Annotated in this window: 56 protein-coding genes, 1 tRNA gene and 1 pseudogene (1 of these 58 running past the window's edge); 38 read left to right on the forward strand and 20 right to left on the reverse strand. The window is 71.1% G+C overall.

Annotated features, from left to right (window positions below; genetic code table 11):
• The coding region (locus QCN29_RS19095) for an Hsp70 family protein (RefSeq protein WP_279929517.1) at positions 1-1,069 on the reverse strand (1,069 nt) is incomplete at its 3' end.
• Positions 1,070-1,342: 273 nt separating this feature from the next.
• Here QCN29_RS19095 and QCN29_RS19100 point away from each other — a divergent pair.
• The 3 genes from QCN29_RS19100 (at position 1,343) to QCN29_RS19110 (ending at position 5,557) form a co-directional block, all read left to right on the forward strand.
• Positions 1,343-2,122 (forward strand): sugar transferase, encoded by a 780-nt coding sequence (locus QCN29_RS19100; RefSeq protein ID WP_318036720.1) that lies wholly within the window; start codon positions 1,343-1,345, stop codon positions 2,120-2,122.
• 86 nt (positions 2,123-2,208) lie between these two features.
• Positions 2,209-4,470, forward strand: coding sequence for a (Fe-S)-binding protein (locus QCN29_RS19105; protein ID WP_279929518.1), 2,262 nt, complete (start codon positions 2,209-2,211; stop codon positions 4,468-4,470).
• 196 nt (positions 4,471-4,666) lie between these two features.
• A complete protein-coding gene (locus tag QCN29_RS19110; protein ID WP_279929519.1) occupies positions 4,667-5,557 on the forward strand; it encodes a Yip1 family protein in 891 nt (296 codons plus the stop codon).
• Positions 5,558-5,635: 78 nt separating this feature from the next.
• On the opposite strand, the gene QCN29_RS19115 is transcribed toward QCN29_RS19110, so the two are convergent.
• Both QCN29_RS19115 and dcd read right to left on the reverse strand, forming a co-directional pair.
• Positions 5,636-6,133, reverse strand: a complete 498-nt coding sequence (locus QCN29_RS19115; RefSeq protein ID WP_240134448.1) for a phosphoribosyltransferase — start codon at positions 6,131-6,133, stop codon at positions 5,636-5,638.
• Positions 6,134-6,137: 4 nt separating this feature from the next.
• Positions 6,138-6,713: a dCTP deaminase gene (dcd, locus tag QCN29_RS19120; RefSeq protein ID WP_240134449.1), complete on the reverse strand. Its 576-nt coding sequence runs from the start codon at positions 6,711-6,713 to the stop codon at positions 6,138-6,140.
• A gap of 506 nt (positions 6,714-7,219) precedes the next feature.
• Here dcd and QCN29_RS19125 point away from each other — a divergent pair.
• Positions 7,220-7,293 (forward strand) — tRNA-Gly (locus QCN29_RS19125).
• A 747-nt stretch (positions 7,294-8,040) separates the two neighbouring features.
• Here QCN29_RS19125 and QCN29_RS19130 read toward each other — a convergent pair.
• The 5 genes and pseudogenes from QCN29_RS19130 to QCN29_RS19150 all read right to left on the reverse strand — a co-directional run.
• Positions 8,041-8,184: pseudogene (locus QCN29_RS19130) on the reverse strand (excisionase); the annotation flags it as partial.
• A complete protein-coding gene (locus QCN29_RS37135; protein ID WP_398859471.1) occupies positions 8,185-8,484 on the reverse strand; it encodes a helix-turn-helix domain-containing protein in 300 nt (99 codons plus the stop codon). It abuts the pseudogene before it with no gap.
• A gap of 389 nt (positions 8,485-8,873) precedes the next feature.
• Positions 8,874-9,818 carry an FAD-dependent oxidoreductase gene (locus tag QCN29_RS19140; protein ID WP_240134450.1) on the reverse strand — a complete coding sequence of 315 codons (945 nt, stop codon included), beginning with the start codon at positions 9,816-9,818 and terminating at the stop codon, positions 8,874-8,876.
• Between the two features lie 4 nt (positions 9,819-9,822).
• Positions 9,823-10,392 carry an isochorismatase family cysteine hydrolase gene (locus QCN29_RS19145; protein WP_279929522.1) on the reverse strand — a complete coding sequence of 190 codons (570 nt, stop codon included), beginning with the start codon at positions 10,390-10,392 and terminating at the stop codon, positions 9,823-9,825.
• Positions 10,393-10,416: 24 nt separating this feature from the next.
• Positions 10,417-11,508 carry a helix-turn-helix domain-containing protein gene (locus QCN29_RS19150; protein WP_450169686.1) on the reverse strand — a complete coding sequence of 364 codons (1,092 nt, stop codon included), beginning with the start codon at positions 11,506-11,508 and terminating at the stop codon, positions 10,417-10,419.
• 281 nt (positions 11,509-11,789) lie between these two features.
• Here QCN29_RS19150 and QCN29_RS19155 point away from each other — a divergent pair, with 281 nt between their 5' ends.
• The 12 genes from QCN29_RS19155 (at position 11,790) to QCN29_RS19210 (ending at position 24,117) form a co-directional block, all read left to right on the forward strand.
• The gene (locus QCN29_RS19155) at positions 11,790-12,257 is read left to right on the forward strand and encodes an NUDIX hydrolase (RefSeq protein ID WP_279929524.1); all 468 of its coding nucleotides are present in this window, start codon (positions 11,790-11,792) and stop codon (positions 12,255-12,257) included.
• Positions 12,258-12,263: 6 nt separating this feature from the next.
• Positions 12,264-12,917, forward strand: coding sequence for a hypothetical protein (locus QCN29_RS19160; RefSeq protein ID WP_240134454.1), 654 nt, complete (start codon positions 12,264-12,266; stop codon positions 12,915-12,917).
• Complete coding sequence (locus QCN29_RS19165; protein WP_279929525.1) at positions 12,914-14,713, forward strand: DUF4254 domain-containing protein; 1,800 nt, start codon at positions 12,914-12,916, stop codon at positions 14,711-14,713. Before QCN29_RS19160 ends, QCN29_RS19165 begins: the two co-directional genes overlap by 4 nt.
• 59 nt (positions 14,714-14,772) lie before the next feature.
• Positions 14,773-15,348 (forward strand): phosphoribosyltransferase, encoded by a 576-nt coding sequence (locus QCN29_RS19170; protein ID WP_279929526.1) that lies wholly within the window; start codon positions 14,773-14,775, stop codon positions 15,346-15,348.
• Positions 15,345-16,502 carry a glycosyltransferase family 9 protein gene (locus QCN29_RS19175; RefSeq protein WP_279929527.1) on the forward strand — a complete coding sequence of 386 codons (1,158 nt, stop codon included), beginning with the start codon at positions 15,345-15,347 and terminating at the stop codon, positions 16,500-16,502. Before QCN29_RS19170 ends, QCN29_RS19175 begins: the two co-directional genes overlap by 4 nt.
• Complete coding sequence (locus tag QCN29_RS19180; protein WP_279929529.1) at positions 16,499-17,635, forward strand: hypothetical protein; 1,137 nt, start codon at positions 16,499-16,501, stop codon at positions 17,633-17,635. The genes QCN29_RS19175 and QCN29_RS19180 overlap by 4 nt, the downstream gene beginning before the upstream one ends.
• The gene (locus QCN29_RS19185) at positions 17,620-18,381 is read left to right on the forward strand and encodes an SDR family NAD(P)-dependent oxidoreductase (RefSeq protein ID WP_279929531.1); all 762 of its coding nucleotides are present in this window, start codon (positions 17,620-17,622) and stop codon (positions 18,379-18,381) included. The genes QCN29_RS19180 and QCN29_RS19185 overlap by 16 nt, the downstream gene beginning before the upstream one ends.
• Positions 18,374-18,970, forward strand: coding sequence for a histidine phosphatase family protein (locus QCN29_RS19190; protein WP_279929534.1), 597 nt, complete (start codon positions 18,374-18,376; stop codon positions 18,968-18,970). Before QCN29_RS19185 ends, QCN29_RS19190 begins: the two co-directional genes overlap by 8 nt.
• A 453-nt stretch (positions 18,971-19,423) precedes the next feature.
• Positions 19,424-19,687: an SHOCT domain-containing protein gene (locus QCN29_RS19195; protein WP_279929535.1), complete on the forward strand. Its 264-nt coding sequence runs from the start codon at positions 19,424-19,426 to the stop codon at positions 19,685-19,687.
• A 69-nt stretch (positions 19,688-19,756) separates the two neighbouring features.
• Positions 19,757-22,309, forward strand: coding sequence for a heavy metal translocating P-type ATPase (locus QCN29_RS19200; RefSeq protein ID WP_279929536.1), 2,553 nt, complete (start codon positions 19,757-19,759; stop codon positions 22,307-22,309).
• Positions 22,310-22,384: 75 nt separating this feature from the next.
• Positions 22,385-22,834, forward strand: a complete 450-nt coding sequence (locus QCN29_RS19205) for a hypothetical protein (RefSeq protein WP_279929537.1) — start codon at positions 22,385-22,387, stop codon at positions 22,832-22,834.
• 380 nt (positions 22,835-23,214) lie between these two features.
• Positions 23,215-24,117, forward strand: a complete 903-nt coding sequence (locus QCN29_RS19210) for a F510_1955 family glycosylhydrolase (RefSeq protein WP_279929539.1) — start codon at positions 23,215-23,217, stop codon at positions 24,115-24,117.
• Between the two features lie 93 nt (positions 24,118-24,210).
• On the opposite strand, the gene QCN29_RS19215 is transcribed toward QCN29_RS19210, so the two are convergent.
• Positions 24,211-24,837 (reverse strand): TetR/AcrR family transcriptional regulator, encoded by a 627-nt coding sequence (locus tag QCN29_RS19215; protein WP_279929541.1) that lies wholly within the window; start codon positions 24,835-24,837, stop codon positions 24,211-24,213.
• A 61-nt stretch (positions 24,838-24,898) separates the two neighbouring features.
• Between QCN29_RS19215 and QCN29_RS19220 the strand changes: the two genes are divergently transcribed.
• Entirely contained in the window at positions 24,899-25,939 is a 1,041-nt protein-coding gene (locus QCN29_RS19220; RefSeq protein ID WP_279929542.1) for a saccharopine dehydrogenase family protein, read from the forward strand.
• A gap of 328 nt (positions 25,940-26,267) precedes the next feature.
• Here QCN29_RS19220 and QCN29_RS19225 read toward each other — a convergent pair whose 3' ends face one another.
• Together QCN29_RS19225 and QCN29_RS19230 are read right to left on the reverse strand one after the other, a co-directional pair.
• The gene (locus QCN29_RS19225) at positions 26,268-27,044 is read right to left on the reverse strand and encodes an ICP22 family protein (RefSeq protein WP_279929544.1); all 777 of its coding nucleotides are present in this window, start codon (positions 27,042-27,044) and stop codon (positions 26,268-26,270) included.
• A gap of 86 nt (positions 27,045-27,130) precedes the next feature.
• Positions 27,131-27,493, reverse strand: a complete 363-nt coding sequence (locus QCN29_RS19230) for a hypothetical protein (RefSeq protein WP_279929546.1) — start codon at positions 27,491-27,493, stop codon at positions 27,131-27,133.
• A 518-nt stretch (positions 27,494-28,011) separates the two neighbouring features.
• Here QCN29_RS19230 and QCN29_RS19235 point away from each other — a divergent pair.
• Positions 28,012-28,452, forward strand: coding sequence for a helix-turn-helix domain-containing protein (locus QCN29_RS19235; protein WP_279929547.1), 441 nt, complete (start codon positions 28,012-28,014; stop codon positions 28,450-28,452).
• A 17-nt stretch (positions 28,453-28,469) separates the two neighbouring features.
• On the opposite strand, the gene QCN29_RS19240 is transcribed toward QCN29_RS19235, so the two are convergent.
• On the reverse strand, positions 28,470-29,408 hold the full coding sequence (locus tag QCN29_RS19240; RefSeq protein ID WP_279929548.1) for an NAD-dependent epimerase/dehydratase family protein: 939 nt from the start codon (positions 29,406-29,408) through the stop codon (positions 28,470-28,472).
• Between the two features lie 132 nt (positions 29,409-29,540).
• Between QCN29_RS19240 and QCN29_RS19245 the strand changes: the two genes are divergently transcribed.
• The 14 genes from QCN29_RS19245 to QCN29_RS19310 all read left to right on the forward strand — a co-directional run bounded on the left by QCN29_RS19245 (position 29,541) and on the right by QCN29_RS19310 (position 44,629).
• Positions 29,541-30,620, forward strand: coding sequence for a lytic transglycosylase domain-containing protein (locus QCN29_RS19245; protein WP_279929549.1), 1,080 nt, complete (start codon positions 29,541-29,543; stop codon positions 30,618-30,620).
• Between the two features lie 344 nt (positions 30,621-30,964).
• The gene (locus QCN29_RS19250; protein WP_279929551.1) at positions 30,965-32,023 is read left to right on the forward strand and encodes an RNA polymerase sigma factor; all 1,059 of its coding nucleotides are present in this window, start codon (positions 30,965-30,967) and stop codon (positions 32,021-32,023) included.
• 113 nt (positions 32,024-32,136) lie between these two features.
• Positions 32,137-33,159 carry an ABC transporter ATP-binding protein gene (locus QCN29_RS19255; RefSeq protein ID WP_279929552.1) on the forward strand — a complete coding sequence of 341 codons (1,023 nt, stop codon included), beginning with the start codon at positions 32,137-32,139 and terminating at the stop codon, positions 33,157-33,159.
• The gene (locus QCN29_RS19260; protein ID WP_279929553.1) at positions 33,156-33,926 is read left to right on the forward strand and encodes an MlaE family ABC transporter permease; all 771 of its coding nucleotides are present in this window, start codon (positions 33,156-33,158) and stop codon (positions 33,924-33,926) included. Before QCN29_RS19255 ends, QCN29_RS19260 begins: the two co-directional genes overlap by 4 nt.
• A gap of 24 nt (positions 33,927-33,950) precedes the next feature.
• Positions 33,951-34,781 (forward strand): MlaE family ABC transporter permease, encoded by an 831-nt coding sequence (locus tag QCN29_RS19265; RefSeq protein WP_279929554.1) that lies wholly within the window; start codon positions 33,951-33,953, stop codon positions 34,779-34,781.
• A 6-nt stretch (positions 34,782-34,787) separates the two neighbouring features.
• On the forward strand, positions 34,788-36,173 hold the full coding sequence (locus QCN29_RS19270; RefSeq protein WP_279929556.1) for an MCE family protein: 1,386 nt from the start codon (positions 34,788-34,790) through the stop codon (positions 36,171-36,173).
• Positions 36,170-37,222, forward strand: coding sequence for an MCE family protein (locus tag QCN29_RS19275; RefSeq protein ID WP_279929558.1), 1,053 nt, complete (start codon positions 36,170-36,172; stop codon positions 37,220-37,222). Before QCN29_RS19270 ends, QCN29_RS19275 begins: the two co-directional genes overlap by 4 nt.
• Positions 37,219-38,205 carry an MCE family protein gene (locus QCN29_RS19280; RefSeq protein ID WP_279929559.1) on the forward strand — a complete coding sequence of 329 codons (987 nt, stop codon included), beginning with the start codon at positions 37,219-37,221 and terminating at the stop codon, positions 38,203-38,205. The genes QCN29_RS19275 and QCN29_RS19280 overlap by 4 nt, the downstream gene beginning before the upstream one ends.
• Entirely contained in the window at positions 38,202-39,368 is a 1,167-nt protein-coding gene (locus tag QCN29_RS19285; protein WP_279929560.1) for an MCE family protein, read from the forward strand. Before QCN29_RS19280 ends, QCN29_RS19285 begins: the two co-directional genes overlap by 4 nt.
• Positions 39,365-40,738, forward strand: coding sequence for an MCE family protein (locus QCN29_RS19290; protein ID WP_279929561.1), 1,374 nt, complete (start codon positions 39,365-39,367; stop codon positions 40,736-40,738). Before QCN29_RS19285 ends, QCN29_RS19290 begins: the two co-directional genes overlap by 4 nt.
• Positions 40,735-41,979, forward strand: coding sequence for an MlaD family protein (locus QCN29_RS19295; RefSeq protein WP_279929562.1), 1,245 nt, complete (start codon positions 40,735-40,737; stop codon positions 41,977-41,979). Before QCN29_RS19290 ends, QCN29_RS19295 begins: the two co-directional genes overlap by 4 nt.
• Positions 41,952-42,476 (forward strand): hypothetical protein, encoded by a 525-nt coding sequence (locus QCN29_RS19300; protein ID WP_279929564.1) that lies wholly within the window; start codon positions 41,952-41,954, stop codon positions 42,474-42,476. Before QCN29_RS19295 ends, QCN29_RS19300 begins: the two co-directional genes overlap by 28 nt.
• 38 nt (positions 42,477-42,514) lie before the next feature.
• Positions 42,515-43,252 (forward strand): hypothetical protein, encoded by a 738-nt coding sequence (locus tag QCN29_RS19305; RefSeq protein WP_279929565.1) that lies wholly within the window; start codon positions 42,515-42,517, stop codon positions 43,250-43,252.
• 147 nt (positions 43,253-43,399) lie between these two features.
• Positions 43,400-44,629, forward strand: coding sequence for a cytochrome P450 family protein (locus tag QCN29_RS19310; protein WP_279929567.1), 1,230 nt, complete (start codon positions 43,400-43,402; stop codon positions 44,627-44,629).
• Positions 44,630-44,635: 6 nt separating this feature from the next.
• Here QCN29_RS19310 and QCN29_RS19315 read toward each other — a convergent pair whose 3' ends face one another.
• From QCN29_RS19315 to QCN29_RS19335, 5 genes are read right to left on the reverse strand one after another with little or no spacing between them, the layout of a single operon-like run.
• Positions 44,636-46,045: a cytochrome P450 gene (locus QCN29_RS19315; protein ID WP_398859484.1), complete on the reverse strand. Its 1,410-nt coding sequence runs from the start codon at positions 46,043-46,045 to the stop codon at positions 44,636-44,638.
• Positions 46,042-46,692 carry a GTP-binding protein gene (locus QCN29_RS19320; protein WP_279929569.1) on the reverse strand — a complete coding sequence of 217 codons (651 nt, stop codon included), beginning with the start codon at positions 46,690-46,692 and terminating at the stop codon, positions 46,042-46,044. Before QCN29_RS19320 ends, QCN29_RS19315 begins: the two co-directional genes overlap by 4 nt.
• Entirely contained in the window at positions 46,670-47,038 is a 369-nt protein-coding gene (locus QCN29_RS19325) for a DUF742 domain-containing protein (RefSeq protein WP_240134477.1), read from the reverse strand. Before QCN29_RS19325 ends, QCN29_RS19320 begins: the two co-directional genes overlap by 23 nt.
• A complete protein-coding gene (locus QCN29_RS19330) occupies positions 47,035-47,463 on the reverse strand; it encodes a roadblock/LC7 domain-containing protein (protein WP_240134478.1) in 429 nt (142 codons plus the stop codon). Before QCN29_RS19330 ends, QCN29_RS19325 begins: the two co-directional genes overlap by 4 nt.
• Positions 47,460-48,872, reverse strand: coding sequence for a sensor histidine kinase (locus QCN29_RS19335; protein WP_279929573.1), 1,413 nt, complete (start codon positions 48,870-48,872; stop codon positions 47,460-47,462). Before QCN29_RS19335 ends, QCN29_RS19330 begins: the two co-directional genes overlap by 4 nt.
• A 342-nt stretch (positions 48,873-49,214) precedes the next feature.
• On the opposite strand from QCN29_RS19335, the gene QCN29_RS19340 reads away from it, so the two are divergent.
• The 5 genes from QCN29_RS19340 (at position 49,215) to QCN29_RS19360 (ending at position 54,214) form a co-directional block, all read left to right on the forward strand.
• Positions 49,215-50,174 (forward strand): AraC-like ligand-binding domain-containing protein, encoded by a 960-nt coding sequence (locus QCN29_RS19340; RefSeq protein ID WP_279929575.1) that lies wholly within the window; start codon positions 49,215-49,217, stop codon positions 50,172-50,174.
• Between the two features lie 334 nt (positions 50,175-50,508).
• Positions 50,509-51,096: an SRPBCC family protein gene (locus QCN29_RS19345; RefSeq protein WP_279929577.1), complete on the forward strand. Its 588-nt coding sequence runs from the start codon at positions 50,509-50,511 to the stop codon at positions 51,094-51,096.
• Between the two features lie 48 nt (positions 51,097-51,144).
• Positions 51,145-52,749: a radical SAM protein gene (locus QCN29_RS19350; protein ID WP_279929579.1), complete on the forward strand. Its 1,605-nt coding sequence runs from the start codon at positions 51,145-51,147 to the stop codon at positions 52,747-52,749.
• Positions 52,746-53,552 (forward strand): class I SAM-dependent methyltransferase, encoded by an 807-nt coding sequence (locus QCN29_RS19355; RefSeq protein WP_279929580.1) that lies wholly within the window; start codon positions 52,746-52,748, stop codon positions 53,550-53,552. The genes QCN29_RS19350 and QCN29_RS19355 overlap by 4 nt, the downstream gene beginning before the upstream one ends.
• Before the next feature lie 296 nt (positions 53,553-53,848).
• Positions 53,849-54,214 carry a PH domain-containing protein gene (locus QCN29_RS19360; RefSeq protein ID WP_240134532.1) on the forward strand — a complete coding sequence of 122 codons (366 nt, stop codon included), beginning with the start codon at positions 53,849-53,851 and terminating at the stop codon, positions 54,212-54,214.
• Between the two features lie 88 nt (positions 54,215-54,302).
• Here the strand turns inward: QCN29_RS19360 and QCN29_RS19365 are convergent, their stop codons facing one another.
• From QCN29_RS19365 to QCN29_RS19375, 3 genes are read right to left on the reverse strand one after another with little or no spacing between them, the layout of a single operon-like run.
• Positions 54,303-54,701, reverse strand: a complete 399-nt coding sequence (locus tag QCN29_RS19365) for a VOC family protein (RefSeq protein WP_279929581.1) — start codon at positions 54,699-54,701, stop codon at positions 54,303-54,305.
• Positions 54,692-54,973: a PNPOx family protein gene (locus QCN29_RS19370; protein WP_279929582.1), complete on the reverse strand. Its 282-nt coding sequence runs from the start codon at positions 54,971-54,973 to the stop codon at positions 54,692-54,694. The genes QCN29_RS19365 and QCN29_RS19370 overlap by 10 nt, the downstream gene beginning before the upstream one ends.
• A 22-nt stretch (positions 54,974-54,995) precedes the next feature.
• Positions 54,996-55,403, reverse strand: a complete 408-nt coding sequence (locus tag QCN29_RS19375) for a hypothetical protein (RefSeq protein ID WP_279929583.1) — start codon at positions 55,401-55,403, stop codon at positions 54,996-54,998.
• 291 nt (positions 55,404-55,694) lie between these two features.
• On the opposite strand from QCN29_RS19375, the gene QCN29_RS19380 reads away from it, so the two are divergent.
• Positions 55,695-55,733 carry the 5' end (the start) of a glutaminase gene (locus QCN29_RS19380; RefSeq protein ID WP_398859532.1) on the forward strand. The gene runs 849 nt beyond the window's last position, so the window shows 39 of its 888 coding nt (coding positions 1-39); its start codon is at positions 55,695-55,697; its stop codon lies beyond the right edge, outside the window.

Genomic DNA, 55,733 nt, shown 5'->3' on the forward strand with positions numbered 1-55,733 from the left:
CCTCGCCCTTCAGCACACCGGCCTGGAGCGAGGCGCCGATCGCGACGACCTCGTCCGGGTTCACACCCTTGTTGGCCTCCTTGCCGCCGGTCAGCTCCTTCACCAGCTCCGCCACCGCCGGCATACGCGTCGAACCGCCGACGAGGACGACGTGGTCGATCTCGCTCAGCGCGATGCCCGCGTCCTTGATGACGTTGTGGAACGGCACCTTGCAGCGCTCGAGCAGGTCGGAGGTGAGCTGCTGGAACTGGGCGCGGGTGAGCTTCTCGTCCAGGTGCAGCGGGCCCTCGGCGGACGCCGTGATGTAGGGCAGGTTGATCGAGGTCTCGGTGGACGAGGACAGCTCGATCTTGGCCTTCTCCGCGGCCTCACGGAGGCGCTGGAGGGCCATCTTGTCCTTGGACAGGTCCACGCCGTGGCCGGAGTGGAACTGCTTGACCAGGTAGTCGACGACGCGCTGGTCCCAGTCGTCGCCGCCGAGGTGGTTGTCGCCGTTGGTGGCCTTGACCTCCACGACGCCGTCGCCGATCTCCAGCAGCGAGACGTCGAAGGTGCCGCCGCCGAGGTCGAAGACCAGAATCGTCTGGTCGTCCTTCTCCAGCCCGTAGGCGAGCGCGGCCGCGGTCGGCTCGTTGACGATGCGCAGGACGTTCAGGCCCGCGATCTCGCCGGCCTCCTTGGTGGCCTGACGCTCGGCGTCGTTGAAGTACGCCGGGACGGTGATGACCGCGTCCGTGACCTTCTCGCCCAGGTAGGACTCGGCGTCCCGCTTGAGCTTCTGCAGGATGAAGGCGCTCATCTGCTGCGGGTTGAAGTTCTTGCCGTCGAGCTCGATCTTCCAGTCGGTGCCCATATGGCGCTTGACCGACCGGATGGTCCTGTCGACGTTGGTGACCGCCTGGCGCTTGGCGACCTCGCCTACCAGCACCTCGCCGTTCTTGGCGAAGGCGACGACGGACGGCGTGGTCCTGGCACCCTCGGCGTTGGTGATGACGGTGGGCTCGCCGCCCTCCAGAACGCTGACGACGGAGTTCGTCGTGCCCAGGTCGATGCCGACCGCACGTGCCATTTTCGTTTCCTCCAGCTGCTTCCTTGAGTGGAACTGGCTCAAGGATGCCCGACGGGCTGAACCACGTCAACAGAGCTGAGCCTGCTCGACTCAACTTTTATCCAGCCCTTAAGTGCAGCCCTGGAGGTCGAGGGCGTGGCGTGCCGCCGCTGCGGACGCCATTCATGCCAGAGTCATGCCTGAAAACCAACTAAACCCGACAAATGGGATCAGAACCAGGGGGTGGGCGTCAGACGGCCCGGACCGAGCAGCCCGGAGCGAGGAGCGCACACCATGCGAGGAAGGCAAGCGAGACAGACGAGGCGGCGGAGCCGGCAGAGCCGGCGGGGCCCGGAGGGCCTGGGACGACAGAGGCTGGGACCCGGTGCCGAGAGGACACTGCAGGCCGCCCGCACCGCCGAAGCCGCCACCCGGGCCGTCGAGGCGAAACGGGTCGTCGATCTGACCGGCGCACTGCTGCTGCTCCTGCTCCTCTCCCCCGTCCTGCTGGCCGCCGCTGCGGCGGTCGCGCTCACCTCCCCCGGCCCGGTCCTCGTACGGCGGCAGCGGGCGGGGCTGCGGGGCCGCCCCTTCACGATGCTCGGCTTCCGCACGGCGCGGACGGAACCACCCGGCCCGCTCGGCCGCCCCACTCCCGCCGGCCGACTGCTGCGGCGCCACTGCCTCGACACCCTCCCCCGGCTGGTCAACGTGGTGCGCGGGGAGATGTCCCTGGTCGGCCCGGCGCCGCTGCCGCCCGCCCGGCCGGCCCATCCGGCGCGCCTGTGGGTGCGCCCGGGAATGACGGGCCCCTGGCAGATCAGCGGGCGCTCGGAGCTGCCGTGGGAGGAGATGTCCGTACTCGACCTCCACTACGCCGAGCAGCACTGGCTGGGCATGGACCTGGCCATCCTGGCCCGCACGGCCCGGGTCGCGGCTGCCGGCCGGCCCGAGGCCCGGACCGGTGCGCGACCCCGGTCGCGAGCTGCGGCGCACACTGCGGCCGAGGAGTCCGGGAAGGGTTGCCTGAGCGACGCAGATCACCGACTGCGCGACTACAGTGCGACTGCATAAGTGGGTACTCTCGGCACGGACTGAATAAGTTACCGCTTAGTAGTGCTGGATCGATCCCCACCCTCGCAGGCCCGAGGAGCCCCCAAATGCAACTCGCCGCGATCATTGTGTCGCTGGTCCTGACCGTGGTCGGCGTTGCGCTCATCGCCCGAGCCGTCGCGCAGATCTACCGCTTCGTCAGGCTCGGCCAGGCCGTGCCGGCGGGCAGCCGCACCGACGCCCCCAAGGCGCGCACGATCACCCTGGTCAAGGAGTTCCTCGGCCACACCCGGATGAACCGGTGGGGGATCGTGGGCTTCGCCCACTGGTTCGTCGCGATCGGCTTCCTCACCCTGCCGCCGACGCTGGCGCAGGCGTACGGCCAGCTCTTCCAGGCCGACTGGACTCTGCCGGTGCTCGGCGGATTCCTGCCGTTCGAGATGTACATCGAGTTCATCGGTCTGATGACGGTCGTGGGCATCGCCGTGCTGATGGCCATCCGGCTGCTGAATCTGCCCTCCCGGGCCGGCCGCAAGTCGCGCTTCGCGGGCTCCAAGGCCTGGCAGGCGTACTTCGTCGAGTACGTCATCCTCACCATCGGCCTGGCGATCCTCACGCTGCGCGGCCTCGAGGGCGCGATCCACCACGTCGAGGGCTACGAGGCCGCGTACTTCGTCTCGTACCCCCTGGTCCTCGCCTTCGACGGGCTCAGCGTGCCCGCCCTCCAGACGCTGATCTACTTCACAGCGATGATCAAGATCGGCGTCTCGCTGATCTGGATGATCACGGTCTCGCTCAACACCAACATGGGCGTGGCCTGGCACCGCTTCCTCGCCTTCCCCAACATCTGGTTCAAGCGCAACGCGACCGGTGGGAGCGCGCTGGGCGCCCTGCAGCCGATGACCTCCGGCGGCAAGGAGATCGACTTCGAGGACCCGGGCGAGGACGACGTCTTCGGCGTCAGCCAGGTCGAGCAGTTCTCCTGGAAGGGCATCCTCGACTTCGCCACCTGCACCGAGTGCGGACGCTGCCAGTCGCAGTGCCCCGCCTGGAACACCGGCAAGCCGCTCTCCCCGAAGCTGCTGATCATGTCGCTGCGCGACCATGCGCACGCCAAGGCCCCTTATCTGCTGGCCGGCGGCGGCAAGACGATGGAGGGCGAGGAGAAGGCCTCCGAAGAGCAGCTCGCGGACGTCCCCGCCGCCGCGCTGGCGGAGGCCGAGCGCCCGCTGATCGGCACGGTCGAGGAGAACGGCGTCATCGACCCGGATGTGCTGTGGTCCTGCACCACCTGCGGCGCCTGCGTGGAGCAGTGCCCGGTCGACATCGAGCACATCGACCACATCGTCGACATGCGCCGCTACCAGGTGATGATCGAGTCCGCCTTCCCGAGCGAGGCGGGCACGATGCTCAAGAACCTGGAGAAGAAGGGCAACCCCTGGGGCCTGGCCAAGAAGCAGCGCGTCGAGTGGACCAAGGAGGTCGACTTCGAGGTCCCGATCGTCGGCAAGGACGTCGAGGACCTCACCGAGGTCGACTACCTGTACTGGGTCGGCTGCGCCGGCGCCCTGGAGGACCGGGCCAAGAAGACCACCAAGGCCTTCGCCGAGCTGCTGCACATCGCGGGCGTCAAGTTCGCGATCATGGGCGGGGATGAGAAGTGCACCGGCGACTCGCCGCGCCGCCTGGGCAACGAGCCGCTGTTCCAGCAGCTCGGCCAGGAGAACGTCGCCATGCTGAACATGGCATTCGGTGAGGACGAGGACGACGAATCCACTCGTAAGCCCAAGGCGTCGAAGAAGATCGTCGCCACCTGCCCGCACTGCTTCAACACGATCGCGAACGAGTACCCGCAGCTGGGCGGCGAGTTCGAGGTCATCCACCACACGCAGCTGCTCCAGCATCTGATCGACGAGGGCAAGCTGATCCCGGTGACCCCGGTCGAGGGCCTGATCACCTATCACGACCCCTGCTACCTGGGCCGCCACAACAAGGTCTACACGCCGCCGCGCGAGATCATGGACAAGGTGCCCGGCCTGCGCCAGCAGGAGATGCACCGCCACAAGGAGCGCGGCTTCTGCTGTGGCGCCGGCGGCGCGCGGATGTGGATGGAGGAGCGGATCGGCAAGCGCATCAACACCGAGCGGGTGGACGAGGCGCTGTCGCTGAACCCGGACATCGTCTCCACGGCCTGCCCGTTCTGTCTGGTGATGCTCACGGACTCCGTGAACGGCAAGAAGAACGAGGGCCAGGCGAAGGAGTCCCTCCAGGTCGTGGATGTCGCGCAGCTGCTGCTCGACTCGGTGCAGACGCCGGTCCCGCCGGAGGCGGAGACGCCGAACTCCCAGGAGCCGGAGCCGGTGAAGTAGGACCGTCGCACAGAGCCGGAGAGGGGCTGGACGCCCGCGGGCGTCCAGCCCCTCTCCGTACCCGGACGCCCGCCCGCCCCACCCCCATCTCCACCCCGATTCCCGCCCCTTAGGGGATGTCACAGGTCCGCAGCAAAGGCTGCGGGAGGCACTCCCCGCGACTGCGGGGCGAGCGGGACCGGGTACGTTCGAAGGCGTGGCAGGATTCAGGATCGGACGCGGCCGGGACAACCGCACCCCGCAACGACAACCGCAGCAGGCGCCGCAGACGCCGTACGGAGGCGCCCCGGCGGCGCCCCCGTATGCGCAGCAGCAGGCCCCGCAGTGGCCCCAGACGGGCGGCAGCGGCCCGTACGGCGAACCCGAGTACTTCGGGGACGGCGGCGATCCGCACCAGCAGCCGTATCCGCCCCAGGGCCCACAGCCCCCGCGGGGCTCGGACCAGTACGCCAACACCCCGGGCCACACCCAGATGTTCGCCGTCGGCGAGGCCCCCTACGGCGACGGCGCGGCCTACCGCGCGGGGGACGCCCCCCAGCCCGCCGGCCCGCGGCTGCACTGGAAGCAGCTGCTGAGCGGCATCGTGCTGCGCCCCGGCCCGACGTTCTGGCAGATGCGGGACTACGCGGTGTGGGGCCCGGCGCTGATCGTCACCTTCCTGTACGGGCTGCTGGCCCTCTTCGGCTTTGACCAGGCCCGCGACGAGGCGATCAACGCCACGATCTCCACCGCGATCCCGTATGTGCTGAGCACGGCGGTGGCGTTCGTCATCGGCGGCCTGATCCTCGGCGCGGTGACGCACACCCTGGCGCGCCAGCTCGGCGGCGACGGCGCCTGGCAGCCGACGGTCGGCCTCTCCATGCTGATCATGTCCATCACGGACGCCCCGCGGCTGCTCTTCGCGCTCTTCCTCGGCGGTGAGAACTCCCTGGTCCAGGTGGTCGGCTGGGTGACCTGGCTGGCGGCGGGGGCGCTGTTCACCTCGATGGTGAGCAAGTCGCACGACCTGCCGTGGCCGAAGGCGCTGGGAGCGTCGGCGATCCAGCTGATCGGCATTCTGTCGATCATCAAGCTGGGCACCATCTGACACGAGGAGAGCAAGAGAAAGGGGGCGCTCGCCGGACCGATCACCGGCGAACGCTCCCTTCTGCCGTGCTTCCTCGGCTCAGGCGTCGAGGACCTGCCCCTCGCGGCGGATGACGGGCGGTTCCACGGACCAGGGGAAGTTGATCCACTCATCGGTTCGCTTCCAGACGTACTCGCAGTCCACGAGGGAGTGCGACTTCTGGTAGACCACGGCGCTGCGGACCTCGGCGACGGTGCCGAGGCAGAAGTCGTGGACCAGCTTGAGGGTCTTCCCGGTGTCCGCGACGTCGTCGGCGATCAGCACCTTCTTGTCGGAGAAGTCGATCGCGTTGGGCATCGGCGCGAGCATGACCGGCATTTCAAGGGTCGTGCCCACGCCGGTGTAGAACTCCACATTGACGAGGTGGATGTTCTTGCAGTCCAGCGCGTAGGCGAGCCCGCCCGCGACGAAGACTCCACCGCGCGCGATCGACAGCACGATGTCGGGCTCGTATCCGTCGTCGGCGATGGTCTGCGCAAGCTCGCGGATCGCGCGCCCGAACCCCTCGTACGTCAGGTTCTCCCGTACCTCAGCCATGTGCTCACACCTGCGTTCGATGGAAATTCTGGAAGGAGCGCGAGGCGGTCGGCCCCCGCTGCCCCTGATAACGCGATCCGTACCGTTCGCTGCCGTACGGCGCCTCTGCCGGAGAGCTGAGCCGGAACATGCACAGCTGCCCGATCTTCATGCCCGGCCACAGCTTGATGGGCAGGGTGGCGAGATTGGAGAGCTCGAGGGTGACGTGCCCCGAGAAGCCGGGGTCGATGAAGCCGGCGGTCGAATGGGTCACCAGCCCCAGCCGACCGAGGGAGCTCTTTCCCTCCAGCCGGCTGGCGATGTCCTCCGGCAGTGAGATGACCTCATAGGTCGAGGCGAGCACGAACTCGCCGGGATGCAGGATGAACGCCTCGTCGCCGTCCGGCTCGACCAGCCGCGTCAGATCCGCCTGCTCGACCGCGGGGTCGATATGCGGGTAGCGGTGGTTCTCGAACACCCGGAAATAGCGGTCCAGCCGCACATCGATGCTCGAGGGCTGCACCATGGATTCGTCGTACGGATCGATGCGCACCCGCCCGGCGTCGATCTCGGCCCGGATGTCCTTGTCTGAGAGAAGCACCCCCCGAGGATACGCAGTGCGCGCGGACCCGCCGCAATCAGACTCCGCGCCGCCCCCGCACGCACCGCCCTCGGCTTCTCCTCCCGGCCTGTGCTTCCTCGGGCCTACCGCTTCACCGACTCCACGGGCACGGCATGCCGCAGCCGTGCACAACGCGGACACCGGATGAGCCGCCCGGGCCCGATCCTCCCGGCGCCGAGCTGCTGCATCGGGAACGAAGCGGTAGCGAAGACATGCCCCTCGGCACAGCGGACGACGGTGCGCTCCATCAAGTCCATCGAGTCCCTTCCCCAGCCAATGCGGACGAAAGCCACATTAGGGGATGAGTGAGACGCCGCTCCACGCGGCACTCCGCACGCCAACGCTACGCCCCAACTCCCGCCGCCTGCACCCGCATCCACCCCCTCACCGCCCGCACACAACGCAAAGACCCCGCGGCGTATAACACCGGGGGCCAGGGATGAGGTACAGTGAGCGACGATGCGGATCGATGATCGGTTCGCCACGCGGGTGTAGTTTAATGGTAGAACATGAGCTTCCCAAGCTCAGAGCGCGAGTTCGATTCTCGTCACCCGCTCCACGCAGCAGGCCCTGGTCGACGACCAGGGCCTTGTTTCTTGTCTAGACCTGCCGTGGGCCTTCGTGCCCTCCGCGCGCCCTATCTGGCGCGCCGCGTCCACCTCGTCCGGGCCGCCGACGGCTCGCGGCGCGGGACCGCGAGCATCCACGACGCTCTCCGTGCGGAAGTGCTGCATCGCGAATCACAGCGATCGGCCAAAGTTGGCGATGGGGCCCTGGGAACCTGGTTACCGGAATGACCATCTGACCGATCCCGCCAGAGCTACGGAGGAGCACGCATGGCCGAGCGCACCATCCGGCTCGACCCTGACCCACGGGACCCTACCGTCCGGAAGATCCACGTCCGGGCCCATCGTTGGTACGGCACAGTCGAACTCGACCGTGATCGATATGTCGATGCCGCGTTGTCGCGAGGACACGACCGCGCATCTGGGTCAGCTGATCCGGCAACAGGCTTCCACACCGCCAGCCAGGGGGCACCAGTTCTCAGCGAGGCCCTCCGCGCCCCTGCCTCCTCGGAGACGGCCGCGCCTTGGCGGCATCCGACTTCACCGTCGACAAGAGGAAGCATCGGGAGGGGCGGGTAGCGGTCGGACACCGGTAGCCGCCCCTCTCGTCAAGCTTCTCGGGCCAGTCGCTGCTGAGCGGAAGCTGCCTTGTGGCGCCCAGTACCGGGCCTGCCACCGTCCGGAGGGAAGCTGACGTACGGTGCCGAACTCGCGCCGCCGCTGGTGCTTGCGTCCTGCCATCAGGCGGCGCTCCCGTAACGGGCGGCCTTGGCCTCGCGGAGCGTCGGTACGGTGCGCTCCTCTATGTACGCGTCGAGGACGCTCGCTGCGATGCGGACATGCTTGCCGAGCTTCACGTACCGAATGCGGCGCTCAGCGATGACTCAGCGGCGCCGCATACGCGAAGGAAGGGGCTTGAGCGACGCGAGTGGATGAGTACTGGCAGAAGCTACTGGTGGGCGAGTTGCCGGAGCAGGTGGCTGATGATGAAACATGGCATCGATCGCGTCGAGATCTTCTTCCGAGAACGTGACGCTGCGCCCCTTCTTCGAATGGGGCAGCCGCTTGATGTTGTTCTGGAGCCAGCGCTGCTTGACACGGAGGATCGCAGCAGCCTCCGGGTAGGTGTACCGATGCGCTGGTTGCCTGCTTACGGGCTCGTCAGCTTTAGCGGGCGGTTCCATCTGCCAGCCTCCTGATGCGTCGGGCCTGCGCGGACAGCAGTGCGAGCTTCGCGAAGTGCGCCTTCCGCAGGGAGGCAGCCACGGCTTCGATCTGGCTCTCGGTCGCACCAGGGTGAAGCTCTCGTGCCTGGACCAGAAATCGAGATTCGCGGGCTGCTCGGGCCGGCGCCGTCCGAGCAGATCGATCGACAGTATTTGCCCAGCTCACATGGGCAGCGACACGGCTCCGGAGCGTCCGTTCGGTAGGGTCCACCACAGCCTCCCAGGGCAGACAGCAACATCGCTCCGCATACCACCACCCATTCACCTTCACGTGCCTGGAAAGCCAGGCAATCCCCTCATCCGAGTGAATAGAAGATGGTCGGCGTGCCCGGCCTCAAACAGGAAATTCAGCCCTCCTGTCTCTCCGGTGTGTGGAGATCCCGTGCGGCGTAGTAGGCGTGGAGGGCGGCTTCGCTGCCGGAGCCGAGGGCGGTCATGACGCGCTGGTAGCGGGCGGAACGCAGGTCGCCGGCGATGACGACGCGGGGGTGCTGGGCGGCGGGTGGGCAGTAGCCGGTCGTGTCGCGGGCGAGGTCGCCGGGCGGGGTGGTGGGGGCGTTGCCGATGCTGAGGAAGGCGGCGTCCGCCATGACACTGTGCCGTTCGCCGCTTCTGTCGACGGCTTCTGCCATCGTCGTCGGCCCTTGCGGCGGGTGCAGGGTCACGTGCTCGACCGCGAGGAGCGTGACGCGTGGGTCCTCTCGGATCTCGTCGATCTTGTAGTCGTCGCCCGGTGGGTACGCCACGAGCAGGCCGGTCTCCGTCGTCGGGTGGGCACGCAGGAACGTGCCGATGGGCCGGTCACCGCCCAGCACGAGGAGGGTGCGGCCTTCGGCGTCGGCCGCTTCGGCCTTCCACAGCGGCGGCAAGGTGAGGTCGGGCGGGGCGGTGATCCAGGGGACGTCGCGGGGCTGGAGCGGACCGACGCCGGTGGCGACGATCGCGTACGGCGCGGACAGGCGGGTGCCAGTGTCCAGGGTGACCGTGACCTGGTCGTGCTCGGCGCGGAGGGCCGTGGCGCTGCGGCCCAGTTCCAGGCGGCACAGGTCCGTGGCCTTCAGCTCTGCGGTGATGGCGTCGGCCAGTTCCGGGCCGCTGGTGTAGCCGCCCAGCACGTTGTTCAGCGCCGGGATCCGGTAGAGGTTGCGGCACAGCGCGTCCGGCTCGACCAGGACCGAGCGCATGCCCACGCTCGCCGCCATCCGCGCCGCGGCGCAGCCGGCCGGGCCTCCGCCGATGACGATCAGGTCGGTGTCGTACGCGCCGGACGATCCCGTGGATGTGGAGGCCATGGGGCTATTCCAGCACCGTCATCCCGTCGCGCGCCGAGAGTTCCTGGATCACATGCCCCATCGTCACGAGCTGCCCTTCACCAATCAGGCGGCGGGCGACGACCAAACCGGCGTCATGAACGTCCGGCCCGGCGTCGCTCGCACACGCGTCGGTGACGATCCAGGGCGCGAATCCCTGCTCGAAGGCATCGGCAGCGGACTTCAGCACGCAGCTCTCGGTCGCCACGCCGCAGAACACCAAGTCCGTCCAACCAGCTTCACGGGCCAGCGCGTTCGCCTGCGTGGTGAGGAAGGTGTACCCGGTCTTGTCGATGACCGCGCGGGCGCGAGAAACGGCGTCGGCGAGCTCCGGGACGATCTCCGTCTCGGGAGGCTCCTGGAGGCGGCGCCAGTGGAAGAACCTCTCGTAGGGGCTGTCCGGGTAGTTGAAGTAGCGGGTGAACACCACTGGGCGGCCGACGGCGGTCCAGGTCGCAACCAGGTCGGCGACTGCGGGCACGGCGTGGTGGCTGTGGTGGTTGATGAAGCCGTTCTGCATGTCGACCACGACCAGCGCCGCCTTGCCGATGTCCATGCCTTGTCTCTCCTGCCCGTGTTGTCAGCCGACGCCTTCGCGTAGGGCGTCCTGCGCGGCGCGGAGCCGTTCGGCCAGGCCGCTGGTCTTCATGATGGCTTCTCGCATGAGCACGTGTTGCGCGGTCTCCTGGGCCCGGGCCGTCGTCAGCCGGGAGTACGCGGCGCGCAGGAAGCGCCAGCCGTAGCGTTCGGGCATGGAGGGGTCCTGGCCGTCCTCGATCATCTGCTGGACCTGGCGGGTGAAGCACCACAGGGCCTGGACCGTCAGTTCGCAGGCGACCAGCTCGTCGACCGTGAGGCTGCGTTCGCGCGCGATCGAGGCGTACGCGACGCCGGACCATCCCGCGTAGCCGGTGGAGACTCCGCGTACGCCGAAGGACACGATGTCCGGGTGGTCGAAGCCCGTGGCGAGCAGCAACGCCTCCACCGAGCCGTCCAGCGGCGCGGCACCGCCAGGTGCACCTCGGTCGACCAGCACGGACGGTGTGGACAGCAGGCGCAGGGCGGTGTCGTACTCGCTTCCGGTCCATGGGCTGGAGGTGAGCCAGTAGAGGGAGAGGACGTATTCGGGGTTCGGCGCGCGGGCGGGATCCTCGTCGAGTAACTCCCTGATCCGCTCCCTCGCCCAGGGCAGGTCGGAGGCGTAGGAGCGGTAGCGCCACACGGCGAGTTCGGTGAGGCAGGCGGGTTCGTGGGGCTGGACGATGTGGAAGACGGCGACTCCACACGCGAACACGTGGAGGGTGCAGTTCGGCGTCTCCGGGTGTGCCACGCGGGCGGCCGAGGACTCCAGCCACTCCTCCGCGGAGCCCGTGGTGACCTTGCTGCTGGTGGTCATGTGGGCGCGTAGTCGACGGGCACGCTCGACGCCGATGAAGACGGGCAGGAACTTGTGCGAGTCGACGCCTATCCCGGCGGCGACCGGCAGGGCTTCACCGTGTACGCCAAGGGCTTCAGCGAAGCGTGCCTTGACTTCGTCCGATGCCCGCGCGAGGGCGGTGTCGAGTACGGCCTGGGACTCCGTGCTGGGGTGACAAGTCGCTCCGCCCGACTCCCAGTTCGACACCGCCCGATCGCTCATGCCGAGGTGTGCGGCGAAGCGGCGGAGACTCATCCGCATGGCTTCGCGGAGCAGCCGGGACTCGCGGCCGGACCATCGCTGCACCGTGACCACTGCCGTACCCCCTGTCCGCTGTCCGTAGAGCACGGAAGCACACAGCGTAACGAGGCATGTTCGGCAGCGGTACGGCATGGGTGCAGCCACTTGTGCGTCACACCCGGCCCGCGATGTGCACCATGCTGGGTCCGCCAGCCGGGAAGCGGCCCTTACCAGAAGCCCGGCTGGTGGCGAATGGGCCGCTCTCACGGGCACCACGACGAGAGGGAGCAATCCGCATGACCGACATCGTCAAGCGCAATGCCCGCGCGATCCTCCTCGACGGCGACGAGCTGGTCCTGATCAAGCGCACCAAGCCGGGCCGGGAGCCCTACTGGGTGACCGTCGGCGGCGGGGTCGAGGACGACGACGCGACCATCGAGGCGGCGCTGCACCGGGAGGTGTTCGAGGAGCTCGGCGGCAAGCTGGCCCGGGCCGAACTCGTCCACCTGATCACCGACGAGCTGGAGGGCGGCATCGGTGTCCAGCACATCTTCGCCGCGCGCCTGGAGTCCATGGACCTGAGCGTCCGTACGGGCACGGAGTTCGCCAAGCCGGAGCGAGGCGGGTACGAGGTGGTCCGGGTGGCCTTCACCGCCGAGGCCGTTTGCGAGCTGAACCTGATGCCGCCGGAGCTGGCCGAGTTCATCACCGCCAACACCGATGCCATCGCCTCGGTCCTCGGCAGCCCGATCCGCGAGGCGTGACCGGCGATGCGGGTCCCGGACTTCGTCAGCCTCAACGGACCTGACAACGCCGGCAAGACAACCCACCTGCGACTGCTCGCCGCAGCAAGCGGCCTCCAGCTTCTCGGGTCGGTCCACGAGCACGATCCTGAGCCGTGGGCACGAGTAGCAGCCGGCGACTACGCCCGGTGGTGGTTCGAGACGTCCACAACGGTGGAGCTGACCGAGATGCTGCTGGCCGGACACACCAAGCGGGGCGCCACTCGTGAGCCGGACCGCACGGGGCTGCTCGACCGGGGTCTGCCCATGCTCCTCGCGGTGGCCGCCGCGACCTGCGCGGTCAAGGACGGGCTCACCGTACGAGAGGCCGTGGCCACCGTGGCCGGTATCGCCGGTTCACGGTCGGGACCGCCCGAGACGTCGGTTCTCCTGTTGCCGTCCCTCGACGCCGAGCGCAGCTACGCGATCACCAGCGCCCGCGAGGGCCGCCCCTGGACCGGGGTCTACCCCGTCTACCAGAAGACCCTGCACGCGGTCCTGCTCCACCAGGCCGACCACGGCACGTACACCGCGGTCGTGGACTGCGAGAACCGATCCGTGGACGAGGTCCACGCCGACGTACGGCACCACATCGCTGCCTACCTTCCGGCCCCACCACTCAAGGACGGGAGCCCACGATGACCCAGACCTTCCCACCTCTGGTCCTGCCTCCCGGGCTGGCCGGTGCCACAGCCACGCTCCAGGACAAGGACCGCCGACGCCTGGACGACACCATCACCCGGCTCCACACCGTCAACGGACGCCTGTGGGACACCGAGGACCGAGTCCGTGGCGCGTTACTGACCGCCGCCCAGGTCGCCGACTGCAAGCGCGAGATCGACCAGCTCAACGCCGAACGCAACGCGCTCACCGAACGCGCCGACGAGATCCTCGGAACGTTCGCGGACGCGGGCCGCGCCGATGCCCCGCTGCACACGGAGACCCTCGCCTCCGTCGTGGACCGACTGTCGGTGCTCACCTTGCGGATCTGGCACAGCGAACGCGCCTCGACACGGGACGAGCTGGCCCGGCGCCGCGTCCCCGCACTGCACCGGCAGCGCGAGGAGCTGTGCGCCGCCCTGGACACCCTCGTCGCCGATGCCCTCGCCGGTAGGCGGCGCCTGCCCGTACCGGCCCGTTTCAAGCTCTACGGCTGTGACGACGCCGTGCTCGCGGAGATCGAGCCGAGCCGTCATCTGCGCCGGGTCGTCGCCTTCGGCGGACTGAGCGAGTGCGGCAAGAGCACCAGCGCCGAGTTCGTACGGCGTACGTGCGGTGCCCAGCGGCTCAAGATCGGCTTCCTGCTACGGCAGGCGGCGCACCGGGAGGGGCTCGCAGACCCGTATGCGCTGTCGGCCCGGCGGCAGGCTGAGCTGCTGCTCGGTGAACTGAACCGCTTCGCGGACGCCCACGTCGACACGGGGCTGTTCACCATCGAGTCCGTCCATGACGACGCCTCGATCGCCGAACTCAAGCAGCTGATGGGCGACACGCTCCAGATCGTCTACCTGGACGCCTCCTTCGCCGTACGGGTCGAGCGGTCCGGGATGCCCGCCCAGGCGGTAGCCGCCAAGGACGAGATCAAGATGAGCCGCGGTGCGCACCAGGTCGCCGCCCTCGCCGACCACGTGATCGACAACTCCGGCAGCATCGCCGCCCTCCGCGCCCGGCTCCGGCGCATCGCCGCCCCGCCCGCCCTTGCGAGGCTGCGCGTCACCACCCCCTACGGGCTGGGCCTGCCCGCCGAGGTCGCCTCCGCGACAGCCGACTTCACCGACGCGGTACGGGCGTACGGGCCCGGCGTACGACTCGCAGCCCTGACCGGCAGCCCGGGCGAGGGCACCTGGATTCCGGGGTGGTCCGACCTCGACCTGCTCGTGATCGCCGAACACGAGGCCCACGGCCGACTCCACGAGGCCCTGGAGCGGTATCGCACCACCCTCGACGGAGCCGCCTCCCTCGGCCCGACCCTCGTCACCCCGGGTGAGGTCACTGCCCGGCGCCTCACTCCGCGTCTCGCCTTCGCCCTGCACCAGCTCCAGCAGGGCCGGCCCGTCCTGTACGCCGCACCTGGCACCGAACTGCCCACCATCACGCGCGACGACCTGAACCTGGCCGCCGTCCGAGAGCTGCCCCAAGTCATCCTCACCACGCGCCGCCTGCGCGCCGACACCGGCCCGCGCACGCTGCGCCAGTTGTACAAGCACCTCGTCCTGGCCTGCCGCCTCCTTCTCCGCGAGCACAACCGGTGGGAGACCGGCCCCGACCAGATCCTCGCCGCAGCTTCCCGGATGCCGGGGCTGCCTGCCTTCTCCCTGCCGTCCTTGGCCGAGATCGCCGCCGCCTGGCGCGACGGCGCCAGCGAGCAGGTGCTCAAGCAGGTCACGGCGGCCATCGACCAGCTTCTGGCCTGGTACGCCGCCGAGCTCGCGGCCTGACCACTGGACGCCCTCGTCCTTCCTTCTCCTTCCTTCCGCACACCCGCAGGAGCTTCGTCATGCCCGAAACCCTCGCCGTGCCGCCGTTCTCCGCCCGCATCGTCGAACGCCTGAGCGTCGGCGCGACGAGCCGCCGCGAGCGCGTCATCCACTCCCTGGACGGGCTCGAAGCCCCGGTCCACCCGAACGCGCTGGCCACCACCGGCACCCGCCTGTGGCAGTGCCTCCAGGACGAGTTGCCCGACGGGCTCGGCAGCGTGGACTTCCTTCTCGGTCTGGACGCCGGTGGCATCCTCCCGACCGTGTCGCTCGCGGGTGCCGCACAACTGCCGTACAAGATTGCCTGGAAGCTGCACCTCCCGCTCGACGGCGCGGTCCGCTTCAGCGAGCCCCACGCGATGCGTACCGACGTCTTCGCGTACGGCATCGCACCGGGGCAGCGGATCATCCTGGTGGACGACGAGATCACCACCGGCCGGACGCTCGCCGACCTCACCCGCCGACTCCGCGAGGCCGGCGCCGTCCCGCTGGCGGCGGCCTGCCTGGTGGAGGACACCACGTGCGGCGCCCGTGAACTGCTCACCGCCCTCGACCTCCCGCTGGTCTCCCTCACCACCATCGAGGGAGAGGCATGAGCACCGTCGCCTCGGCAGGGGTCCGCTTCCACTCCGGCTCGCAAATCATCCCCGCCGGGGCCGTACACACCACGCCGCTGGGCTACGACCGCGCCGACATCCCCGTCGGCGCCCCGCTCCCGGCCCCCGCGTCCGCCGAACTGGTCGACCGCCTGAGCACGTGCGACGAGATCGAAGTCGCCTTCGATGGCAGGCTCGGGGACACCCTCCTCGCCCTGGCAGCGGTTCGCGCCGTCACGGACTGGCTCCGCCTGCGCTCCGCGAGGGTCATCGTCCGCGCCATGGGCCCCTACGCAGGGCTCATCGCCCGCGCCGGACTGATCACACAGGAGCCGGACGCCACATCCACCGGCCGGCGAGCCGTGATCGGCGACCGGATCGCGGTCGAGGCCCGCGCCCCCGGGGCGGCGGTGAGCCTGATCTGCGACCCGGCCGCCCCACCCTGCTGGGCGAGCGACGGCCGATCCCATCCGGACCTGCCCACCCGCTACTACCTGGCGCTGGAACGCCGCCTCGGTATCCGCCTTCCCGGCACCGCACCCTTCGCCCCCGTTCTCACCACCTGGCAGAGCGGGCTGGTCGAGCAGTTACGTTCCGCAGGCTGGCTGAACGACCTGACCATCGCCGCGGTCACCGCCACGAGCTGGCCGGAGCGCAAGGACTACACCGCCCAGCGCTACATCGAACTCGCGGAGCGCATCGCCGAGGCCCAGCAGACCAGGGTCCAGCTCCTGCTGATCGGCGGCCGCACTACGGGCGACGTCCACATCGCCGCAGAGAGCGCCCGACGCCGTGTTCAGGTCCTCCGCCTCGACGGTGTGGCGGCCGACCACCTCGCCGACCTGTTCCCGCACGTCCACCTGGTCGTCGGCAACGACACCGGCCTCACCCACCTCGCCGCCATGACCCGCATCGGCAACGGCGGCGGCCCGCCGGTCATCGGCCTGTACGCCCGGCACAGCCACAGCAAGTGGCGCACCGGCCTGCCCCACCACCACGCCGCCGCCACCCGCCTGTCCGACCGCATGCACCAGGGCGACCTGTGCCCCGTACGCGATGCCATCGCCCCGGACACGGACGTCCACATGGACGCCATCCCGCCCGCCGCGCTGGCCCAGCTCTGCCTCAACCTCCTCAGCGGAGTGAAGGCATGAACGGACAGCCCCTACTGAAGATCGGCCCGCTGCGTCGCTTCACCCGCAACCTGCTCTGCCCCTTCGACCTCCTCGGCCGCCCCGTGCTCATGAAGTACACCCGCGACCCGGTGGAGGCCCGCGAGGAGGTCCGTGGCCGCGCCCGCCTTGCCCGGCACTACCGCGTACCCGCCCTCCACGCCCGCCTGCGCGTACCCGGCGGCTACCTCATCGCGTACGAACGGCTCCCGGGCGGCACGGACCACGGACTCCTACTCGACCTGCTCAACGCGCCCGAACCGACCGCCGAACTCCATTCCTACCTGCGCCAACTCACCACCACATACCGCGACGTGATCCTCTCCACGGCATGGCCCACGGCACCTGCCCACGTCGTCCGCAAGCTGTACTGGGACCGCGCGGCACCCGGCGGCCGACTTGACGCGTACTACGCCAGGGCGGACTTCGCTGTCGCCGACGGCCTCATCGACGTCCCGGTCTCCCGCCTCGCCACGTACACCTTGCACATCAACAACCGCCGCCACCATCTGGACTGGACCGCGACCCTCCGCTGGCTCCGCGCCCACTTCGCCAGGCCGGAACCCGTCTGGGCGGCTCTCACCCAGGGCGACCCCACCGACGTCAACCTCGCCCACCCGCTGGCCTGGTTCGACTACGACACCGCCGGCATGAACAGCATCCCGGGCGAGTTCGCGAACTTCCTCTGGTACACCTCCGCGCTCGGCGGCTGGCTCGTCCCCACCTACAACGCCGCCGCCTTCGCCGACCACCCCGCCACCTTCGACCACATCGCGGCCAACACACCCGACGTCCGGCGCGCGGAAGTCGACGACACCACCAGCACGATCCACATCGACTACACCCCGCGCCTCTCGGCGCCCCGCCGAACCGCCGTATCCACGTGCTGGCACCAGCTCGTACAGCCGGTCGCCCAACGGCTCTGGCCGGACGCGGACCTCGCGAACCTGCTCCGGCCCTACCTGGCCATGCGCGTCCTCGGCGTCTACAACCTCTCTGACCTGGCCCCGAAGGACCGACTCCTCCTCCTCGCCCGGCTCGCCGAGGCCATGAGCCCGACCTTCGACCCCGCCACCTACTTCGCCCCGCAGGAGTCGCCATGCCCGACACCCTGAACGGCCGCACCGCCCTGGTCACCGGAGCCACCGGCGGCATCGGCTCCGCCATCGCCCGACGCCTCGCAGAGAACGGCACCGCAGTCGCCCTGGCCCACCTCGGTGACCACGAGTCCGCCACCACACTCGCCGAGCACATCACCAGTACAGGCGGCCACGCCATCGCGCTGGAAGCCGACCTCCGAGAACACAACGCCGTACGAGCCCTCTGCCACCAGGCCCACGAGGAGCTCGGCGCAATCGACATCCTCGTGAGCAATGCGGGCGCCTACCCCCGGATCCCATGGGCGGAGACGACCCCAGACCGCTGGGACAACGTGCTCTCCACCAACCTGACCAGCCACTACCTCCTCGCCCGTGAGCTGACGCCGACCATGGTTTCCAGGAGCTGGGGACGGGTGATCACGATCGGTTCCGTCCTCGCCACCGCAGGCCGCCACGACCTCACCGGCTACATCAGCGCCAAGGCCGGCCTCGAAGGACTCACCCGCGCCCTCGCCCGGGAGCTCGGCCCCAGCGGCATCACAGCCAACTGCGTCGCCCCCGGCTCCATCCGCGTACCCGCCGAGGACACGGTCGTCGACGACCCAGCCGCGATGACCCCCCGACAGCTCGCCCGCCAGTGCGTCCAGCGCCGAGGCCGCCCGGACGACGTCGCCGCGGCCGTCGCCTTCCTCGCCGCCGATGACGCCGGCTTCATCACCGGCCAGACCCTGCGCGTCGACGGAGGCTGGATCCTTGGCTGACATCTGGCTCATGCGCCACGGCGCCTACGAAGGCCACCGCCCCGGCTACCACGCGCCACACGAAGCCGCCCTCACTTTGGAAGGCCGCGACCAGGTACGCCGCTCCCTGCCCCTCCCCGACGGCATCACCGCCATCGTCACCAGCCCGATCCCCCGCGCCTGCCAGACCGCCATGCTCATCGCACACCTCACGAGCCTGCCCATCGTCGCCACCTCCGGCTTCCTCGCCGAATGGCGCGCTCCCAGCATCGTCCTCGGCCGCTCCGCCGAGACCTACCCGCCGGCCTACCGCGCCTGGCGCTCCCGCCGTCTCGCCAACCCCTCCCTCCGCTGCGAAGACGGCGAAAGTCTCACCGACCTCCACACCCGCGCCCGCCACTGCGCCGCCTTCCTCCACCACACCGCTGGGCGCCACGGCCCCCTCCTGGCCGTCTCCCACACCCTTCTCCTCGGCGTCCTCACCCGCCTCCCAGAAGGCCCCACTGCCTTCACCACTGCAGCGAGCAACCCATGGCACTTCGCCGAACGCCGCCGGATCACCCCCCAGCAGTCAGCGCCGACTCCACCGCCTTGCAGCTCCACAGCCTGAGCGGCCCGCAAGCCATGCCTCCCGGACCGCCGTGGGCGTACTGGGTCCAGGCTCTCGCCCATGGCGCCGTCAGGCAGGCCCGCCACTGAAACACCCTTCCTGCCCCTCGGAAGCCAGCCTGTCGGCCATCCGTGCCCCATCCGTGCCCTCCAAGGCGGTGAACCACGGTCAACAGGAGCACATGCATGCACCTCCGCAGAGTACTCGCGGTGCGCGTTTTGCCTGGTCAGGCCGTCTATCGATCTAGCAGCCGCCCTTGATTCCCAAGCTCAGAGCGCGAGTTCGATTCTCGTCACCCGCTCCACGCAGCAGGCCCTGGTCGACGACCAGGGCCTTGTTCGTTGTCCAGGAGAGGGCCGAACGGTCCCCGGGGCGGGCCGAACGCCCCTTCGCGCCGCTTCTGCCGTGGTTGGACACTGGGACACAGGAACCCTCCGGGGGAGGTGGGCTCAGGTGATGTACTGGGACGGCGGCGGCTGGGCATGGATGACTTTCATGCCGCTGTTGTGGATTCTGCTGATCGGCTTGGTGGTGTGGACGGTGGTCCGCCTCACCCAGAGCCCTTCTTCGCGCGATGTCGACGCCGATCGCAGGCGGACGCCGGAGGAGACCCCGGAAGAGATCCTCGACCGGCGCTTCGCCTCCGGTGAGATCGACGCCGCCACGTACACCGAGGCGCGCAGGAAACTCGCCGACCACCGGCCGCGGTCCCGGTGAGAACCGCCTGAAGGCGCGCACGGCTTTGACTCCGGGCCGTCCCGTCCTCCACTCGCTGGAAGGGGAACCATGTCCCGACCGCCGGACAGGCGTGGTCAGCGCACGCCGCGGCCCGAAGGCAAGGAGCGCAGCACGGCGGTGCTCGACGTACGAGGTCTGAACTGGGCGTCGCAGCAGAGCACCGTCACCGCCGTGCTCGGTCGCCGGCCGGGCGTACTGGGCGTCGAGGTCAACCCCGTCGCCCAGGAGGCCACGGTGGTGTTCGACCCTCGCCGCACCTCGCTCGCCGAACTGCGCCGCTGGGTGACGGAGTGCGGCTACCACTGCGCGGGCCAGTCGGTGCCCTCGCATATCTGCGACCCCATGGTCGCGCCCGACCCGCCCGCCGCGGCGACCGCTACGGCTACGGCGCTCGCCGGGCCCGCGCCCGCCGAAGACCGCCGTGCCCGTCCGGCCGAGGCTCCCCCGACGCCCGCCCCGGAAGAAGAGCGGACGCCCCACGAGGCCATGGGCCACGGCGGCCGCGCCACGATGTCGATGGCGGCGATGGTCGCCGACATGCGCAACCGATTCCTCGTGGCGCTGGTCTTCTCCGTCCCCATCGTGATCTGGTCGCCGATCGGCGAGGACGTGTTCGGTCTGCATGTCCCCGTGCCGTTCGGGCTCCGCCAGGACGTGTGGGCGCTGCTGCTGAGCCTTCCCGTCATCTTCTACTCGTGCACGATCTTCTTCGACGGCGCCGTACGGGCCCTGCGCGCCCGCACCTTGGACATGATGGTGCTGGTCGCGGTCGCCGTCGGCGCCGGCTGGCTGTACTCGCTGGTCGTCACGCTCACCGGGGGCGGCGACGTCTTCTACGAGGCGGCGACCGTCCTGGCCTCGTTCGTGCTGCTGGGGCACTGGTTCGAGATGCGTGCCCGCGGCGGCGCCAACGACGCGATCCGCGCGCTCCTCGATCTGGCGCCGCCCAGGGCGCTGGTGCTGCGCGACGGCGAACCGGTGGAGGTGCCCACCGCCGAGGTCGCCGTCGGCGACCTCCTCCTCGTGCGTCCCGGTACGAAGATCGCTGCCGACGGCGTCGTCGTGGAGGGCGAGAGCGAGGTCGACGAGTCGACCGTGACCGGCGAGAGCCTCCCCGTCCACAAGGCTCCGGGCGACCAGGTGGTCGGCGCGACGGTCAACGCCAACGGCACCCTGCGCGTGCGGGCTGCCAGGATCGGCGCGGACACGGCGCTCGCCCAGATCGTCAAGCTGGTGCAGGAGGCCCAGAACTCCAAGGCTCCCGGGCAGCGACTGGCCGACCGGGCCGCGTTCTGGCTGGTGTTCGTCGCCCTGATCGGCGGCGCGCTCACGCTGGCCGTGTGGCTGCTGGCCACCGACCGGCCGTTCAGCGCCGCCATGCTCTTCGCCATCACCGTCGTCGTCATCACCTGCCCCGACGCCCTCGGTCTGGCCACCCCGACTGCGATCATGGTCGGTACGGGCCTGGGCGCCCGGCGGGGCGTGCTGTTCAAGAACGCAGCGGCCCTGGAGGCCTCCGCCGGCATCCAGACCGTCGTCATGGACAAGACCGGCACCCTCACCAAGGGCGAGCCCGAGGTCACCGACGTCATCACCGCCCCCGGGGCGGACCGGGACGAAGTGCTGCGGCTCGTCGCCGCCGTGGAGCGCCAGTCCGAGCACCCGCTGGCCGACGCCGTCGTGCGCCATGCCGAGGCGAGGGGCGTACGGCGTGCCGAGGCTCGGCACTTCGAGAACGTGCCCGGCCACGGCGCCACCGCCGTCGTGGACGGCCACCGGGTCGCCGTCGGCAACCGACGCCTGGCGGCACGCGAGGGCGCGGGACTCGGCCCGCTCGCGGCGCAGCGCGACGAACTGGCCGCCACCGGCCGTACCGTCGTCATCGCCACCGTCGACGGCCGGGCGGCAGCGCTCGTCGGCATCGCCGACGCCGCCCGCGACACCTCCGCGGCGGCCGTCGCCGAGCTCCATGCTCTCGGGGTCGAGGTCGTCATGCTCACCGGCGACAACGAGGCCACCGCCCGCCGGATCGCCGGTCGGCTGGGCATCGACTCCGTCATCGCCGAGGTCCTCCCAGGCGAGAAGGCCGCGAAGATCGCCGAGTTGCAGCGGGGCGGCGCCGCCGGGGACGGCAGCGCGTCCGGGTCCGCGTCCGGGCCCGGGAGGCGCAGGGTCGCAATGGTGGGAGACGGCGTGAACGACGCGCCCGCCCTCGCCCAGGCCGACGTCGGCATCGCCATCGGCGCCGGCACCGACGTCGCCATCGAGACCGCCGACCTGGTCCTGATGCGCTCCGACCCGCTCGACGTGCCCACCGCACTGCGCATCGGGCGCGGCACCCTGCGCAAGATGCGACAGAACCTCGGCTGGGCCGTCGGCTACAACGCCATCGCCCTCCCCATCGCCGCAGGTGTCTTCGAGCCCGCCACCGGTCTCGTTCTGCGCCCCGAGATCGCCGCCCTGTCCATGTCCGGCTCCAGCATCATCGTCGCCGTCAACGCACTCGCCCTCAAACGCCTGCGCCTGCCCCGGTCCTCATCCGACGGCCTTGCCGCGTCCGCAGAAGCAGCTCAGGGCCGGCGTCTGCCCGAGGCAGGGTGAGGTACGGACCGTCCGTCGCACGACCGCATCACACTCGATGCGGCGGCGGCGCCAGGACCCGCTACGCTCGGCGGCATGCTGCCGGCCTGGTCGCCTTCCCGGACGCCGCGCTCCCGCCCTGCCGCGGGTGCGCTGCGCCTGCTGTGGGTGGCGACCGCGCTGCTCGCCTTTCTCCTGGCGCACGGGGTGGGCGTGGCCGGCGCGACCGGCCATGCCGCACCCGCGGGCACGGCCGCGGTGAGCACCGCCCACGCCGGCACAGACGCGGCTGCCGATGCGGATGCGGACGCCGTCCGGGGGACGCCCCTGGACGAGCACGGTGATCACGGCCCGCCACATGACGCGCCGGACTGCGTACCCGGCCAGCCCCCGCACGCGCCGGCTCCGCACGGTCCCGGCGGTTGCGTCGCGACGCGTGTGGCAGCCCTGCCCGCGCAGCTGCCCGCCCCTGCCGGGGCCGACGCCGCGTCAGCCGTCTGGAAGCCGCCGGGCGCCGTCTTGAAGGGTGTCGTCCTGCAGGTGTAGGAGCCGGACGTTCCTCGCCGGCGGCATCGGCCTCCCGTCCGGGCCCCGGTCGAGGCCGACGGCGCGGACAGGCCCGTCTCCCAGGGACCGGCCCGGCGAAGCGCGACGCGTATCCCCTGTCTCCGGGCCGATGCGCGGCTGTCTCCGGGCGATGCGCGGCCGCCCCGCCGACGGCCGCGCTCGCGGCTGCGCCGACCCGGCCGCCGGTGTGCACCGGGCTCCCCCGACTGCTCGAGGCCCCGCAGCGCTGCCGACGGCGTCGGCGAGCCCTCACCCGCCGCGGGCCGCGGCATCGGCGAAGCCGACCGCGACGCCGCCATGGGCCACCGGCCCCTGTGCCCCTTCCCCAGACCTCGGAACGACCACTTCAGGACGTGAACATGAACGCAGCGACCCGTACCCGGGCCATCGCCGCCGCGGCTCTCCTCGCGCTGGCGCTGACCGCCTGCACGACGGCCACCACCAGCACGGACGCCACCCGCGCCGAGAGCGGCCACGACGCCGACGGCGAAGCGCACACCACGCCGATCAGGCATGTGCACGGCCTCGGCGTAGACCCCGCGGACCAGCGGCTCTACGTCGCCACCCACGACGGGATCTTCACCGCGGGAAAGGACGGAGCCCCCGTCCGGGTCGGCGACAGCAAGGACGACTTCATGGGCTTCGCCGTCGCCGGGCCGAAGAGGTTCCTGGCCAGCGGGCACCCGGCCCCCGGTTCCGGCGGGCCGGTCCACCACGGGCTGATCGAGAGCACCGACGCCGGGAAGACCTGGAAGACCCGCTCCCTCGGCGGCGAGGCCGACTTCCACGCTCTCGAGCATGTCGACGGCGTCGTCTACGGCTATGACAGCACCAACGCCCAGCTCCGCGTCAGCAAGGACGGAGCGGCCTGGGACGACCGGGCCCGTCTGCAGGCGCTGGACATCGCCGTCGATCCCGGCGACCCGGACACCGTCCTGGCCACCACGCCCGACGGTGTCGCGAAGAGCACGGACGGCGGCCGGACCTTCGCCGCCGGAACCCTGCCGACCATGGCCTTCCTCTCCTGGGCCGCGCCCGACGCCCTGTACGGACTCGACGACTCCGGCGGGCTGCACCGCAGCACCGACGCCGGCGTCACCTGGCAGAAGACCGGAACGGCCCCCGGTGGTCAGACCCAGGCGCTGACGGCCGTCGACGCGGAACGCGTTCTCGTCGCCACCCAGGACGGAATCTACGAGTCGACCGACGGCGGTGCCTCCTTCACCAAGCGCCTCGCGGTGGACGCAGGCGACGGCCACTGAGACCGGCTGGCGGATTCGTCCGGCGTCCTCGGCCCGGCGGCGGCCGGCCTGCGCCGCCGCCGGGCGGGGCCGTTCGGCCGGACCCGCGGTCGTTCAGGGGAGGAGCTGGCGTACGAGGGCGTCTGCGGCCCACCGCTCCCAGCGTGCGGGCGACCAGCCGCGCCCGGTGACGAGAAGGACGTACGTCTCCGGGCCGAGGACGGTCAGGGCGATGTCGGCGGCCGACTCCGCGCCGTGACCGTCGCGCAGCCGGCCGCCGGCCTTGGCCGTCAGGGCCTGTGCGAAGCGCAGTTGGACCGCATGCCGCTGGTGCAGGTTGGCCCGCCAGAGTTCGGCGAGTTCGGGGTCGGAGGCCGCCGCGCCGCGTACGACCTCCAGGACGGGCGCCGCGCGTTCCAGGATGCGGCGGGCGCCGGCCGCCTGGCAGGCGAGCTGGGCGGCCGGATCGGGTTCTGCGAGGAGTTCCCGTGCCCAGGGGCGGTCGAGCGTGGCGACCGGATCGGTGTCGCCGGCGACCGTCGCGTCCAGCACCTCCTTGAGCACGGCGCGCTTGTTGCCGAAGGTGAAGTACACGGTCTGCACCCCGACTTCGGCGGTGCGGGCGATGTCCTCGACGGTCGTGCCCGTCCAGCCTCGTTCGACGAAGAGGCGGGCGGCGGCGTCGAGCATCCGACGGCGCGTGCGACGGGCCTTCTCTGCACGGGTCAGGGGCGCGGGCACGGTGCTGCCTCCTCGTCCGACAACTTTGACTGTAGCGAGACTACAGTGTAGTCACTGGAGCATGACTACAGTGAAATCGAGTGGCGGGGCGGGACGGATTCTCGTCGCCGGGGGGTACGGCGCGGTCGGGGCAGAGGTCACCCGCACGTTGGCGGAGTGGTTTTCCGGGCGGGTGGTGCCCGGCGGGCGCGATGAGGCCCGGGCGCGGTCCCACGGGGGCGTGCGGCTCGACGTGAGCGACGCGGACGGCTTCCGGAAGGCCCTGGACAACCTGGGCGACGTCGCCGTTGTGGTGCTGTGCGTCGAGCCCGCGGACGCCGCAGTCGCGCGCCTGTGCCTGGAGCGCGGGATTCACCTCGTGGACGTCGGCGCGACCCGCCATCTGCTCGACGCCGTGGGAGACCTGCACGGTCTTGCCGTCGGAACCGACGCCACGGCCGTGCTCAGCGTCGGCGTCGCGCCCGGGCTGACCAACCTGCTCGCCCGCCGCGTCCACGACGCCGTCGGCGGCGCCGAGCGACTGGACATCACCGTGCTCCTCGGCTCCGGGGAGCGGCACGGCGCCGACGCACTGCGCTGGACCGTGGACGGGCTCGCCGAACCGGCCCCGGCCCGGCCCGCGCGTACGGCACTGCCGGGATACGGAACACGCACCGCCCATCCGTTCCCGTTCTCCGACCAGCACACCCTGCGCCGCACACTCGGCGTTCCGGAGGCGACCACCCGGCTGTGCCTGGACTCCCGTCCGCTGACCGCTTCGCTCTTCGCACTGCGCAGGGCCGGACTGCTGCGCGGGGCCCGGCGTCCAAGGCTGCAGCGCCTGCTGACCGGGCTCTTCAGCCGGGTGCACATCGGGGGCGACGGCTTCGCGGTGCGGGTCGACGCCCACCGCGGCGACCGGCATGCCACCCAGGCCCTCACCGGGCGCGAACAGAGCCGGGTGACCGGCCTGACGGCGGCGTACGTCGCGCGAGGGCTGCTCACCGAGGGCGTTCCGGCCGGAGTCCACCACATCGAGCAACTCTCCGTGTTCGCCGATCTGCCCGAGAGGCTGGGCGCCCACGGGGTCAGCCTGCGGCCGATCGCCGCGACCGGGGGGTGAGCGGGGCGCGGCGGCGCGGCGGCGCGGACGGGGCGGATGGGCGGATGGGGCCGACGGGGCGGACGGGGCCGACGGGGCGCGGCGACACGGCTCGTGCCCCGTCCAGCGCCGCGGTCCGGACCACCGGGCACAGCCTTTCGGGGCCGGAGGGGCCGGAAGGGGTCAGAGAGGGACCGGAGAAGGACCGGAGGGATCCGAGTCCTTCGGTCCAGAGGGGTTGTGCCCGGTGGTCTGGTCCAGAGGGGCGGGCCGCCCATCCGAACCGAAGGGGTGAGCCGCCCATCCGGTCCGGAGGGCCGGGCACCCGACCCTCCGGACCGTGATGGCGTCAGTGCCCGTGCGGCTCGTCGTCGTCGTGACCGTGGGCGTCTTCCGGCGACTCCGCGGCGGGCGTGTCCGCGTCGTGCGGCGCGGGCGTCGCCGATGCAGGGGCGGTGTCCGGCGCGGAGCCCTCCTCCGGGTCGCCGCTCTTGTGGCCGTCCGGCTGCCCGGCGTCCCCGCCCTCGGGCTCGCCGTCGCCGTGATCACCGTCGCCGTGCTCGCCGTCCTCGCCATGGCCGTGCGGAGTGCTTTCGTCCGCCGTGCCGTGGCCGTGGCTGTGACTGAGGGCTCCTTGTACCGCCGGCACGGTCAGCCCCATCACGGCCGCGCCGGAGACGCCGGCCAGGGCCACGGCCCTGATCGGGGATGCGAAGCCCCGTCCGGTGCTCCGCCGCAGCCTCCACGCCGCCACCAGGCAGATCACCACCTCGAAGACGACGGCTGTCACATCGGCCGCGGCGGTCTCCTCGGGCACACCGGCGCCAGGCCCGACCGGCATCCCCGCGGTCCGGCTGACCGCCCAGACCGCCGCCGCACCCGCGTTGGCGACGAGGCCGGTCCCCATCAGGACCCGGCCGGAGAAGCGCAGTGCGGCCACCGCCCATCCGGCCTGGAAGGCCCCGGTCGCATAGAAGAACAGGCCCGCCGCCCACCATTCGGCGAAGTGGTCCGGGGCGGCCGCGAAGTGGATCGCGGCGGCTCCCAGTGAGGCGAAGGCCGCGACGACGCGCCCCGCGCCCGGGTCCGCCGTGCTCCGTCTTTCCTTTCTGCTTCGTGCTCCCATGAGTGATGTGCGTCCTTTCCGCGTGACATGAAGATCGAGACCTCTGTTCACCCGGCCGCCGCGCGAGCGGCGGCGGGCGGTCTCGTCTAGATGCGCAACACGGACAGGACGACCGGAGACGGTTTCGGCGGCGACCGGGAAGGAACGAATCCCCCGGGTGACAGGACCGCGGAGAGCTCCATGTCCAGCGGGCTGACCGGCACACCGGCGGCCGGGTGGCAGGAGCCGGGGGCGCTCCCGGTGACGATCTCGCAGGCGGGGCCGGCGTGCCCGTCGTGGCGATCCTCCTCGCCGCCCGCCTCCGGAGCGGAGTACGCCCCGGCCGTCGTCACCGGCACATGGGCGGGATGGTGGGGGAGGTGAGTGACCGCTCCGGCGAAGCCATGTCCCAGGGCGACGACGCAGAGGCTGAGCAGAGCCAGCCGGCGCACTACGGCCCGACCGAGCATCTCTGGTGCCTCCCTCCGCCTCTCGCCGCTGGTGGGCCACCGTACAGCCCGCCGGTTACGGAGCGGCAACGCGCGAGGCGACCGTCCCGGGGCGTGATGCCGATGGGTGCCACGGCTCCATGCGCCGAGCCTTCGGTCGCGGGCGGGGCGGTGGGTCGATCGCCTCGACGGCCGGGCCACGGGCCTGAAAGAACCGGCCATGGGGGCCTGAGAGAGTCGGGCCATGGGCCTGAGAGAGCCGGGCTGGCGAAGCGGCGCGGCGAACGGCCCGGTCCGGCGGGACGCCGCGCGGCGCTCCGCCGGGCCCGGGCGATTCCCGGGTCCGGCCCGTCCCCCGAGGCCGGGCCGGGCCGATAGCCGGCGGTCAACTCGGCTACCCCCGTGAGCAAAGTTAGCTGTCAGCTATCGGCGGGGTCCACGTTGGCGGACTCGCGCTCGATTGTCAACTAGCAGCTAATCTGCGAAAATGGTAGATAGCTGAGAGCTAAACCAAGGAGGTGGCAGAAGGGAGATACACCATGTCCGAGACCGAGGACCGGCCCAAGCTGGCCGTGCGCCTGGACAAGCTCTTCAAGACGGTTCGCCCCAAGGGCAGGCACTGGACCAATGCCGAGGTGGCGGAGGAGCTGAAGCGGATCAACCCCGAACTCAGGGTCGGAGGGGTGTATCTGTCGCAGTTGCGGACGGGCAAACGCTCCAATCCCTCACCGGACCTGCTCGCCGCGCTGGCTCGCTTCTTCGGTGTGTCGGTCGCCTACTTCTTCGACGACGAGGTTGCCGAATCGGTGCTGAGCGAAGTCGCCGCCATCGAGGCGCTCCGGCAGGCGGGCGTCCGCTCCGTGGCGATGCGGGCGGCCGGGATGAAGAAGGAGAACCTCCAGGCCATCACGGCCATCATGGACCAGTACCGGCAGATGCAGGGCCTTCCGCCGGTCAACGACACCTCAGAGGCCGAGTGAGGGGAACGCGGCCTTCCCTACCCGGCGCCCAGCCGCTCACGCCACCAGTCCACCGTCGCTCGGATCTGCTCGTCGAGCGGGGTGGCCCGTACCGTGAACGCGGCTTCGTAGGCGCTTGAATCCACGGTGAACGGACGGTCGAACTGGTAGCGGATCTCCTTCAGTCCACGGATCAGCGGCGAGAAGACCGACGCGACCGCCAGGGCGGCCGGCGGCACCCTGCGCACGGGGACCGGCCCCGACTCCGCCCGGGCGGCGAGGCGGTCGACCATCTCCCGGGTGGACAGCCAAGGCGCCGTCGGGACGTGCCAGGCCCGTCCCCAGGCCCGCTCCTCCTCCGCGACCTCGACCAGGGCGCCGGCCACATCAGGGAGATAGGTCCAGCTGTGCGGGGCGTCCGGGTCTCCGAGCGTGGAGACCGGCTTGCCGCGCAGCAGTCGCGGCATGACCCGCCCTGCCAGATGCCCGCCGTCGGTCACACCGGGTCCGAAGAAGTCCGAGGCGCGCACCTCGACCGCCTTGATGCGGCCCTGCTCGTGCAGTTTCCGCGCCTGCTCCCAAACGGCCGCGCGCACCCGCCCCTTGGGGCCGGTCGCCGCGAGCGGCAGCTCCTCGGTCATGGGCCCGTCCACCGGTCCGTACCCGTAGAGGTTGCCCAGCATGACCAGGACGGCCCCGGTCGCCTCGGCCGCCGCGCAGAGCGCCGACGCCAGCGGCGGCCAGTCGCTCACCCAGCGGTGGTACGGCGGTGCGGCACAGCTGAAGACCGCGGCAGCGCCCTGCGCGGCGCGGATCAGGCTCTCGCTGTCCGTCGCGTCCAAAGCCACATGCTCGATGCCGGGCTCCGGGCTCCGGCCCGACTTGGTGACGACCAGTACCGAATGGCCCTGCTCGGCCAGCAGCCGAGCGGTTGCGGCCCCGGCGGGCCCGAATCCTACGACGACGTAACGGCTCACGGCCGCACACTAGCCCGAGGATCTGACATCTTTCCGCGACGGACCCGACTCCCCGCCCCGTAAAGCACATAGAGCACGGGACGACGTGCCGCGCCTGGCTCGGCGCGGCGGCGACAGGGGAGGGCCTGATCCATGACGGGGCGTATGCGGCGTATGCGCAGGGAGCTGACGAGGACGGCAGCCGCGGCGACGGCGATGGTGGCGCTCACCGGATCGCAGGGGCCGGGCCTGACGCCCGTAAGGGCCGCCGCTCCCGGGCGGGCCGCGGTCACGGCGCCGGAGCAGGAGATGCCGGGGGACGCCTACTACCGGCATGAGCTGCCCCCGCTGCGGGTGCGCGGTCTGCCCGCGTCCGCCGACGACGCCGGGGCCGGGCGCGCGGCCGCGTACGGGGCCGGGCGCGGGGCCGCCGTTCCGGCGACGGTCTTCGACGCCTATCGGAAAGCGGAGGCGGCGCTGGCACGAAGCGCCCCCGGGTGCGGTCTGCGCTGGCAGCTGCTCGCCGCGATCGGACAGGTCGAGTCCGGCCAGGCGCGGGGCGGCCGGACCGGCACGGACGGCACGACGACCGCGCCCATCGTCGGCCCGCAGCTGAACGGCCGGCACTTCGCGCTGATCCGGGACACCGACAAAGGCGCGTACGACGGCGACGTCACATATGACCGGGCCGTCGGGCCGATGCAGTTCATCCCATCCACCTGGGCGAGATGGGGCGCCGACGGCAACGGGGACGGCAGGGCCGACCCCCACAACGTCTATGACGCGGCACTGGCGGCAGGGCGCTATCTGTGCGCGGGCGGACGGCGGCTGGCGCTGCCGGGGGATCTGGAGCGGGCGGTTCTCGCGTACAACCGGTCGCGGGAGTATCTGCGGGTCGTGCTGGCGTGGTACGCGTACTTCGCGGACGGGCATCGGGTGGTGCGGGGCCGGGGCGGTGCGGGTTCCTCGGGGGCTAAGGCGGCGCCCCGGCCGGCGGAGCGCCGGCCGGAGTCGCGGGTCGGGCCTGAGCCGACGCGCGCCGCTCCGGCCCCCCGGCCGTCGCGGAGCCCTTCGCCGGCGGCCACGGCCACGGCGTCGCCCTCTCCCGCGGCGAGCCGCCCCGCGGACGCCGGGGAGACGGGCCCGTTGCCCGGCACCGCCGCTGTGCCCGTCCCCGAGGTGCCGGACGACGGGCTTCTCCCCTCCGCCGTGGGGCTGGGCCCCGTGGGCTAGGGGCGTGGGCCGGGGCGTTTTCCATACCCCTCCCTTCCCGAAACCGGGGGCTCCGCCCCCAGCCCCCTCCGGGGGAGGGTCTGCGGGGCTGCCGCCCCGCGCCCCTGCCGTACGACCTGCGGCCGTTTCCTCAAACTCCCCCAGACTCCGTACGGGTCTCCCCAACGGGCTGGAAATTCCAGCCCGTTGGGCACTTGAGGCCCAGGAGCCACAAACCCAGCCCGGCCGGCGACTGAGGCGCGGGGGTTCGGAGGAGGAGCCCCTGATATGAGGAGAGGGGTACCCAAGGGCGGATACCCGGCGGTAACCTCCCCGCGATCAGGACCTGAGCGCAAGGGGGCCTCATGTCGGCGGAGATACGTCCCGCTCACCCGGCGGGACCGGGCGATGACGCGGCCCATCAGCGGTGGCAGCGTATGTGGAGTCACCGCGAGCAACTGCTCAAGGTGGCGCGCCGCAGGTCGATGAGTGCTGAGGACGCGGAGGACGCCGTCCAGGAGGCGATGCTGCGCGCCGCGGAGAGCGCCCATCTCGATGACGCCCGGCTGGGCGCCTGGCTGACCACCGTGACCATGCGGCTGTGCGTGGACCGCCACCGGCAGGTCCGCCGTGAGGCCCAGGTGAGCGGCGCGCCCACGCTCAGCCCCTCCGGGCCGGCGCCGGTCGAGGAGGCGGTGTGCGATCGCGCCGAGGCCACCTGGGTGGCGTTCCGCAGCAGGGAGCTGCCCGCTCGCCAGGCGGAGGCCCTCCGGCTCAAGTCGGAGGACCGGGATGTGGGGCAGATCGCGCGGGAGATGGATCTGAGCTACGAGGCCGTCGAGTCGTTGCTGGCCAGGGCCCGGCGTACGCTGCGTAATTCGCTGGCCGGCACGCTGGCGCTCGGCCTGTGGCTGATCGGACGCGGCCGGGACCAGGCTGGTCAGGCGGGCGCGCCCGCCCACGCCGTGGTCGCGGCGTCTGCCGCCGCGACACTGGCCGTGGCGGCGGGCCTGGTCGTCCCCTTCGTCCAGGACACGCCCGAGACACGCCCTCCGGGCTCCGCGGCGGTCCGGTCGGCCGCGCCCGAAGCCGCGCCCGAAGCCGCGGCGGCCCCAGCGCCCCCGCCCGCGCCGACCGCTCCGCAGCCTGCGGCGGCTCCTGCGGAGGGCGGTCACGGCGCTTCCCCCGGCCCGTCGCCGGGCCTGGCGGCCGCCTCCCTCCCGGAGGTGCTGCCGGAGGCGTCCGTGCCGGAGGTGTCGCCCGCACTGCCGGCCGTGCCCGAGGTCCCGCAGATCCCGCAGATCCCGCAGATCCCCGCAGTGCCAGATGTACCGGAAGCGGTGACTGTCAATGACATCGCGGATATTCAGAATGTCCCAGACATCCCGAATATGACGCAGCCTCCCTCCGTACCGCATCCCTGACGTCCTGCGCGATGTCCTCCACGTAAAAAATCTTCGCCTTCTCGCGACGGACGCCCCGCCCCTCCCCGTAGAGCGGTTGTCAGAGCTGCTCCCCGGCGTGGAGGGTGAACCGGATGGGTGTCGAGATCTGTGTGGAAGGGTTGACGAAATCCTTCGGCCACCAGGTCATCTGGCAGGACGTGTCGCTGACGCTGCCCGCCGGGGAGGTGTCCGTCATGCTCGGCCCCTCCGGCACGGGCAAGTCGGTGTTCCTCAAGACGCTCGTCGGTCTGCTGCGGCCGGACCGCGGCAGCGTCACCATCGCCGGACAGGACGTCACCAAGCTCCGCGAGCACGAGCTGTACGAGGTGCGCAAGCTGTTCGGCGTGCTGTTCCAGGACGGCGCGCTGTTCGGGTCGATGCATCTGTACGACAACATCGCCTTTCCGCTGCGCGAGCACACCCGCAAACCGGAGAGCGAGATCAGGCGGATCGTCCTGGAGAAAATGGACATGGTCGGTCTGATCGGCGCCGAGGAGAAGCTCCCCGGCGAGATCTCCGGCGGTATGCGCAAACGGGCCGGACTGGCCCGGGCGCTGGTGCTCGACCCGGAGATCATCCTCTTCGACGAGCCCGACTCGGGGCTCGATCCCGTACGCGTGGCCTATCTCAACCAGCTGATCGTGGATCTGAACGCACAGATCGACGCGACGTTTCTGATCGTCACGCACGACATCGCATCGGCCCGGCAGGTCCCGGACAACATCGGGCTGCTGTTCCGGCGGGAGCTGGTGATGTTCGGGCCGCGGGAGCAGTTGCTGACCAGCGACGAGCCTGTCGTACGGCAGTTCCTCAACGGCCGGATGCAGGGGCCGATCGGCATGGCGGAGGAGAAGGACGCCGCCCAGGTCGAGCAGGAGCTGGCGCAGCTCGGGGAGCGGGAGGGGCGGAACGCGAAGGGGGAGTCCGGTCCGAAGGCGGCCACGGACACGGGCATGACGCCCCGCCTGCTGCCCAGTCCCGGCCTTGCGCGCCCGCCCCGCTGGGAGGCGATCGCCAAACGCGAAGCGAAACCGGAGGCCAAGGCGGAACCGGAGGACGAAGCGAAACCGGCGCATAAGACGGACCAGCGCGAGGCGGCGGTGACAGACATATGAGCCTGTCCCCCCTCGGCGCGCTCCGCCACACCGGCAGTCTCTTCGCCATGGCCCTGGACGTCCTGCGGACACTACCGCGCCGCCCCTTCCAGATCCGGGAGTTCATCCAGCAGGCGTGGTTCATCGCCAGTGTGACCATCCTGCCCACGGCCCTGGTCTCCATCCCCTTCGGCGCCGTCATCGCCCTGCAGATCGGCAGTCTGACGCGGCAGCTCGGCGCCCAGTCGTTCGCCGGTGCGGCATCGGTGCTCGCCGTGCTGCGCGAGGCGTCGCCGATCGTCACCGCCCTGCTGATCGCGGGCGCCGGAGGCACTGCGATCTGCTCGGATCTGGGCGCACGCAAGATCCGGGAGGAGATCGACGCCATGCAGGTGCTCGGCATCGATCCGATCCACCGGCTGGTGGTGCCCCGGGTGCTGGCCACCATGCTGGTGGCGGTGCTGCTCAACGGCCTGGTCTCCGTCGTCGGGGTGGCCGGCGGCTATTTCTTCAACGTGATCATGCAGGACGGCACGCCCGGCGCATATCTCGCCTCCTTCACCACGCTCGCCCAGCTGTCCGATCTCTGGGCGGCCGAGCTGAAGGCGCTGGTGTTTGGCGCGATCGCCGCGACCGTCGCCTCGTACAAGGGGCTGACCGCCAAGGGCGGCCCGAAGGGCGTCGGCGACGCCGTGAACCAGTCGGTGGTCATCACCTTCATGTTGCTGTTCGTGACGAACTTCGTGATGACCGCCGTCTACTTCCAAGTCGTTCCGCAGAGGGGATAGCAAGGGATGGCTCTGACGGGACGTATGACAGGGCTGACGCACCGGCTGCTCGGCCGGCCGTTGCGCGCGCTTGAGGAGCTCGGCGTCCAGCTGGCTTTCTACGGGCGCTCGATCGCCTGGACCGGCCGCACCCTGCACCGCTACAAGAAGGAAGTGCTGCGGCTGCTGGCCGAGGTGAGCTTTGGCCGGGGCGCGCTCGCGGTCGTCGGCGGCACGGTCGGCGTCATCGCGTTTCTGTCCTTCTTCACCGGCACCGAGGTAGGGCTCCAGGGCTACGCGGCGCTCAACCAGCTCGGCACCTCCAACTTCGTAGCTTTCATATCCGCGTACTTCAACACCCGGGAGATCGCCCCGCTGGTGGCCGGGCTCGCGCTGTCCGCGACGGTCGGGGCCGGCTTCACCGCCCAGCTCGGCGCGATGCGGATCAGCGAGGAGACCGACGCGCTGGAGGTGATGGGCGTCCCCTCGTTGCCGTTCCTGGTCACCACCCGGATGATCGCGGGCTTTGCGGCGGTGATCCCGCTGTATGTGATCGGGCTGCTGTCCTCGTACTTCGCCGCACGGACCATCACCACCGGCTACTACGGCCAGTCCACCGGCACCTACGACCACTACTTCCAGCAGTATCTGCCGCCGGTCGACGTGCTGTGGTCCTTCGGCAAGGTGGTCGTCTTCGCCATCGTGATCATCCTGGTGCACTGCTACTACGGCTACTACGCGAGCGGCGGACCGGCCGGCGTGGGCGTCGCGGTCGGCCGTGCCGTGCGGACGTCCATCGTCGCGATCAACGTCCTCGACTTCTTCCTCAGCCTGGCGATCTGGGGCGCCAACACCACTGTCCGGATTGCGGGGTAGGCACCTATGACCGGACTTCCCACGCTGGGGCGGACCGTACGGCTGCGGCTGTACGGGGTCGTCTTCCTCGCCGTCATCGCCCTGCTGCTGTCGCTGACGGTCGCGGTCTACCAGCAGGTGTTCACCCCCGTCGTACGGATCACCCTGGAGGCCGGCACGCTCGGCAACCAGCTGGAGCCGCGCGCGGACGTCAAGCTGCGCGGGCTGCTGGTCGGCGAGGTGCGCGAGGTGCGCGCCGACGGGGAGAAGGCCACGCTCGGCATCGCGCTGAAGCCGGAGCACGTACCGCTCATCCCGGCCGATGTGCACGCCCGACTGCTGCCCAAGACGCTGTTCGGCGAGAAGTACGTCGATCTGGTCATCCCGGAGAAGTCCGCGTCGCAAGGAACGCAGGGGTCGCAGGAGAAGTCCGCGTCGCAAGGAACGCAGGGGTCGCAGGGGAAGTCCGCGTCAGCACGATCCGCGCCGGGCAAATCGTGGAAATCCGCGGTCCGGCACATCCGGGCCGGGGACGTCATCACCCAGGACCGCACGACCGTCGGCATGGAGATCCAGCAGCTGATGAACGATCTGCTGCCGCTGCTGCGCACGGTTCAGCCGGGCAAGCTGAACGCCACCCTGTCCGCGTTCGCCACCGCCCTGGAGGGGCGGGGCGACGCAATCGGCGACAACCTCGTCCGCCTCGAGGACTATCTGCACCGGCTCAACCCGCATATGCCCTCCCTCCAGGAGGACATCTCGCGCTTCGCCGATGTCGCCGAGGTGTACCGCGACGCCGCACCCGATCTGCTGCGCATCCTGCGCAACACCCTCACCACCAGCGTGACGCTGGTCGAGCAGGAGGACCGGCTCGCCGCGCTGCTCACCGCGACCGCGACCGCGGCCGGAACCGCGGAAACCCTGCTCGACGAGAACAGGGAACGGCTGATCACCCTGGGCCGGGTGTCCCGTCCCACGCTGGCGCTGTTCGCCCGCTACTCGCCCCAGTACCCATGTCTGCTGGCGGGTCTCGTACGGCAGGAAGCAGCGTCTGAACAGGCTTTCAGGGGCGGGAAGATGCGGATCACCCTGGAAGTCGTCCATCCGCGAGCCCCCTACCGATCCGGCGAGGAACCGCGCTATGCCGAGCGTTCAGGACCGAATTGCAGAGGACTGCCCCATCCGCACGTGCCCGCGCCGCCCACCAAGCTCGACGACGGCACCTGGCAGACGGGTTCGGGCGGCGGCGGCCCTCACGGCCCCGGCCTCGCGGTGTCCGGCACCCCGGCCGAGCAGCACGCAGTCGCCTCGCTCGTGGCCCCGGTCATGGGCGTGCCCGCCGACGAGGTGCCCGCGGTCACCACGCTGCTGTTCGGTCCGATGGCGCGCGGGACGGCGGTGAGCGTCGCATGAGCCGTACGAGCACCAGAACCGCCGCGCCCCAGCTGGTCAAGCTGAGCGTCTTCGCCGTGGTGACCGTGGCCGCCACCGCCGTACTCGCCGCCACCATCGTCAACTTCTCCCTTGCGGCCAAGGATTCGTACACCGCAGTTTTCAGCGATGTCACCAGCCTGGAGGAGGGGGACGACATCAGAATCGCCGGGGTCAGGGTCGGCGAGGTGGAGGACATCAGGACAGTCAAGGACCGGGCCGAGGACCGTGAACTGGCCGAGATCACCTTCACCGTCCGGCGCGACCGGCCGCTGCACGCCGGCACCCGTGCCGTCATCCGCTACCGCAGCCTGATCGGCCAGCGCTATATCGCGCTGACGGAAGGCCCCGGGGGCGACGAACGGCTGCGCCCCGGCGACCGTATCCCGCTCTCCCGCACCGAACCGGCGCTCGACCTCAACGCCCTGCTGAACGGCTTCAAACCGCTGTTCGCCGCGCTCAGCCCCCAGGACATGAACCAGCTCGCCACCGAGATCGTCAAAACGCTCCAGGGCGAGGGCGGCACGGTGCGCAGCCTGCTCGCGCACACCGCGTCGCTCACCGCCACACTCGCCGAACGCGACCAGCTGATCGGCTCGGTGATCGACAATCTCAACGCGGTGCTCAGCACGGTGGACAAGCGCAGCGCCCGCTTCTCACAGCTGATCACCCAGTTGCAGCGGCTGATCTCGGGGCTCGCGGCCGACCGCAAGCCCATCGGGGAGTCCCTCGGCGACATCAACGGGCTCGCGGAGGCCGCCTCCGGGCTCCTCAAGGACGCCCGGCCGCCGCTGAAGAACGACATCGCCGAGCTGTCCCGGCTCACCGGGACCCTGAACGACCACGAGAAGACCGTGGAGGGCGTGCTGAAACGACTGCCCGGCAAGCTGAACGAGCTGACCGGCACGGCGTCGTACGGCTCCTGGTTCAACTTCTATCTCTGCGACTTCGACGGCCGGATCGTGCTGCCGGGAACGGACGAGGTCATCACTCATGAACTCCATGTGGACAGGGCGAGGTGTGCCGGTTGATCCCCTTCCGAGACCGCAACCCCGTGGTGATCGGCGCGGCAGGGCTCACCGCCGTCACGCTGCTGATCACGGCCGCGTTCCATGTCGAGAGCCTGCCGCTGATCGGCGGCGGGCAGACCTACAGCGCCGCCTTCTCCGAGGCCGGCGGGCTGGGGCCCGGCGACGAGGTGCGGATCGCCGGCGTCAAGGTCGGCAAGGTGGAGGGAGTCGGCCTGGACGACGGCCATGTCAAGGTGACCTTCCGGATCGACGACGAGGACCGGAAGCTGGGGTCCCGCACCGGGGCGTCGATCCGTGTCAAGACGATCCTGGGCGCGAAGTATCTGGCGCTGGCGCCCAAGGGCAAGGGGCGGCTGAAGCCGGGCGGCGAGATCCCGCTGAAGCGCACCGTACCGGCGTATGACGTGGTGGAGGCGTTCAGCGACCTCACTGTGACGACCGAGCAGATCGACAAGGAGCGGCTGGCCGCCGCGCTGGACACGCTCTCCACGACCTTCGAGGACGCGCCCGACGAGGTGAGGGCCTCCATCCAGGGACTGTCGAAGCTCTCCCGCACCGTGGCCTCCCGCGACGAAGCCCTGCGGACGCTCCTCGACCACGCGGACGGCGTCACCGGCGTGCTCGCCGAGCGGCGCAAGGAGTTCAGCAGGCTGGTCAAGGACGGCGACAAGCTGCTGGCGGAGATCCACGCCAGGCGCGAGGCCATTCACGCGCTGCTGAAAAGCTCGGTCGCGCTCAGCGTTCAGCTCTCCGGGCTCGTCAAGGACAACCGCCAGGCGATCGGGCCCGCGCTGAAGCGGCTGAACACCGTGGTGCGGATGCTGGAGCGCAACCAGGCCAGTCTCGACCGCAGCGTCAAGCTGCTGGCGCCGTACGCCCGGGTCTTCACCAACACCCTGGGCAACGGCCGCTGGTTCGACAGCTATATCCAGAACATGGTCACCCCCACGCCGGTGGTCCCGCGAACGGGAGACTCCCGATGAAGCTTCCACAGTTCACATTCACGCGACGCCTCCGCATCGCGCTCGCCGTCGCCCTCGCGGTCTGCGTCGCGGCCCTCGGCGTCGTATGGCTGCTGCCGCAGTCGCCGACGGTCACGGTGACCGCGTACTTCCCCCGTACGGTCGGCATCTATCCGGGCTCCGATGTGCGGGTGCTCGGCGTACGGATCGGCGAGGTCAAGGAGATCACTCCGGAGGGCGGCCGGGTGCGGGTCGAGCTGGAGTACACGGCCGAGCACAAGGTGCCGCCGGACGCGCGCGCGGCCATCGTCAACTCCTCCGTCGTCAGCGACCGCTATGTGCAGTTGCTGCCCGTCCACCGCGGCGGTCCGGCGATGCGCAGCGGCGACGTCATCCCGCTGGACCGCACGGCCGTGCCGGTCGAGCTGGACCGGGTCTTCGACGGGCTCCGTACGACGGCGAACGCGCTGGGGCCGCGGGGCGCCAACGAGGACGGGGCGCTGTCCCGGCTGCTGGCCGTCAGCGCGGACAACCTCCAGGGCCAGGGGGATCAGCTGCACCAGACGGTCAAGGACCTCTCCCAGGCCGTCACCACGCTCGCCGACGGTCGGCAGGACCTGTTCGGGACCGTGCGGAACCTCCAGCTGTTCACCGCCACGCTGGCGGCCGATGACACTCATGTCCGGTCGTTCAACGGCAACCTGGCCAAGGTGGCCGAGCAGCTGGCCGGGGAGCGCAAGGACCTCGCCGCCGCCATCTCCCATCTGGCGGCCGCGCTCGCCGATGTGTCGGAGTTCGTGAAACAGAACAAGAAGGACCTGACCGCCGATGTGAAGGGTCTGAGCAAGGTGACCCGCGTTCTGGTCAGCCAACGGGCCGCACTTGAGGAGTTCCTCGATGTCGCGCCCGCCGGCCTGTCCAATCTGCAGAACGCCTACAACCCCTCCGCCGGAACGCTGGACACCCGGAGCAACCCGGACGAACCGCAGGACCCGGCGTCGCTGCTGTGCTCCCTGCTCAAGACGGCCGGTGAGGCGGGCGGGGAGACGGGCGGGGGCGGCGGCGCCGACTGCGCGGACCTGAAGGAGCTGTTCGACTCGTTGCCGGCGCTGCCCGCGTCATCGGCGGGGCAGGGCGCGACCGACAAGACGCTCGGCGGGATCCTGGAGGGCCGCAACGTATGAAGGCACGGCGTACGAGAACACCGCGCACGACGGTCTTGTGGGCCGCCGCCGGCTCACTGCTGCTGACCGGCTGCGAGTTCCACGGCCTGCACGATGTGCCGCTGCCCGGCGGCGCGGCGGCGGACGGCCGCAGCTACCGGGTCACGGTCGAGTTCCGCGATGTCCTCGATCTCGTCCCGCAGTCCACGGTGAAGGTCAACAACGTCACCGTCGGGGCCGTCGAGAAGGTGGAGCTGGACGGCTGGCACGCACGCGTACGGCTGCGGATCGCCGACTCGGTCCGGCTGCCGGCCAATGCGCTCGCCGAGATCCGGCAGACCAGCATGCTCGGTGAGAAGTATGTGGCGCTGTCGCCGCCGCCTGAGGGCGGCGGGGCGGAGCCGGTCGGCCGGCTGTCCGACGGCGACCGGATTCCGCTCGCCCGCAGCGGGCGCAACCCCGAGATCGAGGAGGTCCTCTCCGCGCTGTCGGCGCTGCTCAACGGCGGCGGAGTGGCCCAGCTCAAGACGGTGACGACAGAGCTGAACAAGGCGCTCGACGGCCGCGAGGACCGGGTCAAGTCCCTGCTCTTTGAGCTGAAGACCTTCCTCGGCGGCCTGGACGCCCAGAAGAAGGAGATCGTCCGCGCGCTGGAGGGCATCGACAAGCTGTCCGCCACGCTCGCCAAGGAGAAGAAGACGATCGGGCAGGCTGTCACGGCCATGCCGCCCGCGCTCAAGGTGCTCGCCGACCAGCGCCCCAAGCTCACCGCCATGCTCCGGTCCCTGTCGGAGCTGGGCGTCACGGGCACCAGGGTCGTCAACGCGTCCCGGGACGACGTGATCGCCAATCTGCGGGCGCTCCAGCCGATCCTGAAGCAGCTCAACAAGGCGGGCGCGGATCTCCCCAACGCCCTGGAGCTGCTGACGACCTATCCGTTCCCGCGGAATGTGGTGGACGCGATCAAGGGCGACTATGTCAATCTCAAGGTCACCGCCGATCTGGACCTGCGCAGCCTCTACGGCAATCTGGCCGGGGAGGGCGAGGCACCGCCGCAGCCCGGTGACCCGGCCGCGCCCACCCCCGAACTGCCCGAGGTCCCTGAAGGACCTGAGCTGCCCGGTCTGCCCGGTCTGCCCGAGTCCCCCGAGCTGCCGCAGGCCCCGCAGCCGCCGGGCACGCCGGACGAGCCGAGCGCCCCGGACCTGCCCGGCGGCGGGGACGGAAACGGAGACGGTGCAGGTGAGGGAGACGCCGACCTGACCTGCCTGCCGTTCTGCCCCTCGGCCCACCACGCCTCGTACCAGAGCACATACGCCGCCGACGGCCGCTACCCGCCGGGCATCGACACCGCCCTCGCCGGGCTTCTGCTGAAGGGACTGCTGCCGTGATCACCCGCACGGTCAGAGCGCAGCTGCTCGCCTTCGCCCTCGTCACCGCCCTCGGCGTATCCCATGTAGCCGCCGAGTACACCGGGCTCGCCGACCGGCTGCTGGGCCGCGGCTACACCGTACGGGCCGAGTTCGCCGACTCCGGCGGCATCTACACCGGCGCGGAGGTCACCTACCGCGGGGTGCCCGTGGGCCGGGTGGGCGAACTGCGACTGAGCGGCTCCGGGGGCGTCTCGGTGGAACTGCGGCTGAAGGACTCCCCCGAGATCCCGGCCGACAGCCTCGCGGTGGTCGCGAACCGTTCGGCGGTCGGCGAGCAGTATGTGGATCTCCAGCCGCGCTCCGACGACGGCCCGTATCTGCGGGACGGCAGCACGGTGCCGCGCCGCAATACACGGGTGCCCACGCCCGCCACGGAGCTGATCCTCAGTCTGGACCGGCTGGTGCAGTCGGTGGACAGGCAGGATCTGCGGATCACGGTCGACGAGCTGGGCAGGGCCTTCTCCGGCACCGGACCCCATCTGACCCGGCTGGTCGACTCGGGCAATGCCCTCGTGCAGTCGGCGTCCGACGCCCTCCCGGAGACCATCGCGCTGATCGAGGACTCACGGAAGGTGCTGAAGACCCAGACGGACCAGGAGTCGGCCATCAAGGGCTTCTCACGCGATCTTGCAGCCCTCACGGCACAGCTCAAATCGAGCGACGGAGACATCCGGGCGCTGATGGGCAACGGCGCGTCGGCCGCACACGAGGTGAACGAGCTGCTGACGGCCAACCGCCCGCACCTCCCGGTACTGCTGGGCAATCTGATCAGCGGCGGTCAGATCACCCTCGCCCGACTGCCCGGCGTCGAACAGATGCTGGTCACCTTCCCGGTGGTGGTCGCGGGCAGCTACACGGTGCTGCCGGGCGACGGCACCACCCACTTCGGCATGGTCGTGAACGCCGACGATCCGCCGCCGTGCCGTCAGGGGTACGGAACTCAGTGGCGCGACCCCGCCGACACGTCCGACCGCCCGGCCAACACGGACGCCCGCTGCACCGAGCCGCGCGGCAGCGACACCTCCGTGCGCGGTGCCCAGAACGCCCCCCGCGCGGGGGCCGCTCCGGGCGGCTCGGGGGGCGCAGGCCAGATGGGCGGGGTCGGCCGTCAGCCCGTCCAGATCGGCTCCACAGGCGGTGCACAGAGCACATTCGGAAAGGACTCCTGGCAATGGCTGCTCGTCGGTCCCATGGCATAACCCGCGTCCGCCGCATCCTGCTGCGCCCGGCGGTCACCGCGGCGCTCGCCGTCCTGGCCGTCGCGCTGACGGCCGCGTCCGGATGGCTCGGCGTCCAGGTGTACGAGCGCCGGACGACGGACCAGCGGCACCAGGACATCCTGGCCGCGGCCCGGCAGTCGGCGCTCAACTTCACCTCGCTCGACTACCGGCACTACGACCGGGACAGCAAGAACGTCCTGAGCGGCGCGACCGGAGACTTCAAGAAGCAGTTCTCGGCGCAGACGGAACAGCTGACGAAGCTCGTCGCCGAGAACCAGTCGGTCTCCGAGGGCCGCATCCTCGACGCGGGCATCGTCCGGGCGGACGAACGGTCCGCCCGCGTCCTGGTGGCGGCGGACAGCAAGGTCGCCAATGTCGCCACCCCCGAGGGCGCCGCCCGCAACTACCGCCTTCAGCTCGACCTCGTCCTTGAGGACGGACGGTGGCTGACGTCCGACGTCGCCTTCGTCGGCTGACCTGCCCCGCCCTGAGCCCGCCCTTGAGGAGACACACCATGGCGAACCGATCCGTCCGCGTGGCGGCGGCCGCGCGCGCCGCAGCCAAGCGGTCCGAACGCGCCCAGCGCACCGATGAGCCGGGGTCCGGGGTGGCTCTCGCGGCCGGCCCCGAGGCCATCAGCGGAGCCGACGCCGGGACCGACGCCGACACCGACACCGGCACCGCAGCGGCTGCCCGGGCCGAGACCCTGACCGGCGTTACGGCCGCGGCCGCAACGCGCCCCGGCCGACGGCGCGCGGTCCTCAGCGGCGCACTGGCGCTGCTGGTCGTGCTGGCCCTGACCGCCGGCGCCGTACTCGCCTGGCAGTACCGCCAGTCCGAACGCACCGCCCAGGCCCGTACGTCCGCGCTGGCCGCCGCCCGCAAGGCGGCCCCAGTGATCCTGTCGTACGACCACCGCCACCTGGACCGCGACTTCGCAGCGGCCCGCCGCCATCTCACCGGCGACTTCCTCGACCAGTACGGCAAGACCACGAAGACCGTCGTCACCCCCACAGCCACGAAGTACCGGGGCACCGTCAAGGCCACCGTCGCCAAGCCCCCGAACGGCGACGACGCCTCCGCGGCCTCGGTGGTGTCGGCCACACCGGACAAGGCGGTGGTGCTGCTCTTCGTCAATCAGGTCACCACCAGCACCCGGCTCTCCACGCCCCGTCTCGACCTCAACCGCGTGCGGGTGACGCTGGTCAGCACCCCGGACGGCTGGAAGGTCAGCGCCGTGGACGCGCTGTGACGCGGCCGGAGCCCACCTGCCCGTACGCGTACGGATGTTGCGCCGCCGCGAACACCGTCCGGAGGCGGTCTCGATACGGCCCGTTGCCGCGAAGTAGCGTTCGAGTCACTGAGGGAGTTCGTCGGAGCGAAGGCCAGGGAGGCCGGCATGGCAGAACCGTCCCGTGTGGTGATGGACCCGACCGGACGCGACATCCACGAGGAGGCCGCCCGCATACGGGCCCGCGGGCCGCTCACACGCGTCGAACTCCCCGGCGGGGTCGAGGCGTGGGCGGTCAGCTCCCCCGCGCTGCTGAAGGAGCTGCTCACCGATCCGCGGGTCTCCAAGGACCCGCGCCGCCACTGGCCGGCGTGGATCGACGGCGAGATCTCCCCCGAGTGGCCGCTGTTCACCTGGGTGGCGGTGGAGAACATGTTCACCGCCTACGGCGAGGAGCACACCCGGCTGCGCACCCTGGTCGCCAAGGCGTTCACCGCGCGCCGCACCGCCGCGCTGCGGCCGCGCATCGAGGAGATCACCGCCGGCCTGCTGGACCGCATCGCCGAGGAGGGGCGGGACGGCGGCGTGGTGGATCTGCGGGAGATGTACGCCTATCCGCTGCCGATCCAGGTGATCAGCGAGCTGTTCGGGCTGCCCGAAGGCAAACGGGACGAGCTGCGCGCCGTCGTGGACAGCATCTTCCACACCTCCGCCGATCCGGAGGAGGTCACCGCGACCTACGCCCGGCTCTACGCCGTCATGGGCGAACTCGTCGCCGCCAAGCGGGAGTCGCCCGCCGACGACATGACCAGCGGGCTGATCGCCGCCCGCGACGACGGGGGCGAGTCCCGGCTCAGCGAGCAGGAGCTGCTCGGCACCCTGGTCCTGATGATCGGCGCAGGGCACGAGACGACGGTCAATCTGATCGACAACGCCATCCACGCCCTGCTCACCCATCCCGAACAGCTCGCACAGGTGCGCAAGGGCCACGCCTCCTGGGACGACGTCGTCGAGGAGAGCCTGCGCCATGACGCGCCGGTCGCCAGTCTGCCGCTGCGCTACGCGGTGGAGGACATCGAGGTGCCCGGCGCCGCGGTGATCCGCAAGGGGGAGGCGATCCTCGCCGCGTACGCCGCCGCCGGGCGCTGTCCCGAACGCCACGGCAAGGACGCCGACCGCTTCGACGTCACCCGCCCGGACAAGGAGCATCTGGCCTTTGGCCACGGCGTCCACTTCTGCCTGGGTGCGTCCCTTGGCCGGCTGGAGGCCCGCATCGCGCTCCCCGCGCTCTTCGAGCGGTTCCCCGGGCTGACCCTGGCCGTCCCGCCCGAAGAGCTGCGCCCCGTGGACTCGTTCATCTCCAACGGGCACCGCGACCTGCCCGTACGGCTCGGCTGACCGGGCTCACTCACCGCCCCGCCACCAGCTCCGCAGCCCGGACCACAGGCGCCGTGCCCTGCCCGGCCCCGCGGCGGCGGGCTGGTGCGCCCAGGGCGGCACGGGGCGGGGCCGCGCGGCCGTCTGCCGCGGCTGCCCGTCGGGCTGCCGCTCGGGCGTGCCCCCGAGGACGCTCGCGGCAGGCGGGAAGCGCACGGGCAGCGCGGCGAGCGCGCGGTGGAACGGCCCGGGCCGCCAGGACAGTTCTCCGGCGGCCACGGCCAGCTCCACATCGGGCAGCCGGTCCAGCAGCTTCTCGACCGCCACGGAGGCGATCAGCCGGGCCGGTCCCTGCGCGGGACAGGCGTGCGGCCCCGCGCTCCACGCCAGATGGGCGCGGTTGCCCGCGCGGCGCTCCGCGGTCAGCGCGGGGTCGGTGTTCGCCGCGGCGAAGCTGATGACCAGCGGCTCGCCTTCGCGCAGCAGCGCACCTTCGTACCGGACGTCGTGGACGGGGAAGTGCACGGCGTAGTTGGCCATGGGCGGGTCCGTCCACAGCACCTCGTCGAGCGAGTCGTCCACCGGCAGGCTGCCGCCGGACAGGCTGCCGGCGAAGCGTTCGTCGGAGAGCAGCAGCCGCAGGCTGTTGGCTATCAGGTTCTGCTGGGGCTCGGTGCCCGCGCCCATGAGCAGGACGAGGGTGTGGACGAGTTCCTCGTCAGAGAGCCCCGCGGGGTGGGCGATCAGCCAGGACGTCACATCCTGTGCGGGCCGGCCGCGTTTGAGGCCGACGAGCTCCGTCACGGTCCGGGTGAGCAGTTCGTTCGCCTTCTCCGCGTCCACGCCGTCGAAGATCCCCGACATGCCCTCGACGAGCCGGTCCCCGATGTCAGGCGGGCAGCCGAAGAGCCGGTTGAACACCAGCAGCGGCAGGGGCTGTGCGTACGCGGCAAGCAGATCCGCGCTTCCGTGCGCCGCGAACCGGTCGATGAGCGTGTCGGCGGTCTGCTCGACATGGCCGCGCAGGGCGCTGGGCTCCACTCGCCCCAGGCTGTCGGTGATGGCCTCGCGCAGCCGACGGTGCTCCCGGCCGTCCGTGAGGAGGGCGTTCGGCCGGTACGCCATCATCGGCACCACCGGGCTGTCCGGCGGTACGGTGCCGTCGGCGAGGTCGCGCCAGCGGCGCGAGTCCTTGGAGAACGTCTCCGTGGTGCGCAGCACATGCAGGGCGGCGTCGTAGCCGGTGACGAGCGTGGCGCGGACGCCGGGGGCCAGTTCGACCGGCGCGGTCGGCCCGGCCGTGCGCAGCCTGCGGTAGACGGCGGCCGGGTCGGCCGCGAAGGCGGGGCCGTAGAGGGGCTCGTGCGGGGAACCGTCTCCGGCGTGCACGGGGCAGCCGGGTGAGGAGTGTTCGGGCGTGGGAAGGGGTGCGTTCACGCTTGCTCCAGAGGGCGGGCATGGCCGGTGCGGGACTGCAGATACTCGACGAGCTCGATCAGCGCGCGGGCGGAGGAGGCCCGGTCGCGTGCGTCGCACCGCACGAGAGGGGTTTCGTCAAGCAGGTCGAGGGCCTCGCGGATCTCGTCGAGGGTGTGGGCGGGCGCGCCGGGGAACTCGTTGACGGCGACCGCGTAGGGGATGGCCAGTTCCTCCAGTACGCCCATGACGTCGAAGGAACTGCTCAGCCGGCGGGTGTCGGCGAGGACGAGCGCACCGAGCGCTCCTCGGGTCATGTCCTGCCACAGCCGGGTGAAGCGGTGCTGTCCGGGCGCGCCGAAGAGATACAGCACCAGGCTGTCGCTGAGGGTGAGTCGGCCGAAGTCCATGGCGACGGTGGTGGTCGTCTTGCCGGAGACGCCTGCCAGATCGTCGACCAGCGCGCCGGCCTGTGTCATCAGCTCCTCGGTGTGCAGGGGCCGGATCTCGGACAGCGCGCCGACGAAGGTGGTCTTGCCCACCGCGAAGTGCCCGACGACCAGGAGCTTGGCCGCGGTGCGCACACCCGGCCCGACATGGACGCCGCTGTGGTGGCCGGAGGCGGCGTGACCGACGGCGCCGCGGTCAGAGGAGGGAGCGGAGCCCATCGAGCACCTCCTGGAGGATTCGGGCGTCGGACGGCTGGGCGGAAGGGATCGCAGCCCGGGTGACGATGTGGCCGCTGTCCATCAGATCGGCGATCAGCACCTTGACGACGCTGACCGGCAGCGACAGATGCCCGGCCACCTCGGCGACCGAGAGCGCTCCGGGCCGGCACAGCTCCATCAGCCTGCGTTTCTCGGGGTTCAGCCCGGTCAGGGGCAGATCGTCGGCGGCGATCAGCAGGGTGACCAGGTCCAGGGTGTTGCGGGTCGGGCAGGCGCGGCCCTCGGTGACCACGTACGGCCGCACCAGCCCTCGGTCCGGGCGGCGGCGCCGGCTGCCCGGGGTCATGCCGGGCTGCCGGTCCGCTGTCCGCCGGCGTCCTGCCGGGCCGGACTGGTCAGTTCGCGGCCGAGCCGGTCGACCAGCTTGTGCATGCGGTAGGTGACTGCCTCCATGTCCACGCGGTCGCTGGTGGAGACGGCGAGGTACGCGCCCGTGCCGGCGGCCACCAGAAACACATAGCCGTGCGCGAACTCGATCAGCGTCTGCCGCCAGGGGGTGTCGGGGCGGTCGCAGAACTCGGCCGTGCTGCGGCTGATCGACTGCACCCCGGAGAGCCCGGCGGCCAGCCGCTCCGCGTCGTCGCGGTCGATGTCGGCGGAGTGGGCGCGCAGCATGCCGTCGGCCGAGAGCAGGATCGCGTGCCGTGCGTGCGGCACTCTGAGGACCTCGTCGAGCATCCAGCCCAGTTCGTTGGCAGTGGACTCGGTCATCCCTGTGTCTTCCCTTCGTCATGGCCGTCAAGGCGGGCGTCGCGGCCGGAGCGGGTGCCGCGCGCGAACGCGCCCATGCGCACGGCGGTTTCCTCGGCGGTCCGGCTTGCCTCGTCGGCCGTCGGCAGCTCCGCGGGCGGCGCGGAGCGCGACTGCTGCGGGGCGCGGCGGCGGCGCTTGGGCAGCCCGCCGGCCGTGGTGTCGCCGGCGGCCGCGTCCTGCGGCGCGTGGGCGGCGTCCCGGGACGGCGGCGCGGACTCCGTGGCGGACGCCCCCGCGGACTCCGTGGCGGACGCCCCCGCGGGCTGCGGCTCCGGCGGAGGTGCGGACTGCGGCGTCGCAGCATGGTCGGGCTCCGCCGGCGCGGGTTCCGGCTCCTCCGTCACATGGGTCAGCAGGGAGGACGGGAGGAACACCACGGCGCGCACGCCTCCGTACGGGGAGCGGGTGTCGGCCGTGACGCCGAAGCCGTAGCGGGCGGCGAGCGCTCCGATGACGGCGAAGCCGAACTGCGGCGGATCGTCGAGCCGGGTGACGTCCACGCTCTGTCCGCCGGACAGCAGCACCGACGCCCGGTCGGCCGCCTGTCCGTCCATGCCGACGCCCGCGTCGTCGATGACGATGCAGGCGCCGTTGTGCACCGCGCGCAGATTGACCTCGACCTTGGTGTTGGGCTGGGAGTGGCGCGCGGCGTTGTCGAGCAGTTCGGCGACGGCGAGCACCGCGGGCTCAACCGCCCGGCTCTCCACGGCGATGTCGACGTGCCCGTGCACCTCGACCCGCCGGTAGTCGCGGATGCGGGAGGTCGCGCCCCGTACCACGTCGGTCAGCGCGGAGGCGGCGCGCTGCCGTCCGGGCCAGGACCCGCACAGTACGGCGATGGCCTGGGCGCGCCGCCCGAACTGGGCGTTCGCATGGTCGATCTCCAGCAGGTCGCGCAGCACACCGGGGTGGTCATGGCGGTCCTGCATCTGCGAGATGGCGACCTGCTGTTCGTTCGCCAGGGCCTGGACGGCGCGCATCGACGTCTTGAGCGCGGCCTTGGCGGCGGCGTCCGCGCGGGCCTGCGCCTGCTCCACGGCCCCGGCGAACCGGTCCAGCACCTCGTCGACGCTCTTGGCGAAGCCGGTGCCGGCCAGCCGGGGGTCGAGCAGACCGACGCCCGGGACGGCCTGCTCCGCCGCGCCCGGGGCGCCCGCGCCGCCGCCCGCGCCGCCCTCCAGGGCGGGCAGCCGGACGGACGCGAGATGCCGCACCTCCTCGTCCCTGGCCCGCAGGCCGTCCGCCAGTTCGGCGTTCCGCCGGCGCACAAGCGCGGTGATCCCGCGCTGGCGCACGAGCAGGACGGTGACGGCGAGCAGGCCCAGGGCCAGGCACCAGAACACCGCCTCCGGCATCTGTTGAGTCATGGGGTCCTCGTGGCAGGCGTGCGATGCGTGTGCTGTGGTGCGTGCGATGCGTGTGCTGTGGTGCCTATGGGATGTGCGTGAAGCGCGCGAGTGACCGGCCGAACACGCAAATGAGTGGTGACGGGCGGCCGACGGTAGACCAGGGACCGCCGCCCGCACTTTCCGCCGTACGCAGGAGAGTTGCCGCCGGGCGCACACGAGCCTCCGCGACGGCGTCACGGAATCTATGGAGAATCGGGCGGCTGTACTACGCTGCGCGCCCATAACCGCCACTACCTGCAGGTTGGTTGAAAATTACACGGCAGTGGCACGGGAAGCGGAACGGCGGCGGAGGGATTCTCTGTGCCCGCGAGCACGTACAGCGTGGAGTCGTCGTCGACGGTCGAGGTGGCCCCGCCGCATCGTGCGGAGTTCTGGCGGGAGCACATCGCCTCGTACCAGTCCCTGATGGACTACCGGTATGCGCGCCCCGGCGACTTCAGCGGCGAGACCGTCCGGCAGCGGACCGCCGCGTATCAGCTCGTCCGTTTCCGTTCGGACGAGATCGAGTACACGCGCAGCCTGAACCAGGTCCGCCAGGACCCGGACGAGGACTACCGGCTGCTGGTCCCGCTCCGCGGGCAGATCGTGCTGCGCCAGGACGGCGAGGAGGCGCGGCTGACCGCGGGGACGGGCGCGCTCGTCACCTTCGGGGCCCCGTTCACCTGCCTCCAGGACGCCGGCACTCAGGCGTTCATCCTCACCATCCCCGCCCGTGAAGTGGACGGCCCGCTCAACCTCAAGGCGCCGCTGGCCGCCGGACTGGATCTGACGCGGGGGCTGGGACGGATCGTCGGTTCGATGCTCAACGATCTGCACGAGGAGCGGGAGCGTCTCACCGACCCCCAGTTCAACGCGGTCTCCGACCGCATCGTCGAGCTGCTGTGCATGCTCGCGGCCGGCGACGACCGGCCGCCGTCCGGACCGGGACAGCTGGCCGAGGTGGAGGCGATGGTCCGCCGCTACGTCCGCGAACGGGCGGCCGACCCCGAGCTGACCGGGGCCGTGGTCGCCGAGGCGCTCGGCTGGTCGCTGCGGCAGGTGCAGCTGGCCCTCCAGCGGGCGGGCACCACGCCACGGGAGCTGATACGCGAGGAACGCCTGCGGATGGTCCGCGACCGGCTGCGCGACGCCGCCTTCGCCCGAATGTCCATCACCGATCTCGCGTACGCCTCCGGTTTTTCCTCCGCCAGCGCCCTGAGCACCGCGTTCCGGCAGCGCTTCGGCGTCAGCCCCCGCGAGATGCGCTACGGCGGCGGCTGACCCCGCGCGCCCCGGCGGCCGCTGGCCGCCGGGCTTGGCGTCCCGGTGGATGACGCCCTCGGCGTGCAGGGCGAGCAGCGCCCGCACGGCGCCCGCCGCGATCGACGGCGCGGTCCACGCGGGGAGCGGCCCGGCGTCGCGGACCAGGTCGGGCAGCGCGGGGGCCGGTATGCACTCGACGGCCGTCCAGGGCCGCGGTGCGTCCGGGTCGGCGGCCGGCACACCCGCCGCCGTACGACCGGCGCGCCGACCGGCGTGGCGGCAACCCGCCGCGCGGGCCGTCCCGTCCTAGCGTCGTACCGGACAGCACGGGCACAGCAGAGAGGCGCGGACCATGGTGTGGCGGCTGGGGCGGACGGGATGGTTGGCGGTGGTCGGGGCCGCGGTCGGCGGGGGGGCCGCAGCCGCGTATGCGGGGCTGGTGACCGGGGCCGTGCCGCTCGACGTGGGGGCCGGGCGGCGGCTGCGGCCGCTGGGGCCCCTGAGCGTGGACATCCGCGCACCGCGCGAGGTGGTCTTCGATGTGATCGCGCAGCCGTACCTGGGGCGGCCCACCCGGGCGATGCGCAAGAAGGTCGAAGTGCTGGAGCGGGGCGCCGACCTGGTGCTCGCCGCGCACTTCACACCCGTCGCCGACGGACGGCTGACGGCGCGGACCGTGGAGACCGTGCACTTCGTCCGCCCCGAACGGGTCGGCTTCCGGCTGGTGCGCGGGCCGGTGCCGTACGTCGTGGAGTCCTTCGAGCTCAGCGAGTTCGCCGAGAACGGGGGGACTCGGCTGCTCTATACGGGGGAGCTGGGCACGGACCTGTGGGCCCTCGGCCGGTGGTGGGGCTCCGTGGTCGCCCCGCGCTGGGAGGCGACCGTCGCCGCCTCGCTGGCGACGGTCAGGGAGGAGGCCGAGCGCCGCGCCCCTCGCTGAGCGTCGTGTCGACCGCTCCCGGCCTCCCGCCGGGAATAGCGTGCATTCATGAATGAACCGGACACCATGAGGCCGCCGGCCCCACGCAAGACGGACCGCGACGAGGTGTTCGCGGAGTTCACGCGGTCGATCTGCCCGGTCTGCAAGACCCCCGTCGACGCCCAGGTCAACATCCGCGACAACAAGGTCTATCTGCGGAAACGCTGCCGCGAGCACGGCGGGTTCGAGGCGCTGGTGTACGGGGACGCCGAGGAGTATGTGCACTCCGCACGGTTCAACAAGCCGGGCACGATCCCGCTGGCCTTCCAGACCGAGGTGAAGGACGGCTGCCCCAGCGACTGCGGGCTGTGCCCGGAGCACAAGCAGCACGCCTGCCTCGGCATCATCGAGGTCAACACCGGCTGCAACCTCGACTGCCCGATCTGCTTCGCCGACTCGGGGCATCAGCAGGACGGCTACGCGATCACCCACGAGCAGTGCGAGCGGATGCTGGACGCCTTCGTGGAGTCCGAGGGGGAGGCGGAGGTCGTGATGTTCTCCGGCGGAGAGCCCACGATCCACCCGAACATCCTCGACTTCATCGACCTCGCCCAGGCGCGCCCCATCCGCAGCGTCACGCTCAACACGAACGGCATCCGGCTGGCGGCCGACCGGAGGTTCGCCGCCGAACTGGGCGAGCGCAACCGCGCCCCCGGCCGGTCGGTGAACGTCTACCTCCAGTTCGACGGCTTCGACAAGCGGACGCATCTGGAGATCCGGGGCCGTGATCTGCGTACGCTCAAACAGCGGGCGCTGGACAACTGCGCCGAGGCCGGGCTGACCGTCACACTCGTCGCCGCCGTCGAGCGCGGCCTCAACGAGCACGAACTGGGCGCGATCGTCGAGTACGGCATCGACCACCCCGCAGTCCGCGCGGTCGCCTTCCAGCCCGTGACCCACTCCGGCCGGCATGTCCCCTTCGACCCGCTGAACCGGCTCACCAACCCCGACGTCATCCGCCTGATCACGGAGCAACGCCCCGAGTGGTTCCGCAAGGGCGACTTCTTCCCTGTGCCGTGCTGCTTCCCCACCTGCCGGTCCATCACCTATCTGCTGGTCGACGGGGAACCGGGCGACCGGACCGTGCTGCCGGTGCCGCGGCTGCTGAACGTCGAGGACCACCTCGACTACGTCACCAACCGCGTCCTGCCCGACCCCGCCGTCCGCGAGGCCCTGGAGAAGCTGTGGTCGGCCTCGGCCTTCATGGGCACGGCGACCACCGAGGAGAAGCTGCGGACCGCCGCAGGGGCCGCGGCCGAGGCCCTCGGCTGTGCTCCGGACAGCTGCGGCATCGATCTGCCCCAGGCCGTCAGGGAACTCGACGACAAGGCGTTCATGATTGTGGTGCAGGACTTCCAGGACCCCTACACGCTCAACGTCAAGCAGCTGATGAAGTGCTGCGTCGAGGAGATCACCCCCGACGGCCGGCTGATCCCGTTCTGCGCGTACAACTCCGTCGGCTACCGGGAACAGGTCCGCTCCCGGTTGTCCGGCGTGCCCGTGGCCCCCGTCGCGCCCAACGCGCTGCCCCTCACGGACCTGCTGACCTCCACCCCGTACGGCTCCAGGACGCCGAAGCCGTCGACGGCGTCCGAGGGGGACGGCTCCGCGTGAACGACGGACACAAGACCCTCAAGGCCTGCTGCGCCGCGGCCTACCACTCCTCCGACGTCGTCCCGCTGCTGCTCGGCGACGCCTACCACCCCGGCGGGGCCGCGCTGACCCGCCGGCTCGCGGACGCCCTGGCCGTCGCCCCGGGCGAGCGCGTGCTCGACGTGGCGTCGGGGCGCGGCGCCACGGCCCTGCTGCTCGCCGACGCGTACGGCGTCGAGGTGGACGGCGTCGACTACTCCCCCGCCGCCACCGCACTGGCACAAGAAGCGGCCCGCGCGGCCGGGGTGGCCGACAGCGTCCGCTTTGCGACCGGGGACGCCGAACGGCTGCCGTACCCCGACGGGGCGTTCGACGCGGCCGTGTGCGAATGCGCGCTGTGCACCTTCCCCGACAAGGCGCGGGCCGCCGCGGAGTTCGCACGGATCCTGCGGCCCGGCGGACGGCTGGGCCTGACCGACGTCACCGCCGACGCCGACCGCCTGCCGCCGGAACTCACCGGCCTGACCGCCCGGATCGCCTGCGTCGCCGACGCCCGGACGCTGACCGGACCCGCCGGATACGAGAGCCTTCTGGCGGGCGCGGGCCTCCGCACGACTGCCGCGGAGCGCCACGACGACGCGCTGCTGAGCATGGTCGACCGGATCGAGGCCCGGCTGACGCTGCTGCGGATGGCCGCCCCGGACCGGCTCCGCGCCGCGGGCCTCGACCTCGACGCCGCCCCGGCCGTCCTCGCCGCGGCCCGCGCCGCCGTGGCCTCCGGCACGCTGGGCTATGCACTGCTCGTCGCGGTGAAGGCGGACTGAAGGCGGCGGGACCGCCCCCGGCGCCGTCCCGCGGCGGCGGTGCGGCCCGCGCCGACCGGCTGCTGCAGCCGGAGCATCTGACGGATCCGACCGCTCTCGACGAGGGCGTCGGACATCTGCGGGCCGCCGAGGCCCGGCACACGGCGGTCGCCGGGATACGGGCCGACTGTCCGGCGACCTCCGGCCTGTGGGCGTGCCTGGTGCACGCCGGACCCTGAGCTCCGTGCATCGCGTCCGTATACAGTGCGCTGAATCGTGCGATGCACGACGACATCCGACACCACATGGGGGCTGACATGGCGCTGTTCGGCAACGCGCACGCGATCGACCCGGGATCGGCGCAGCAGGAGTACGCCCGGCTGCTGGGGCAGGGGGAGCAGATCCACGCCGCCTACCTGCTGATACGGGACACCATCCTGTTCACCGACCGCCGCCTGATCCTGGTCGACAAGCAGGGGATCACCGGCAAGAAGGTGGAGTACCACTCGATTCCGTACCGCAGCATCACGCACTTCGCGGTGGAGACGGCGGGCACCTTCGACCTCGACGCCGAGCTGAAGATCTGGCTGTCGGGCAGCGCCACACCGGTCCAGAAGACGTTCACCAAGGGTGTGGACATCTACGAGGTGCAGGCGATCCTGACCCAGTTCGTGGCGGGGTGACCGCGGCCGCCGCGGCCGCCTCGACGGCCGCGGCGGCGGGAGACGCCGGCCGGCGTCTCTCACGGACGCGCCGGCCGGCCCGCGGTCGTCAGGAGCCCCCTTCGGCGTCCTGCGGGTACCAGCGCAGCTCCACGGCGTTGCCGTCCGGGTCCCGCACATAGACGGACTGGGCCTCGCCACGTGCCCCGAAACGCCCCACCGGGCCCTCCAGCACCGTGAACTCCCCCGAGTCGATGACCTCCGCCCAGTCCAGCGGCTCGACGACCAGGCAGATGTGGTCCACATTGGACTCGCCGCGGGACCGGTCGACCAGATCGATGATCGTGGTCGGCGTGACCCGCACCGAGGGGAACGGGGCCTCCCCGGCCCGCCACTCCTCCACCCGTACCGGCTCCAGACCCAGCAGCCCGCAGTAGAAGCCGAGGGAGCGCTCGACGTCCTGCACATTGAGCACCAGATGGTCAAAGTCCTTGACCTTTATACGCATGAGAGAACCTCCAGTCCTGCGCAATTCAACACGCCGACGCAGCCGTCCCCGGCGTCACTCAGCCGCGGGCGGGGCAGGCGGCCAGGGGATCTCCGCAGGCGCGGGCAGACTGGCTCGACGGGCGCGTCCGGCACGGCGACCGCGGCGAACGTCTCGCCGTCGAGCTCCACCCGCACCATGGGGTGGGCGAGGACGTCGCCGTACCAGTCGGGGGTGTCAACGGCGAAGGGGCCGCCCGGCCTCCGGCCGGACAGCCCCTCCCCATCACTCACCTACGACGCGGTCGGATGGTGATCAGGAGTTCGCGCAGATGGCGAACACACTGATGCCCACCGACGAGTACGCGTTCTGTCGGCCGAGGCCGATCCAGCCCCTGTTGTCGTCCGTGGGGAAGCTGCCGACCAGGATCGCGTCATTGCCCCGCGCCTCGGCACCGCCGCCGAGGACCACCTTCCCCGCCGGGCAGTAGACGGTTCGCCGCTGGAAGTTGGGGACATTGGCGTTGGGCAGCCGCACCACCTCGTAGCCCGGCACCGCGCCGGCGGCCGGCCCGGCCGTGTCTCGTTTCTCCTGGGACGCGGCTGCCGTGCCCGTCTCCGCCTGGGCGGCCCAGCCGCCGCCCACCGCCAGGGCGAGAGCGAGGGCGGATGCGCCGATCGCCCGCCTCGCACGCTGCGTCTTCATCGTCTTGATCGCCTTCATCGCTGCTTCTCCTTGTCGCCGTCGGCGAACCTCCACGGGTCCGCCCAGCGATGAGCCTGCCGCAGGAAGGCCATCAAAGGCCTATGAAATCGGCATAAACCTACCTTTCAGGTGCCCTGGAAGCACATGGGGCACATGCCGTCAGGATCCGCGCTCCACAGATGCCGCCGTCCTCCGGTGCGCGCGCATGCTGCGGACGGCCGCGCCGGGCGTTCCCCCCGGCGTGTGCCGCCGCGCCCCGCAGGAGCCACAATGTCCGACGTGAACCTGCACCAGACCCTGTACGACGCCATGGAATCCGCCCGTCCGGTGATCGGCCGCGGCAATGTC

Origin of the sequence: Streptomyces chengmaiensis (assembly GCF_029846775.1) — a bacterium.
Taxonomy (GTDB): Bacteria; Actinomycetota; Actinomycetes; order Streptomycetales; family Streptomycetaceae; genus Streptomyces; species Streptomyces chengmaiensis.

Bases quoted from the DNA above. Each gene is read 5' to 3' on its own strand.
- QCN29_RS19305 (WP_279929565.1), top strand. From the start codon at position 42,515: ATGGCGAACCGATCCGTCCGCGTGGCGGCGGCCGCGCGCGCCGCAGCC.
- QCN29_RS19140 (WP_240134450.1), bottom strand. From the start codon at position 9,818: ATGGCCTCCACATCCACGGGATCGTCCGGCGCGTACGACACCGACCTG.
- QCN29_RS19285 (WP_279929560.1), top strand. From the start codon at position 38,202: ATGAAGCTTCCACAGTTCACATTCACGCGACGCCTCCGCATCGCGCTC.
- QCN29_RS19160 (WP_240134454.1), top strand. From the start codon at position 12,264: ATGCGGGTCCCGGACTTCGTCAGCCTCAACGGACCTGACAACGCCGGC.
- QCN29_RS19220 (WP_279929542.1), top strand. From the start codon at position 24,899: ATGACTACAGTGAAATCGAGTGGCGGGGCGGGACGGATTCTCGTCGCC.
- QCN29_RS19320 (WP_279929569.1), bottom strand. From the start codon at position 46,692: ATGGGCTCCGCTCCCTCCTCTGACCGCGGCGCCGTCGGTCACGCCGCC.
- QCN29_RS19115 (WP_240134448.1), bottom strand. From the start codon at position 6,133: ATGGCTGAGGTACGGGAGAACCTGACGTACGAGGGGTTCGGGCGCGCG.
- QCN29_RS19330 (WP_240134478.1), bottom strand. From the start codon at position 47,463: ATGACCGAGTCCACTGCCAACGAACTGGGCTGGATGCTCGACGAGGTC.
- QCN29_RS19175 (WP_279929527.1), top strand. From the start codon at position 15,345: ATGAGCACCGTCGCCTCGGCAGGGGTCCGCTTCCACTCCGGCTCGCAA.
- QCN29_RS19165 (WP_279929525.1), top strand. From the start codon at position 12,914: ATGACCCAGACCTTCCCACCTCTGGTCCTGCCTCCCGGGCTGGCCGGT.
- QCN29_RS19185 (WP_279929531.1), top strand. From the start codon at position 17,620: ATGCCCGACACCCTGAACGGCCGCACCGCCCTGGTCACCGGAGCCACC.
- QCN29_RS19270 (WP_279929556.1), top strand. From the start codon at position 34,788: ATGACCGGACTTCCCACGCTGGGGCGGACCGTACGGCTGCGGCTGTAC.
- QCN29_RS19335 (WP_279929573.1), bottom strand. From the start codon at position 48,872: ATGACTCAACAGATGCCGGAGGCGGTGTTCTGGTGCCTGGCCCTGGGC.
- QCN29_RS19105 (WP_279929518.1), top strand. From the start codon at position 2,209: ATGCAACTCGCCGCGATCATTGTGTCGCTGGTCCTGACCGTGGTCGGC.
- QCN29_RS19360 (WP_240134532.1), top strand. From the start codon at position 53,849: ATGGCGCTGTTCGGCAACGCGCACGCGATCGACCCGGGATCGGCGCAG.
- QCN29_RS19245 (WP_279929549.1), top strand. From the start codon at position 29,541: ATGACGGGGCGTATGCGGCGTATGCGCAGGGAGCTGACGAGGACGGCA.
- QCN29_RS19100 (WP_318036720.1), top strand. From the start codon at position 1,343: ATGCGAGGAAGGCAAGCGAGACAGACGAGGCGGCGGAGCCGGCAGAGC.
- QCN29_RS19145 (WP_279929522.1), bottom strand. From the start codon at position 10,392: ATGGACATCGGCAAGGCGGCGCTGGTCGTGGTCGACATGCAGAACGGC.
- QCN29_RS19230 (WP_279929546.1), bottom strand. From the start codon at position 27,493: ATGCTCGGTCGGGCCGTAGTGCGCCGGCTGGCTCTGCTCAGCCTCTGC.
- QCN29_RS19150 (WP_450169686.1), bottom strand. From the start codon at position 11,508: ATGAGTCTCCGCCGCTTCGCCGCACACCTCGGCATGAGCGATCGGGCG.
- QCN29_RS19210 (WP_279929539.1), top strand. From the start codon at position 23,215: ATGAACGCAGCGACCCGTACCCGGGCCATCGCCGCCGCGGCTCTCCTC.
- QCN29_RS19275 (WP_279929558.1), top strand. From the start codon at position 36,170: ATGAGCCGTACGAGCACCAGAACCGCCGCGCCCCAGCTGGTCAAGCTG.
- QCN29_RS19365 (WP_279929581.1), bottom strand. From the start codon at position 54,701: ATGCGTATAAAGGTCAAGGACTTTGACCATCTGGTGCTCAATGTGCAG.
- QCN29_RS19155 (WP_279929524.1), top strand. From the start codon at position 11,790: ATGACCGACATCGTCAAGCGCAATGCCCGCGCGATCCTCCTCGACGGC.
- QCN29_RS19205 (WP_279929537.1), top strand. From the start codon at position 22,385: ATGCTGCCGGCCTGGTCGCCTTCCCGGACGCCGCGCTCCCGCCCTGCC.
- QCN29_RS19345 (WP_279929577.1), top strand. From the start codon at position 50,509: ATGGTGTGGCGGCTGGGGCGGACGGGATGGTTGGCGGTGGTCGGGGCC.
- QCN29_RS19235 (WP_279929547.1), top strand. From the start codon at position 28,012: ATGTCCGAGACCGAGGACCGGCCCAAGCTGGCCGTGCGCCTGGACAAG.
- QCN29_RS19310 (WP_279929567.1), top strand. From the start codon at position 43,400: ATGGCAGAACCGTCCCGTGTGGTGATGGACCCGACCGGACGCGACATC.
- QCN29_RS19225 (WP_279929544.1), bottom strand. From the start codon at position 27,044: ATGGGAGCACGAAGCAGAAAGGAAAGACGGAGCACGGCGGACCCGGGC.
- QCN29_RS19325 (WP_240134477.1), bottom strand. From the start codon at position 47,038: ATGACCCCGGGCAGCCGGCGCCGCCGCCCGGACCGAGGGCTGGTGCGG.
- QCN29_RS19200 (WP_279929536.1), top strand. From the start codon at position 19,757: ATGTCCCGACCGCCGGACAGGCGTGGTCAGCGCACGCCGCGGCCCGAA.
- QCN29_RS19260 (WP_279929553.1), top strand. From the start codon at position 33,156: ATGAGCCTGTCCCCCCTCGGCGCGCTCCGCCACACCGGCAGTCTCTTC.
- QCN29_RS19180 (WP_279929529.1), top strand. From the start codon at position 16,499: ATGAACGGACAGCCCCTACTGAAGATCGGCCCGCTGCGTCGCTTCACC.
- QCN29_RS19255 (WP_279929552.1), top strand. From the start codon at position 32,137: ATGGGTGTCGAGATCTGTGTGGAAGGGTTGACGAAATCCTTCGGCCAC.
- QCN29_RS19170 (WP_279929526.1), top strand. From the start codon at position 14,773: ATGCCCGAAACCCTCGCCGTGCCGCCGTTCTCCGCCCGCATCGTCGAA.
- QCN29_RS19250 (WP_279929551.1), top strand. From the start codon at position 30,965: ATGTCGGCGGAGATACGTCCCGCTCACCCGGCGGGACCGGGCGATGAC.
- QCN29_RS19300 (WP_279929564.1), top strand. From the start codon at position 41,952: ATGGCTGCTCGTCGGTCCCATGGCATAACCCGCGTCCGCCGCATCCTG.
- QCN29_RS19375 (WP_279929583.1), bottom strand. From the start codon at position 55,403: ATGAAGGCGATCAAGACGATGAAGACGCAGCGTGCGAGGCGGGCGATC.
- QCN29_RS19290 (WP_279929561.1), top strand. From the start codon at position 39,365: ATGAAGGCACGGCGTACGAGAACACCGCGCACGACGGTCTTGTGGGCC.
- QCN29_RS19265 (WP_279929554.1), top strand. From the start codon at position 33,951: ATGACAGGGCTGACGCACCGGCTGCTCGGCCGGCCGTTGCGCGCGCTT.
- QCN29_RS19350 (WP_279929579.1), top strand. From the start codon at position 51,145: ATGAATGAACCGGACACCATGAGGCCGCCGGCCCCACGCAAGACGGAC.
- QCN29_RS37135 (WP_398859471.1), bottom strand. From the start codon at position 8,484: ATGGAACCGCCCGCTAAAGCTGACGAGCCCGTAAGCAGGCAACCAGCG.